Source organism: Pseudomonas brassicacearum, from assembly GCF_918698105.1.
GTDB lineage: Bacteria > Pseudomonadota > Gammaproteobacteria > Pseudomonadales > Pseudomonadaceae > Aquipseudomonas > Aquipseudomonas brassicacearum_F.
Genome location: NZ_CAKKMI010000030.1, coordinates 1 through 57,671 on the forward strand (window position 1 = coordinate 1; position 57,671 = coordinate 57,671).

General features: G+C 61.0%; 48 protein-coding genes and 1 pseudogene (1 of these 49 running past the window's edge). 30 read left to right on the top strand and 19 right to left on the bottom strand.

Annotation, left to right across the window (positions count from 1 at the left end; all coding sequences use genetic code 11):
* Positions 1–178: 178 nt before the first annotated feature.
* The 3 genes from LQ215_RS13960 to LQ215_RS13970 all read right to left on the bottom strand — a co-directional run bounded on the left by LQ215_RS13960 (position 179) and on the right by LQ215_RS13970 (position 5,092).
* Positions 179–874, bottom strand: a complete 696-nt coding sequence (locus LQ215_RS13960; RefSeq protein WP_230150582.1) for an SPOR domain-containing protein — start codon at positions 872–874, stop codon at positions 179–181.
* A gap of 1 nt (position 875) precedes the next feature.
* Positions 876–2,612 (bottom strand): arginine--tRNA ligase, encoded by a 1,737-nt coding sequence (gene argS / locus LQ215_RS13965; RefSeq protein ID WP_230150583.1) that lies wholly within the window; start codon positions 2,610–2,612, stop codon positions 876–878.
* Between the two features lie 260 nt (positions 2,613–2,872).
* A complete protein-coding gene (locus LQ215_RS13970) occupies positions 2,873–5,092 on the bottom strand; it encodes a primosomal protein N' (protein WP_230150584.1) in 2,220 nt (739 codons plus the stop codon).
* A gap of 290 nt (positions 5,093–5,382) precedes the next feature.
* Between LQ215_RS13970 and rpmE the strand changes: the two genes are divergently transcribed.
* The 3 genes from rpmE to LQ215_RS13985 all read left to right on the top strand — a co-directional run bounded on the left by rpmE (position 5,383) and on the right by LQ215_RS13985 (position 7,884).
* Positions 5,383–5,607 (top strand): 50S ribosomal protein L31, encoded by a 225-nt coding sequence (gene rpmE, locus LQ215_RS13975; protein ID WP_003196965.1) that lies wholly within the window; start codon positions 5,383–5,385, stop codon positions 5,605–5,607.
* Positions 5,608–5,648: 41 nt separating this feature from the next.
* Complete coding sequence (locus LQ215_RS13980) at positions 5,649–6,434, top strand: thermonuclease family protein (RefSeq protein ID WP_230150586.1); 786 nt, start codon at positions 5,649–5,651, stop codon at positions 6,432–6,434.
* A 181-nt stretch (positions 6,435–6,615) separates the two neighbouring features.
* Positions 6,616–7,884, top strand: coding sequence for a malic enzyme-like NAD(P)-binding protein (locus tag LQ215_RS13985; protein ID WP_230150588.1), 1,269 nt, complete (start codon positions 6,616–6,618; stop codon positions 7,882–7,884).
* Between the two features lie 380 nt (positions 7,885–8,264).
* On the opposite strand, the gene LQ215_RS13990 is transcribed toward LQ215_RS13985, so the two are convergent.
* Entirely contained in the window at positions 8,265–10,709 is a 2,445-nt protein-coding gene (locus LQ215_RS13990) for a penicillin-binding protein 1A (protein ID WP_436839575.1), read from the bottom strand.
* A gap of 206 nt (positions 10,710–10,915) precedes the next feature.
* Between LQ215_RS13990 and LQ215_RS13995 the strand changes: the two genes are divergently transcribed.
* The 23 genes from LQ215_RS13995 (at position 10,916) to gspM (ending at position 38,097) form a co-directional block, all read left to right on the top strand.
* Positions 10,916–11,980 (top strand): pilus assembly protein PilM, encoded by a 1,065-nt coding sequence (locus tag LQ215_RS13995; RefSeq protein WP_230150592.1) that lies wholly within the window; start codon positions 10,916–10,918, stop codon positions 11,978–11,980.
* Positions 11,980–12,546 carry a PilN domain-containing protein gene (locus LQ215_RS14000; protein ID WP_230150594.1) on the top strand — a complete coding sequence of 189 codons (567 nt, stop codon included), beginning with the start codon at positions 11,980–11,982 and terminating at the stop codon, positions 12,544–12,546. Before LQ215_RS13995 ends, LQ215_RS14000 begins: the two co-directional genes overlap by 1 nt.
* A complete protein-coding gene (gene pilO, locus LQ215_RS14005; RefSeq protein ID WP_230150596.1) occupies positions 12,543–13,166 on the top strand; it encodes a type 4a pilus biogenesis protein PilO in 624 nt (207 codons plus the stop codon). Before LQ215_RS14000 ends, pilO begins: the two co-directional genes overlap by 4 nt.
* Positions 13,163–13,690, top strand: a complete 528-nt coding sequence (locus LQ215_RS14010; RefSeq protein WP_230150598.1) for a pilus assembly protein PilP — start codon at positions 13,163–13,165, stop codon at positions 13,688–13,690. Before pilO ends, LQ215_RS14010 begins: the two co-directional genes overlap by 4 nt.
* A 13-nt stretch (positions 13,691–13,703) precedes the next feature.
* Positions 13,704–15,791, top strand: a complete 2,088-nt coding sequence (pilQ, locus tag LQ215_RS14015; protein WP_230150600.1) for a type IV pilus secretin PilQ — start codon at positions 13,704–13,706, stop codon at positions 15,789–15,791.
* A 4-nt stretch (positions 15,792–15,795) separates the two neighbouring features.
* Positions 15,796–16,314 carry a shikimate kinase AroK gene (gene aroK / locus LQ215_RS14020; protein WP_003196983.1) on the top strand — a complete coding sequence of 173 codons (519 nt, stop codon included), beginning with the start codon at positions 15,796–15,798 and terminating at the stop codon, positions 16,312–16,314.
* Between the two features lie 148 nt (positions 16,315–16,462).
* Entirely contained in the window at positions 16,463–17,563 is a 1,101-nt protein-coding gene (gene aroB / locus LQ215_RS14025; protein ID WP_230150602.1) for a 3-dehydroquinate synthase, read from the top strand.
* 10 nt (positions 17,564–17,573) lie between these two features.
* The gene (locus tag LQ215_RS14030; RefSeq protein ID WP_230150604.1) at positions 17,574–19,157 is read left to right on the top strand and encodes an AAA family ATPase; all 1,584 of its coding nucleotides are present in this window, start codon (positions 17,574–17,576) and stop codon (positions 19,155–19,157) included.
* A 350-nt stretch (positions 19,158–19,507) separates the two neighbouring features.
* Positions 19,508–23,956, top strand: a complete 4,449-nt coding sequence (gene gltB / locus LQ215_RS14035; RefSeq protein ID WP_230150606.1) for a glutamate synthase large subunit — start codon at positions 19,508–19,510, stop codon at positions 23,954–23,956.
* 33 nt (positions 23,957–23,989) lie between these two features.
* Positions 23,990–25,408 carry an FAD-dependent oxidoreductase gene (locus LQ215_RS14040; protein ID WP_039592434.1) on the top strand — a complete coding sequence of 473 codons (1,419 nt, stop codon included), beginning with the start codon at positions 23,990–23,992 and terminating at the stop codon, positions 25,406–25,408.
* Positions 25,409–25,661: 253 nt separating this feature from the next.
* Entirely contained in the window at positions 25,662–26,729 is a 1,068-nt protein-coding gene (gene hemE / locus LQ215_RS14045; protein ID WP_014336172.1) for a uroporphyrinogen decarboxylase, read from the top strand.
* A 347-nt stretch (positions 26,730–27,076) separates the two neighbouring features.
* Positions 27,077–28,543, top strand: a complete 1,467-nt coding sequence (gene gbpA / locus LQ215_RS14050; protein WP_230150608.1) for an N-acetylglucosamine-binding protein GbpA — start codon at positions 27,077–27,079, stop codon at positions 28,541–28,543.
* A gap of 182 nt (positions 28,544–28,725) precedes the next feature.
* The gene (locus LQ215_RS14055) at positions 28,726–29,253 is read left to right on the top strand and encodes a type II secretion system protein N (protein ID WP_230150610.1); all 528 of its coding nucleotides are present in this window, start codon (positions 28,726–28,728) and stop codon (positions 29,251–29,253) included.
* An 8-nt stretch (positions 29,254–29,261) separates the two neighbouring features.
* A complete protein-coding gene (gene gspD / locus LQ215_RS14060; protein ID WP_230150612.1) occupies positions 29,262–31,190 on the top strand; it encodes a type II secretion system secretin GspD in 1,929 nt (642 codons plus the stop codon).
* Positions 31,187–32,650 carry a type II secretion system ATPase GspE gene (gene gspE / locus LQ215_RS14065; protein WP_290369116.1) on the top strand — a complete coding sequence of 488 codons (1,464 nt, stop codon included), beginning with the start codon at positions 31,187–31,189 and terminating at the stop codon, positions 32,648–32,650. The genes gspD and gspE overlap by 4 nt, the downstream gene beginning before the upstream one ends.
* A gap of 4 nt (positions 32,651–32,654) precedes the next feature.
* Positions 32,655–33,863, top strand: coding sequence for a type II secretion system inner membrane protein GspF (gene gspF, locus LQ215_RS14070; protein WP_230150614.1), 1,209 nt, complete (start codon positions 32,655–32,657; stop codon positions 33,861–33,863).
* Positions 33,864–33,866: 3 nt separating this feature from the next.
* Positions 33,867–34,322 carry a type II secretion system major pseudopilin GspG gene (gspG, locus tag LQ215_RS14075; RefSeq protein ID WP_230150616.1) on the top strand — a complete coding sequence of 152 codons (456 nt, stop codon included), beginning with the start codon at positions 33,867–33,869 and terminating at the stop codon, positions 34,320–34,322.
* A 2-nt stretch (positions 34,323–34,324) separates the two neighbouring features.
* The gene (gspH, locus tag LQ215_RS14080) at positions 34,325–34,792 is read left to right on the top strand and encodes a type II secretion system minor pseudopilin GspH (RefSeq protein WP_230150617.1); all 468 of its coding nucleotides are present in this window, start codon (positions 34,325–34,327) and stop codon (positions 34,790–34,792) included.
* On the top strand, positions 34,785–35,171 hold the full coding sequence (gene gspI / locus LQ215_RS14085; protein WP_230150620.1) for a type II secretion system minor pseudopilin GspI: 387 nt from the start codon (positions 34,785–34,787) through the stop codon (positions 35,169–35,171). Before gspH ends, gspI begins: the two co-directional genes overlap by 8 nt.
* Positions 35,164–35,697 carry a type II secretion system protein GspJ gene (locus tag LQ215_RS14090; RefSeq protein ID WP_230150622.1) on the top strand — a complete coding sequence of 178 codons (534 nt, stop codon included), beginning with the start codon at positions 35,164–35,166 and terminating at the stop codon, positions 35,695–35,697. Before gspI ends, LQ215_RS14090 begins: the two co-directional genes overlap by 8 nt.
* The gene (locus LQ215_RS14095; RefSeq protein ID WP_230150624.1) at positions 35,694–36,539 is read left to right on the top strand and encodes a type II secretion system protein GspK; all 846 of its coding nucleotides are present in this window, start codon (positions 35,694–35,696) and stop codon (positions 36,537–36,539) included. Before LQ215_RS14090 ends, LQ215_RS14095 begins: the two co-directional genes overlap by 4 nt.
* Positions 36,539–37,642 carry a type II secretion system protein GspL gene (gene gspL, locus LQ215_RS14100; protein WP_230150626.1) on the top strand — a complete coding sequence of 368 codons (1,104 nt, stop codon included), beginning with the start codon at positions 36,539–36,541 and terminating at the stop codon, positions 37,640–37,642. The genes LQ215_RS14095 and gspL overlap by 1 nt, the downstream gene beginning before the upstream one ends.
* A complete protein-coding gene (gene gspM, locus LQ215_RS14105) occupies positions 37,642–38,097 on the top strand; it encodes a type II secretion system protein GspM (RefSeq protein ID WP_230150628.1) in 456 nt (151 codons plus the stop codon). Before gspL ends, gspM begins: the two co-directional genes overlap by 1 nt.
* Before the next feature lie 183 nt (positions 38,098–38,280).
* On the opposite strand, the gene LQ215_RS14110 is transcribed toward gspM, so the two are convergent.
* A complete protein-coding gene (locus LQ215_RS14110) occupies positions 38,281–39,537 on the bottom strand; it encodes an MFS transporter (RefSeq protein WP_436839576.1) in 1,257 nt (418 codons plus the stop codon).
* Between the two features lie 140 nt (positions 39,538–39,677).
* Here LQ215_RS14110 and LQ215_RS14115 point away from each other — a divergent pair, with 140 nt between their 5' ends.
* Positions 39,678–40,574 carry a LysR family transcriptional regulator gene (locus LQ215_RS14115; RefSeq protein ID WP_230150632.1) on the top strand — a complete coding sequence of 299 codons (897 nt, stop codon included), beginning with the start codon at positions 39,678–39,680 and terminating at the stop codon, positions 40,572–40,574.
* Between the two features lie 149 nt (positions 40,575–40,723).
* Here the strand turns inward: LQ215_RS14115 and LQ215_RS14120 are convergent, their stop codons facing one another.
* Positions 40,724–44,764 carry a dermonecrotic toxin domain-containing protein gene (locus LQ215_RS14120; protein WP_230150634.1) on the bottom strand — a complete coding sequence of 1,347 codons (4,041 nt, stop codon included), beginning with the start codon at positions 44,762–44,764 and terminating at the stop codon, positions 40,724–40,726.
* Between the two features lie 311 nt (positions 44,765–45,075).
* On the opposite strand from LQ215_RS14120, the gene LQ215_RS14125 reads away from it, so the two are divergent.
* Positions 45,076–45,609 carry a hypothetical protein gene (locus LQ215_RS14125; protein WP_230150636.1) on the top strand — a complete coding sequence of 178 codons (534 nt, stop codon included), beginning with the start codon at positions 45,076–45,078 and terminating at the stop codon, positions 45,607–45,609.
* Positions 45,610–45,735: 126 nt separating this feature from the next.
* On the opposite strand, the gene LQ215_RS14130 is transcribed toward LQ215_RS14125, so the two are convergent.
* The 3 genes and pseudogenes from LQ215_RS14130 to LQ215_RS14140 all read right to left on the bottom strand — a co-directional run.
* Positions 45,736–46,698 (bottom strand): phosphotransferase enzyme family protein, encoded by a 963-nt coding sequence (locus LQ215_RS14130; RefSeq protein ID WP_230150638.1) that lies wholly within the window; start codon positions 46,696–46,698, stop codon positions 45,736–45,738.
* Positions 46,699–46,868: 170 nt separating this feature from the next.
* A complete protein-coding gene (locus LQ215_RS14135; RefSeq protein WP_230150640.1) occupies positions 46,869–47,117 on the bottom strand; it encodes a hypothetical protein in 249 nt (82 codons plus the stop codon).
* 26 nt (positions 47,118–47,143) lie between these two features.
* Positions 47,144–47,392 (bottom strand): annotated as a pseudogene (locus LQ215_RS14140) (DUF6124 family protein); the annotation flags it as partial.
* A gap of 428 nt (positions 47,393–47,820) precedes the next feature.
* Here LQ215_RS14140 and LQ215_RS14145 point away from each other — a divergent pair.
* Both LQ215_RS14145 and LQ215_RS14150 read left to right on the top strand, forming a co-directional pair.
* On the top strand, positions 47,821–48,420 hold the full coding sequence (locus tag LQ215_RS14145; protein WP_230150651.1) for a helix-turn-helix transcriptional regulator: 600 nt from the start codon (positions 47,821–47,823) through the stop codon (positions 48,418–48,420).
* The gene (locus tag LQ215_RS14150; RefSeq protein ID WP_230150653.1) at positions 48,410–49,288 is read left to right on the top strand and encodes a queuosine precursor transporter; all 879 of its coding nucleotides are present in this window, start codon (positions 48,410–48,412) and stop codon (positions 49,286–49,288) included. Before LQ215_RS14145 ends, LQ215_RS14150 begins: the two co-directional genes overlap by 11 nt.
* Positions 49,289–49,329: 41 nt before the next feature.
* Here LQ215_RS14150 and queC read toward each other — a convergent pair whose 3' ends face one another.
* From queC to LQ215_RS14200, 10 genes are all read right to left on the bottom strand, one after another.
* On the bottom strand, positions 49,330–50,025 hold the full coding sequence (gene queC / locus LQ215_RS14155) for a 7-cyano-7-deazaguanine synthase QueC (protein WP_230150723.1): 696 nt from the start codon (positions 50,023–50,025) through the stop codon (positions 49,330–49,332).
* A gap of 580 nt (positions 50,026–50,605) precedes the next feature.
* On the bottom strand, positions 50,606–51,052 hold the full coding sequence (locus tag LQ215_RS14160; protein ID WP_134922542.1) for an excinuclease: 447 nt from the start codon (positions 51,050–51,052) through the stop codon (positions 50,606–50,608).
* Between the two features lie 42 nt (positions 51,053–51,094).
* Positions 51,095–52,321: a beta-ketoacyl-ACP synthase gene (locus tag LQ215_RS14165; RefSeq protein WP_230150655.1), complete on the bottom strand. Its 1,227-nt coding sequence runs from the start codon at positions 52,319–52,321 to the stop codon at positions 51,095–51,097.
* Positions 52,321–53,049 carry a 3-oxoacyl-ACP reductase FabG gene (fabG, locus tag LQ215_RS14170; protein WP_230150657.1) on the bottom strand — a complete coding sequence of 243 codons (729 nt, stop codon included), beginning with the start codon at positions 53,047–53,049 and terminating at the stop codon, positions 52,321–52,323. Before fabG ends, LQ215_RS14165 begins: the two co-directional genes overlap by 1 nt.
* Positions 53,046–53,513: a hotdog family protein gene (locus LQ215_RS14175; protein WP_230150659.1), complete on the bottom strand. Its 468-nt coding sequence runs from the start codon at positions 53,511–53,513 to the stop codon at positions 53,046–53,048. The genes fabG and LQ215_RS14175 overlap by 4 nt, the downstream gene beginning before the upstream one ends.
* The gene (locus tag LQ215_RS14180; RefSeq protein WP_230150661.1) at positions 53,510–54,706 is read right to left on the bottom strand and encodes a beta-ketoacyl-[acyl-carrier-protein] synthase family protein; all 1,197 of its coding nucleotides are present in this window, start codon (positions 54,704–54,706) and stop codon (positions 53,510–53,512) included. Before LQ215_RS14180 ends, LQ215_RS14175 begins: the two co-directional genes overlap by 4 nt.
* Positions 54,707–54,887: 181 nt before the next feature.
* A complete protein-coding gene (locus LQ215_RS14185; protein ID WP_230150663.1) occupies positions 54,888–55,370 on the bottom strand; it encodes a DUF3261 domain-containing protein in 483 nt (160 codons plus the stop codon).
* The gene (locus LQ215_RS14190; RefSeq protein ID WP_230150665.1) at positions 55,367–56,095 is read right to left on the bottom strand and encodes a class I SAM-dependent methyltransferase; all 729 of its coding nucleotides are present in this window, start codon (positions 56,093–56,095) and stop codon (positions 55,367–55,369) included. Before LQ215_RS14190 ends, LQ215_RS14185 begins: the two co-directional genes overlap by 4 nt.
* A 10-nt stretch (positions 56,096–56,105) precedes the next feature.
* A complete protein-coding gene (locus tag LQ215_RS14195; protein ID WP_230150667.1) occupies positions 56,106–57,353 on the bottom strand; it encodes an NAD(P)/FAD-dependent oxidoreductase in 1,248 nt (415 codons plus the stop codon).
* A protein-coding gene (locus tag LQ215_RS14200; protein WP_230150669.1) for a sodium:proton antiporter crosses the window boundary here: on the bottom strand, positions 57,340–57,671 show its final stretch. 826 nt of this gene lie beyond the right edge of the window; only the last 332 of its 1,158 coding nucleotides appear in the window; its start codon lies off the right edge, out of view — the gene reads right to left on this strand; the stop codon is at positions 57,340–57,342. Before LQ215_RS14200 ends, LQ215_RS14195 begins: the two co-directional genes overlap by 14 nt.

Genomic DNA, 57,671 nt, shown 5'->3' on the forward strand with positions numbered 1-57,671 from the left:
GTGCAGAGGGGACGAGTGGTGCCCCGCCGTTTTTGGTAAAGAACTATTTTGTGGCGAGGGGGCTTGCTCCCGCTGGACCGCGCAGCGGTCCCAAGCTTTTAGGGCTGCTACGCAGCCCAGCGGGAGCAAGCTCCCTCGCCACAAAAAGCCCCGCAGCAACGGGTGTTTTCAGCAGAAATCAGCGGCTCTGGCGTTGTTGTAACAACAAATTGCTGAACCCGCTGCCAGCCAGTTGCTTCTGGGCCTTGGTCAGTTCCTCGCGGTTGCTGAACGGCCCGACCAGCACCCGGTACCAGGTCTCGTCCTTCACGGTGCCGGACTCCACCGACACGGACTGGCCCAGCAGAATGATCTGCGCCCGGACCTTGTCGGCGTCGGTTTCCTTGCGGAACGAACCGGCCTGCAGGAAGAACTTCGTCACTGGCGCGGCTTTCTGTACCGGCGGGGCCGGTGGTGGCGTGATGCCGGCCAGGGCCGCCTGGGCGCGAGCGGTGTCGATCTTCGCCGCTTCGGCCGGGGTCACCGGCGTGGTGGGCACTTGCGGCGTCGGCAGGGTTTTCTCCGGCACGGCCTCGGGCGGCACGATGACTTCCGATTCCGGCAGCAAGGTGTAGAAGTCGTACTTCGGCTTCACCGGTTGCGTCGGGCTCGGCGGGGTCTTGTTGGCCTCGGCGATCCGCGTGGCTTTCTGCTGCTCTTGCCGCACGCGCTTGACGTCATCGCCCTGGCCCGGCTCCAGCTTCATCAGAAACACAATGAAAGCGCCGACGGTCAGGCCGATGGCCATCCACAACCAGCCCGGAATCGGTTTTTTGGCCGGAGGCTGGTAACGACTGGCGCCGCGTTTGGGTGCAGGTTTTTTCTTGGCGGCCAACTTACATGCGCTCCAGGGTTTCCAGGCCCAGCAGTTCCAGGCCTTGTTTGAGCGTACGCCCGGTCAGCGCGGCGAGGCGCAGGCGGCTCTGCATTTGCTCTGGGGTTTGCGCGTTGAGGATCGGGCAGTTCTCGTAGAAGCTGGAGAACAGGCCGGCGACATCGTACAGGTAGGCGCACAGGGTGTGCGGCGTGCCCTTGTCGGCGACGTTGTTCAACACTTCACCGAACTGCGCCAGCTTCGCCGCCAGCTCCTGTTCGTGAGGGGCCTCAAGGACAATCTGGCCGTCCACTTCATTGAAGCTTTTGCCGAGCTTGCGGAACACCCCCGCCACGCGGGTGTAGGCGTATAGCAGGTACGGCGCGGTGTTGCCTTCGAAGTTGAGCATCAGGTCGAAGTTGAAGCTGTAGTCGCTGGTGCGATGCTTGGACAGGTCGGCGTATTTCACCGCGTCGATGCCCACGACCTTGGCGATCTGGCGCAGCTCGTCTTCGGCCAGCTCGGGGTTCTTGCCCTTGACCAGGGTGTAGGCGCGGTCCTGGGCTTCGGTCAGCAGGTCGATCAGCTTCACCGTGCCGCCATCGCGGGTCTTGAACGGGCGGCCGTCGGCGCCGTTCATGGTGCCGAAGCCCATGTGCTCCATCTCCATCGGATGGGTCACGAAACCAGCCAGGCGCGCGACTTCGAACACTTGCTGGAAGTGCAGGGCCTGGCGCTGGTCGACGAAGTACAGCACCCGATCGGCCTTGAGCACGCCGTTGCGGTAGCGCACGGCCGCCAGGTCGGTGGTGGCATAGAGGTAGCCACCGTCGGCCTTGACGATGATCACCGGCAGCGGCTCGCCATCGGCGGTCTTGAACTGGTCGAGGAACACGCACTGGGCGCCGTTGCTTTCCACCAGCAGGCCCTTGGCCTTGAGGTCGTTGACCACGTTGATCAGGTCGTCGTTGTAGGCGCTTTCGCCCATCACGTCGGCCATGGTCAATTTGACGTTCAGCAGCTCGTAGATTTTCTGGCAGTGGGCCAGGGAGATGTCCTTGAACTTGCTCCACAGCGCCAGGCACTCGGCATCGCCGGCCTGCAGCTTGACCACCAGGCCACGGGCGCGGTCGGCGAACTCGGGCGACTCGTCGAAGCGTTGCTTGGCGGCGCGGTAGAAGTTCTCCAGGTCCGACAGCTCATCGCTGGTGATCGGGTTTTCCTGCAGGTAGGCCATCAGCATGCCGAACTGGGTGCCCCAGTCGCCCACGTGGTTCTGGCGGATCACGGTGTCGCCGAGAAACTCCAGGACCCGTGCCACGCCGTCGCCGATGATGGTCGAGCGCAGGTGGCCGACGTGCATTTCCTTGGCCAGGTTGGGGGCCGAAAGGTCGACCACGGTGCGCTGCAACGGGCCGGCCTTGCGCACGCCAATGCGCTCGTCAGCCAGGGCCGCGTCCAGGCGCGACGCCAGGGCCTGGGTGTTCTGGAAGAAGTTGATGAACCCGGGGCCGGCTATGTCGGCCTTGCTGACGTTCTCGTCGGCCGGCAGGGCGGCGATGATTTTCTCCGCCAGGTCCCGCGGTTTCATGCCGGCCGGCTTGGCGAGCATCATCGCGATGTTGCTGGCGAAGTCGCCGTGGGTCTTGTCGCGGGTGTTTTCGACCTGAATCGCCGGCGACAGGCCTTCTGGCAGCACACCTTCAGTGACGAGTTGGGCGATGGCTTGCTGGATGAGCTGGCGAATGGTGTCTTTCATGGTCTTCTCTTTCAACCGCAGGCGCGGCGGCGCTTCGATGCGCTGGTGGAAAAACTGGGCATTATCCGTGGCGCGGGCGAGCTTGCCAACTGTAGCGGGTCGGTTGGGGATGTGTGGTGACTATTCTCGGCAGTCTGGATGTACGCGATCCCCTGTGGGAGCGAGCTTGCTCGCGATGGCGGTGGGTCAGCTTGCATGATGTTGAATGCCAGACCGCTATCGCGAGCAAGCTCGCTCCCACAGGGAATCAGTGAGGCCCGTCAATACAAATCCACCGGATCCACATCCAGCGACCAGCGCACCGCCCGCCCGCTGGGCATCTGTTCCAGCACCAGCAGCCAGGCGCTCAACAGTCGGTGCAACGACGCCCGGGCATTGGCCTGTAATAAAAGCTGCGCGCGATAGCGCCCGGCCCGCCGTTCCATCGGCGCCGGCACCGGGCCCAAGAGTTCGATGCCGGTAAGGTTCTGCTCTGCCAGCAAGCGCTCTGCCTCGCTGCAGGCCTCATCGAGAAAGCCTTCGGCCTGCCCCGGCTTGTGGGCTTCGGCCCGCAACAGCGCCAGGTGGGCAAAAGGTGGGAGGCCGGCGCTGCGGCGTTCGCTCAAGGCCTGTTCGGCGAAGGCGAAATAACCTTGCTCGGTCAGTTGGATCAGCAATGGGTGATCGGCCAGGTGGGTCTGGATGATCACTTTGCCAGGCTCCTCGGCCCTCCCGGCCCGGCCTGCGACCTGGACGATCAACTGCGCCATGCGCTCGCTGGCGCGGAAGTCACCGGAAAACAGTCCGCCATCGGCGTCGAGGATCGACACCAGCGTGACCCGTGGGAAGTGGTGTCCCTTGGCGAGCATCTGCGTGCCCACCAGGATGCACGGCTGGCCCTTCTGGATCGTGGCGAACAACTGGTTCATCGCGTCCTTGCGCGAAGTGCTGTCGCGATCCACCCGCAGTACCGGGTAATCGGGGAACAGGATGCCCAGGCGTTCTTCGGCGCGTTCGGTGCCGGCGCCGACCGGGCGCAAGTCCACTTTGCCGCACTGTGGGCAATGCCTCGGCACGCGCTCGACGTGGCCGCAATGGTGGCAACGCAGCTCGCCATGGCGTTGATGCACGGTCATCCGCGCGTCGCAGCGCTCGCACTCGGACATCCAGCCGCAGTCGTGGCACAACAGGGTCGGGGCAAAACCGCGGCGATTGAGAAACACCAGGACCTGTTGCCCGGCAGCCAGGGTCTGGCCGATGGCTTGCTGCATCGGCCCGGAAATACCGCTGTCCAGCGGGCGACTTTTCACGTCCAGGCGCAGGAAGCGCGGTTGCTTGGCGCCGCCGGCCCGCTCGTTGAGGCGCAGCAGGCCGTAGCGGCCGGTGTAGGCGTTGTGCAGGCTTTCCAGCGATGGCGTCGCCGAGCCGAGGACGATCGGGATGTTTTCCTGGCGGGCGCGCACCAGTGCCAGGTCGCGAGCGTGGTAACGCAGGCCTTCTTGCTGTTTATAAGAGCCGTCGTGTTCTTCGTCGATGATGATCAGGCCAGGGTTCTTCATCGGTGTGAACAGGGCCGAACGGGTGCCGATGATGATATCGGCCTCGCCGTCACGGGCGGCGAGCCAGGCCTCCAGGCGCTCGCGGTCGTTGACCGCCGAGTGCACCAGGGCGATCCGGGCGTTGAAGCGCTGTTCGAAGCGCGCCAGGGTTTGCGGGCCGAGGTTGATTTCCGGAATCAGTACCAGTGCCTGCTTGCCGGCCTCCAGGGTCTGGCGGATCAGTTGCAGGTAGACCTCGGTCTTGCCGCTGCCGGTGACGCCTGCCAGCAGAAAGGCGTGATAACTGTCGAAACCTGCGCGAATCGCTTCGCAGGCGGCCCGCTGTTCGGCGTTGAGCGGCAGTTCCGGCTGGGCCAGCCAATGTTCATGGCGGGCACCGGGGGCGTGCCTGCGCACTTCCACCTGGACCAGGTCCTTGGCCAGCAACAGGTCGAGGCTGTCCTTGCTGAGCATCAGTTTGCTCAGCAATTGATGCGCCACGCCATGGGGATGTTGGGCCAGGGTCGCCAAGGCCTCGCGCTGGCGCGGGGCGCGGGCGATGCGTGGGTCGTCCAGCGAGGCGCCGGGCGCCACCGACCAGAACCGCTCCTGGCGCGCCTCGGCCGGTTCGCCCTGGCGCAGCAGCACCGGCAGCGCCCAACTCAGGGTGTCGCCGAGGCTGTGCTGGTAATACTGGGACGTCCACAGGCACAACTTGAACAGCGCGGCGGGTAGCGGTGGCGTGGCATCGAGCAGGGCCAGGGCTGGTTTGAGCTTGTCGACCGGGACCTCGCTGTGGTCGGTGACCTCCACCAGGATGCCGATCATCTCCCGCCGGCCGAACGGCACCCGCAGGCGCATGCCCGGCTGCAACTGGGCACGCAGGACCCCGGCCGGGGCGCGATAGTCGAACAGGCGGCGCAGGGGCGAAGGCAGGGCGAGGCGCAGGATGGCGTCGGGCACGCGGGAAGATCTCGATAGGCGGACAAATTCGCAAGGCTGAGCACGATTCAATGTGGGAGCGAGCTTGCTCGCGATGGCGGTGGTTCAGTGACGGTGATGTCGACTGTGCTGTCGCAATCGCGAGCAAGCTCGCTCCCACAGGGATTGTGCTTGAGGCCGGGAGCCTAGCAGACGGCTGGTACAAGTCATAGCTTGCGTGATTGATGTTGTCTGGTAGAATCCGCGGCCTAATTACGTGCGGTATTCAACAATAGTGTTGGGTGGCGGCACGCTAGCCTGAGGAAAACAGCATGAAAACCGATATCCATCCGGAATACCCAGTAATTGCCGTAACCTGCAGCTGCGGCAACAAGTTCGAAACGCGTTCGACCTACGGCAAAGCCCTGGCGATCGACGTTTGCAACGAATGCCACCCGTTCTACACCGGCAAGCAAAAGACTCTGGATACCGGCGGCCGTGTTCAGAAGTTCGCCGATCGTTTCGGTGCTTTCGGCAAAGTTACTCCAAAAGCCTGAGGCTGATCATTTTGGATGGTCGTCTCGACCGCTCCAGACTGATGAAAAAGGCGTCCCTTGCGGGCGCCTTTTTTGTGTCTGCGATTTGGCTGGCGGATGCCCAGGCCTTTTGCCCGGCGCCAGCGGGTCTTGTCCCGGTGACGGTGCAGCGGGTGGTGGATGGCGATACCCTGCGCCTGACGGATGGCCGCAGCGTGCGCATGATTGGCATCAATAGTCCTGAGCTGGGGCGGCAAGGGCGTTCCGATGAACCCTTCGCCGTTGCGGCTCGCCGCCGGCTCCAGGCGCTGGTGGCTGACAGTGAGGGGCGCGTGGGGTTGCTGCCTGGCAAGGAAGGCAAGGACCGCTACGGTCGCACCCTGGCCCATGTCTATAGCGGCCAGGGCACCAATTTCGAAGCGCAGTTGCTCGCCGAGGGTTTGGGTTTTCATGTGGCGGTGGCGCCGAATGTCGACCTGGTGGCGTGCCAAACTGCCGCCGAGCGTCAGGCGCGTGCAGCGGGACTAGGGGTGTGGAAGCGCTCGCCTGTGCTCAAAACGTGGCAAAGCAAGACGTCGGGCTTCGCCGTGCTCAGCGGGCGCGTGAGCGAAGTCAGGCGCAATCGAGGCGGTGTATGGCTCCAATTGCCAGACTCGGTTGTATTGCACGTTGCGCCCAATCTCGTGAGTCGTTTCGATGAGGCTCTGCTTGAGGGGCTTGAAGGCCGGCAGATTGAAGCCCGTGGCTGGCTGGTCGATCGTTCACGGCGTGGTGGGCTAAAAAAAGGCCAGGCGCGCTGGCTGTTGCCATTGACGGACCCGAGCATGCTGGGCGCGACGCCTGGATAGAAAATTGTAGACATTTTTCTATTGGATTGTATGCATCAAGCCCTTGTGTTCCGCGGCTCTTGGTCCAAAGTCGTAGGGCAGGGCGCTTGACAGCAGTGACTGGTCAGTCTTGTGGGGACTTTGCGAGGCGCGTATCCTCGGCGGTCCGTCTGTCCAACACAGTAAAAAGCGGAATGCCCACATGTCTGATCTGAAAACTGCCGCTCTCGAATATCACGCTAATCCTCGTCCAGGGAAGCTGAGTGTCGAGCTCACCAAGGCCACCGCTACTGCTCGCGACTTGTCGCTGGCCTACAGCCCCGGCGTAGCCGAACCAGTCCGCGAAATCGCTCGCGACCCTGAACTGGCCTACAAATACACCGGTAAAGGCAACCTGGTTGCAGTCATTTCCGATGGCACCGCGATTCTCGGCCTGGGTAACCTCGGGCCATTGGCTTCCAAGCCAGTCATGGAAGGCAAGGGCGTGCTGTTCAAGCGCTTCGCCGGTATCGACGTGTTCGACATCGAAGTCGATTCCGAGAGCCCGCAAGCCTTCATCGACACCGTCAAGCGCATCTCCATCACCTTCGGCGGCATCAACCTGGAAGACATCAAGGCACCTGAGTGCTTCGAGATCGAGCGCGCCCTGATCGAACAGTGCGACATTCCGGTATTCCACGATGACCAGCACGGCACCGCCATCGTCACCGCGGCCGGCATGATCAACGCCCTGGAAATCGCCGGCAAGACCCTGCCGGAAGCCAAGATCGTCTGCCTGGGCGCCGGTGCTGCGGCCATCTCCTGCATGAAGTTGCTGGTGAGCATGGGCGCCAATATCGAAAACATCTTCATGGTCGACCGTACCGGCGTGATCCACTCCGGCCGTGACGACCTGAACCAGTACAAGGCCGTGTTTGCCCACGCGACCGAGAAGCGCTCCCTGGCCGACGCGCTGGACGGTGCCGACGTGTTTGTCGGCCTGTCGGGTCCGAACCTGCTGAGCGCGGAAAACCTGCTGCGCATGGCACCGAACCCGATCGTGTTCGCGTGCTCGAACCCAGACCCGGAAATCGCCCCGGAACTGGCTCACGCAACTCGCAGCGACGTGATCATGGCCACCGGCCGTTCGGACTACCCGAACCAGGTCAACAACGTACTGGGCTTCCCGTTCATCTTCCGTGGTGCCCTGGACGTTCGCGCCAAGCGCATCAACGAAGAAATGAAAGTCGCGGCCGCCAACGCCCTGCGCGAACTGGCCAAGCTGCCGGTGCCTCAGGAAGTGTGCGACGCCTACGGCGGCATCAAGCTGGAATTCGGTCGTGAGTACATCATTCCGAAACCAATGGACGCCCGCCTGATCACCCTCATCTCCGACGCCGTGGCCAAGGCCGCCATCGAGACGGGCGTGGCCACCCTGCCGTATCCAAAGAACTACCCGCTCAAGAGCGTGGATGATGTGTTCAACGGCTAAACCGTTGTAGCGCTTCAACAAAAAGCCCCGGCTCCTGTGAGTCGGGGCTTTTTTGTGCGTGCCGGTTTTGTGTGGCCACCGCAAAATCCCTGTGGGAGCGAGCTTGCTCGCGATTGCAGTCTGGCATTCAACATCGATGCAAGCTGCCTGCCGCCATCGCGAGCAAGCTCGGCTCCCACATTTGATCGGTGATGGACTTTGATTGTGTGGCCACCGCAACTCCCCTGTGGGAGCGAGCTTGCTCGCGATTGCGGTCGGGCATTCAACATCGATGCAAGCTGAGCTGCCGCCATCGCGAGCAAGCTCTGCTCCCACAGGATGTTGCGGCCAAAAAAAGCCCCGCACTTCTTCCGAAGGCGGGGCTTCTGGGTTGGGGCTGGTCAGAACAGATCAATCGGCGCCGCTTCGTCCGCCGGCAGCGGGCTGCCCGGTGCGACGCCGTTGCCCAGCTCGTTGACCGACGGTGGCGTGTCTTCGCTCTTGAACAGTTCGAAATACGCCCCCGGGGTGCCCGGTGTAGCGGCGCGGCCACTGACCGGGTCGACCCGCAGGCTGAGGATGCCTTCCGGTTCCGGCTGGGTGTGAGGCGGTTTGTCCTTGAGGGCAGCGCCCATGTAGCTCATCCAGATCGGCAGCGCCACGGTGCCGCCGAACTCGCGGCGACCCAGGCTTTCGGGTTGGTCGAAACCGGTCCAGACCGTGGTCACGTAATCGGCGTTGTAGCCGGAAAACCAGGCGTCCTTGGATTCGTTGGTGGTACCGGTCTTGCCCGCCAGGTCCGTGCGACCCAGGGCCAGGGCGCGGCGGCCGGTGCCGAGCTTGATCACGTCCTGCAGCATGCTGTTGAGGATGTAGGTGGTACGGCCATCGACAATGCGTTCCGCGATGGCGGGCGCCTGGGGCAGGCCCGGGGCCGTGGTGGCTTCGCCCGGTGTCGCATTGACCGTGAACGTCTCGGTGGACGGAGCGGCGACGCCATCGCTGGCCTGCTCGCCCGTGGGCACCCGTGGCGGGTTGGCAACGAACAATGTCTCGCCGTTGCGGCTTTCGATCTTGTCGATGATGTACGGGGTGATCTTGTATCCGCCGTTGGCGAATGTACTCCAGCCGGTGGCGATTTCCATCGGCGTCAAGGTCGCGGTGCCCAGGGCCAGGGACAGGTTGCGCGGCAGGTCCTGCTTGTTGAAGCCGAACTTGCTGATGTAGTCGATTGTGCGGTCCACGCCCAATGCCTGCAGCAGGCGGATCGATACCAGGTTGCGGGATTTGTACAGCGCCTCACGCAAGCGAATCGGGCCGAGGAACGTGTTGGTGTCGTTCTTCGGTCGCCAGACCTTGTCCAGGTACTCATCGACGAACACGATCGGCGCGTCGTTGACCAGGCTGGCGGCGGTGTAGCCGTTATCCAGGGCGGCGCTGTAGACGAACGGCTTGAAGCTCGAACCCGGTTGGCGCTTGGCCTGCAACGCGCGGTTGTAGTTGCTTTGCTCGAAGGCGAAGCCGCCCACCAACGAACGGATCGCACCGTCTTGCGGGTCGAGAGACACCAGGGCGCCCTGGGCGGCCGGGATCTGGCTGAACTTGAGGCTGTTGTCCGCCTGGCGCTGGACACGGACCAGGTCGCCGACCTGGGCGACATCCGAGGGCTGTCGTGGGTTGGCGCCCATGCTGTTGGTATTGAGGAACGGACGGGCCCATTTCATGGTGTCCCAGGCCACGTGCTCCTCCTGCTCGCCGTTACGGGTCAGCACCTTGATGCCGTCCTTGTCCACCGACGTGACAATTGCCGGCTCCAGGCTGCTGATAGTGCGCTGCTTGGTCAGCTCCAGGGCCCAGGCTTCCTTGGTCTTGCCCGGCAGGCGCGATTCAGGGCCGCGATAGCCGTGGCGCTGGTCGTAGGTCATCAGGCCTTCGTGCAGCGCGGTGTTGGCCATTTCCTGCAAGTTGCTCGGCACCGTGGTGGTCACGCGGAAACCTTCGGTGTAAGCGTCGCTGCCATAGCGCCCGACCATTTCGGCCCGGGCCATCTCGGCGATATACGGGGCGTTCACTTCCGGGGTTGGTACGTGATAGCTGGCGTTCAGCGGCTCATTGATCGCGGCGGTGTAGTCGGCCTCGCTGATCTTGCCGAGCTTGTACATGCGCCCCAGGATCCAGTCGCGACGCTCCTTGCTGCGTGCCGGGTTGGCCAGCGGGTTGAAGCGCGAGGGGGCCTTGGGCAGGCCGGCAATCATCGCCATCTGCGCCAGGCTCACGTCACGGATCGACTTGCCGTAATACACCTGCGCCGCCGCCTCGATGCCGTAGGCGCGGTTGCCCAGGTAAATCTTGTTCACGTACAGCTCGAGGATTTCATCCTTGGTCAGCTGCCGCTCGATTTGCAGGGCCAGGAGGATCTCGGTGGTCTTGCGCGAAAAGCTGCGCTCGCTGGTCAGGAAGAAGTTCTTGGCCACCTGCATGGTGATGGTACTGCCGCCGGACTGGATGTGCCCGCTCTTGACCAACTGGCTGGCGGCGCGCATCAGGCTGCCCGGGTCGACGCCATAGTGGTTGGCGAAGTTATCGTCTTCAGCACTTAGTAACGCATTGATGAAATTGGGGGGAATGTCGGCGAAACGGATCGGCGTGCGGCGCATTTCGCCAAATTCGGCGATCAACTTGTTGTCGCTGCTGTACACCCGCAAAGGAATCTGCAACTGAATGCTTCTCAGCGCCTCCACGGACGGCAATCCCGGACTAAGGTAAAGAAAGGCGCCGCTCAGGCCCAAGAGCAGTCCGCAGAAAACGGCGACGATGGACCATCCGAAAAATTTCAGCAGACGAATCAAGGCTTTTGGATATCCAGGCAAAGAATGAAAAGGCGCCAGGTGCAGGGATGGACCCGTGCTTGCAACAAAGCGAAAAAAACGCTGGGCATTATAAGCATTTTTTTTCGCCGGGAATGCCATCCGGACGTCCGTCGGGCTGGAGTGATTGAACGCAATGCGTATTAGAGAGTCCGTAACTCACGGATAGTCATAGGGAATTGGTAGTGCTACGACTCTTCAATAAAAAAGCCCATGCGCTTCTGGGGATCGACATCAGTTCGACGTCGGTGAAGCTGCTGGAGTTGAGCCGCCAGGGCGATCGATACCGCGTCGAGTCCTACGCGGTCGAACCGTTGCCAGCCAACGCCGTGGTCGAGAAGAACATCGCCGAGCTCGAAGGGGTGGGCCAGGCATTGTCGCGCCTGCTGGCCAAGGCCAGGACGCCCTTGCGTAGCGTGGCGGTGGCCGTGGCGGGTTCGGCGGTGATCACCAAGACCATCGAGATGGACGCCGGCCTGTCCGACGATGACATGGAAAACCAGCTCAAGATCGAGGCCGATCAATACATCCCCTATCCGCTGGATGAGGTGGCCATCGATTTTGAAGTGGTGGGCGTTTCGCCGCGCAGCGCCGAGCGCGTCGAAGTGCTGCTGGCGGCGTGCCGCAAGGAAAACGTCGAGGTCCGCGAGGCCGCGTTGGCGCTCGCCGGGCTGACGGCCCGGGTGGTCGATGTGGAGGCTTATGCACTGGAGCGTGCCTTCGGCCTGCTCGCCACGCAACTGGCTGCCTCCCAGGAACGGCTGACTGTGGCGGTGGTCGACATCGGCGCCACCATGACCACCCTCAGCGTGCTGCACAACGGGCGCATCATCTATACCCGCGAACAATTGTTCGGCGGCCGCCAACTGACCGAGGAGATTCAGCGCCGCTATGGCCTGACACCCGAGCAGGCCGGCCAGGCAAAGAAGCAGGGTGGCCTGCCGGACGACTATCTCAGCGAGGTGCTGCAACCTTTTCGCGAGGCCCTGGTGCAGCAGGTCTCGCGGTCCCTGCAGTTCTTCTTCGCCTCGGGCCAGTACAGTGCGGTAGACCACATTCTGCTGGCCGGAGGCACGGCTTCGGTCGCCGGCCTGGATCGGTTGATCGAACAGCGCCTGGGCACGCCGACCCAGGTGGCCAACCCGTTTACCAACATGGCGCTGAGCAGCAAGGTCAATGCCGGCGCCCTGGCCGGTGACGCGCCGGCACTGATGATTGCCTGTGGGCTGGCCCTCAGGAGTTTCGACTGATGGCGCGGATCAACCTGCTTCCCTGGCGCGAAGAGCTGCGTGAAGAACGGCGTAAACGCTTTTTGCTGGCCTTGGTGGGGGCATTGATCGGTGCGGTCGGCGTGGTCCTGGTCGCGGTCCGGTACATCGACAGCGCCATCGACTGCCAGGTCGCTCGCAATAGTCATCTTTCCGAGCAGATCGCCGTGCTGGACGAGCGCATCAAGCAGATCAGCGAATTGAAGGCCCGTCGCCAGCAATTGCTGGAGCGCATGCGCATCATCCAGGACTTGCAAGGTAACCGGCCGGTCAGTGGGCGCATCTTCGATCAGTTGGTGCGGACCCTGCCGGACGGGGTGTATTTCACTGAAGTGAAGATGGAAGACCGGACGCTCTCGATCAAGGGGGCCGCGGAGTCGAACAACCGGGTCTCGGACCTGATGCGCAACCTGGACTCGTCGGACCTGTTCGACACGCCCAGCCTGACGGAGGTCAAGGCCACCACCGCTGGGCAGCTCGACCAGGCCAATGTCTTCCAGCTGACGGTTCGCCAGACCCGCCCGGCCGATGCGGAGGACGCCCAATGAAGCCAGGGGAGTGGTTCGACGCACTGCGCAAGATCGATCTCAGTGACCTGGACACCAACAACGTCGGTTCCTGGCCCGCGCCGATCAAATGGCTGGCCGTTGTCCTGCTGGTGGTCCTGGTGCTGGGGCTGGGCTATAACTTTGCCTTGAGTGACCTGGAGAACCAGTTGCAGCAGGTGCGCGAGGAAGAAAACACCCTCAAGGCGCAATTCGCGGGCAAAGCCCACATGGCCGCGAACCTGGAGCGCTACACCGAGCAGATGAAGCAGATGGAAACGTCTTTTGGTGTGCTGTTGCGGCAATTGCCCAGCGATACCGAAGTGCCGGGCCTGCTGGAGGACATTACTCGCACCGGCCTGGGCAGCGGCCTGGAGTTCGAGGAAATCAAGCTACTGCCAGAGGTCACCCAGCCGTTCTACATCGAGTTGCCGATCCAGATCACCGTGACCGGCGGCTACCACGACCTGGCGACGTTCGTCAGTGGGGTGGCGGGGCTGCCCCGGATTGTCACGCTGCACGATTTCGAGATCGCACCGATGGAGCCCGAGGCCGGCACGAAGCTGCGCATGAGCATCCAGGCCAAGACCTACCGGTACAACGAGCAGGAGGCACAACCATGAGGCCGGTGTGTCGCATCTGCCTGCTGGCAGGGCTGGTCGCGCTGGCGGGCTGCAACAACGACAACGGTTTCAGCGACCTGGACGCCTACATGAATGAAGTGCGCCTGCGACCACCCGGCAAGATCGAGCCGACGCCGACGTTCAGGCCCTACGAAACCTTTACCTACAGTGCCGCCAACCTGCGCAGCCCGTTTTCCCGGCAGGTCCGCGTTGACCAGGCCGAACGGCAGCGGGGCTCGCGCAATGTCCGGCCCGACCCGAACCGGGTCAAGCAGTACCTGGAAGGCTTCAACATCGAGCAGTTTGAAATGGTCGGTACGATCTCCAACGTCAGTGGCTCCTTCGCGCTCCTGCGGGGCGCGGGCGGGGTGCATAGGCTCAAGGTCGGTGACTATCTGGGGCGCAACGACGGGCGGATCGTCAACATCAGTGCCACTCAGGTCGATGTGGTCGAAATCGTTCCCGATGGCGAGGGTGCCTGGCTAGAGCGACCACGGACCATTCCTTTGAAAGAGCATTCATAGTGGAACTCGAACAATGAACAGGATTTTTTCAGCCCTCGGTATTTCGCTATGGATAGCGCTGTTGTCGCCGATGGTTCTCGGGGCCAGCCTGAAGACGCTGGATGTGGCGGCGTTGCCGGGGGACCGTGTCGAGTTGAAGCTCACCTTCGACGGGCCACCACCGTCACCGCGGGGCTACACCACCGAACAACCGGCGCGGATTGCTCTGGACCTGCCGGGCGTAACCAATCAACTGTCCAGCAAGCGCCGCGACCTGGGCGGGGGCAATGCACGCAGTGCCACCGTGGTCGAGGCTGGGGATCGCACCCGGTTGATCATCGGCCTTACCCAACTGGCGCCGTATGACACCCGGATCGAAGGTAACAACCTGTTCGTGGTGGTTGGCAAGGGCGCCGCCGCGAAGGGCGCTGCACCAAACAGCGCGGCCCAGGCCCCGCGCCCGGCAGTTGCCAGCGCCGCGCCTGCGAGAGCCAGTGCGCCGGTGGGCAAGGCGATCCGTGGGGTGGACTTCCAGCGCGGGACCCAGGGCGAAGGCAATGTCGTCATCGACCTGTCTGACCCGTCCATCGCCCCGGATATCCAGGAGCGCGAAGGCAAGATCATCCTCAATTTCGCCAGGACCCAGTTGCCCGAGCCGCTGCGGGTGCGCCTGGACGTCAAGGACTTCGCCACCCCGGTGCAGTTCGTCAATGCCAGCGCCGGCAGCGACCGGGCGACCATCAGTATCGAACCCAGTGGCACCTTCGACTACTCGACCTACCAGACCGACAACAAGCTCACTGTCAGCGTCCGGCCCATGACCGTCGACGACCTGCAAAAACGCAACGCCGACCGCGCGGCCTACAGTGGCGAGAAACTTTCGCTCAACTTCCAGGACATCGAGGTGCGTTCGGTCCTGCAACTGATTGCCGATTTTACCAACCTGAACCTCGTCGCCAGCGACACGGTGCAGGGTGGCATCACCCTGCGGTTGCAGAATGTGCCCTGGGACCAGGCGCTCGACCTGGTGCTCAAGACCAAGGGGTTGGACAAACGCAAGGTCGGCAACGTGCTGTTGGTGGCTCCGGCCGATGAAATTGCCGCCCGTGAGCGCCAGGAACTGGAGTCGCAGAAGCAGATTGCCGACCTGGCACCGCTGCGGCGTGAACTGTTGCAGGTCAACTATGCGAAGGCGGCCGACATCGCCAAGCTGTTCCAGTCGGTGACCAGTGCCGAGGCCAAAGCCGATGAGCGCGGCACGATCACGGTCGATGAGCGCACCAACAACATCATTGCCTACCAGACCCAGGACCGTCTCGACGAACTGCGCCGGATCGTGGCGCAACTGGATATCCCGGTGCGCCAGGTGATGATCGAGGCGCGGATTGTCGAGGCCAACGTCGACTACGACAAAAGCCTGGGCGTGCGCTGGGGCGGTTCGGTTCAAAACAAGGGCAACTGGAACTCCTCGGGGGTCACCACGGGCGATTCCACCACTATCGGCACGCCGGGCAGCACCAGCACCAACCAGCCGTTTGTCGACCTGGGCGCCTCGGGCAATACCTCGGGCATCGGCATTGCCTTTATCACCGACAACGTATTGCTGGACCTTGAGCTGACGGCTATGGAGAAAACCGGCAACGGGGAGATCGTCTCCCAGCCCAAGGTGGTGACGTCCGACAAGGAGACGGCAAAGATCCTCAAGGGCACGGAAATTCCTTATCAGGAAGCCAGCTCCAGCGGTGCTACGTCGGTGTCGTTCAAGGAGGCTTCGCTGTCGCTGGAGGTGACCCCGCAGATCACCCCGGACAACCGCATCATCATGGAGGTCAAGGTCACCAAGGATGAGCCGGACTACCTGAACAAGGTGAATGATGTGCCGCCGATCAAGAAAAACGAGGTCAATGCCAAGGTCTTGGTCAATGATGGCGAGACCATTGTGATTGGCGGGGTTTTCTCAAATACTCAGAGCAAGGTTGTAGATAAGGTGCCATTTCTTGGCGATGTGCCGTATCTTGGCCGCCTTTTCCGGCGTGATGTGGTTTCGGATAGCAAATCCGAGCTGCTGGTGTTCCTCACTCCGCGTATCATGAATAACCAGGCGATTGCTGTGAGTCGTTGATTCTGTGCGAAATTTGATTCTTGTTGGGCCGATGGGCGCTGGAAAAAGCACCATCGGCCGTTTGCTGGCCAAAGAGCTGCGCCTGCCGTTCAAAGATTCCGACAAGGAAATTGAATTGCGCACGGGCGCCAATATCCCATGGATTTTCGACAAGGAAGGCGAACCGGGCTTTCGTGACCGTGAGCAGGCGATGATCGCCGAGTTGTGCGCGTTCGATGGCGTGGTCCTTGCCACCGGTGGCGGCGCAGTGATGCGCGAAGCCAATCGTCGGGCGCTGCATGCCGGCGGACGAGTGGTCTATCTGCATGCTTCTGTCGAGCAGCAGGTCGGTCGCACCGCCCGGGATCGCAACCGGCCGCTGTTGCGCACCGCCGACCCGGCCAAGACCCTGCGGGACCTCCTGGAGCTGCGTGATCCGCTGTATCGGGAGATCGCCGACCTGGTGGTGGAAACCGACGAGCGACCGCCTCGGATGGTGGTGCTGGACATTCTCGATCGCCTTCAGCAACTGCCTCCCCGTTAATGCGCTTGGCGAAATGCGCTATCCTCGACCTCCCGTCATGGCCCGCCTGGGGCGTGGCGGATGGCCATTAACTGGCGTCAGAACAAGCACCGTGGACTTTCGTTAATTGCAGGCAGGACGCCTGATTCCATCTTCACTGTGGGGACACATGCAGACACTTAAGGTCGACCTGGGCGAGCGCAGCTACCCGATTCATATTGGCGAAGGCTTGCTGGACCAGCCCGAACTGCTGGCGCCGCATATCGCCGGGCGGCAAGTGGCGATCATTTCCAATGAAACCGTCGCGCCCCTGTATCTGGAACGTCTGACCCGCAGCCTGTCGGCCTTCTCGGTCATTTCCGTGGTATTGCCCGACGGCGAAGCCTTCAAGAACTGGGAAACCCTGCAACTTATTTTCGATGGCCTGCTGACCGCACGCCACGATCGCCGCACCACGGTGATTGCCCTGGGTGGCGGTGTGATCGGTGACATGGCCGGTTTTGCAGCCGCTTGCTATCAGCGTGGCGTCGATTTCATCCAGATCCCCACCACGCTGCTGTCGCAGGTCGACTCGTCGGTGGGCGGCAAGACAGGGATCAACCATCCGCTGGGCAAGAACATGGTCGGTGCTTTTTATCAGCCCAACGTGGTGCTGATCGACACCGCCACCCTCAATACCTTGCCGGCCCGCGAACTGTCTGCGGGGCTGGCGGAAGTCATCAAGTACGGGCTGATCTGCGACGAGCCGTTCCTGGGCTGGCTCGAAGAGAATGTCGACCGCCTGCGTGCACTGGATCAGGCAGCCCTGACCCACGCCATCGAACGCTCCTGCGCCGCCAAGGCTGCCGTGGTGGGTGCCGATGAGCGTGAGTCAGGTGTGCGCGCCACCCTCAACCTTGGTCACACCTTTGGCCATGCCATCGAAACCCACATGGGCTATGGTGTCTGGCTGCACGGTGAAGCAGTTGCGGCCGGTACGGTCATGGCCCTGGAGATGTCCGCGCGCCTGGGCTGGATCAGCGAACAGGAGCGTGATCGCGGTATTCGTCTGTTCCAGCGCGCCGGGCTGCCGGTGGTTCCGCCCGAGGAAATGAGCGAGGCGGATTTTCTTGAACACATGGCAATCGACAAAAAAGTGATCGACGGTCGTCTGCGCCTGGTGCTGCTGCGCCACATGGGCGAAGCGGTGGTGACCGACGATTATCCGAAAGAAGTTCTACAGGCCACGCTGGGAGCGGACTACCGCGCCCTGGCTCAGCTTAAAGGTTAATAAGATTCCGATGACTAGTTTGCATGCCGACGAGGCTTTCCTCGGCCATTTCCAATTGAGTCATGACCCTTTCGCACCGCGGGTCCCGGGCTTCAAGTTCTTTCCTGCCCAGCGCAAGCCGGTGCTGGGCCAATTGCATCATCTGGCGCGCTACAGCCAGTTGCTGCTGGTGGTCACCGGTCCCCAGGGCAGCGGCAAGACCTTGCTGCGCCAGGCCCTGGTGGCCAGCACCAACAAACAGTCCGTGCAAAGCGTGGTCGTCTCGGCCCGTGGCGCCGGCGATGCCGCAGGTGTATTGCGTCAGGTGGCCCAGGCGCTGAACGTCGCCCAGGCTGAGGTCGGTGCAATTCTCGATCAGATCGTGCAGCTGGCGCTGACTGGGCAGGAAGTCTATCTGCTGGTGGACGACGCCGAGCAACTCGACGAGTCGGCCCTCGAGGCACTGCTGGCCTTGGCGGCCGGTGCGCCGGAGGGTCGCCCTCATGTGTTCCTGTTTGGTGAGTCGTCGCTGATCGCTGATCTGGACCAATTGAATCTCGAGGAAGAGCGCTTCCACGTCATCGAGCTGGCGCCCTACACCGAGGAAGAAACGCGTGAATACCTGGCCCAGCGTCTTGAGGGGGCGGGCCGGGGTATCGAACTTTTCACCGCCGATCAGATCTCTGAGATTCACGAAAGCGCCGACGGTTGGCCTGGCAACATCAACCAGGTCGCCCGCGATGCTCTGATCGAAGTCATGATTGCCAGCCGCTCAGCGGTGAAGCGTCCAAGTATGGGGTTCAACATGCCGAAGAAACACGTATTGGCAATTTCCGCCGTCGTCGTGGTCGCGGTTGCCGCCGCCTGGCTGATGCCGGGTCGCACCAAGGCACCCACCACCGGTGCCCCTGCCAACGAACAGGCGCAACTGCCTCTCGGCCAAGGGACGCCGCAAGCCAACGGTGGCGCGCCAGCAGTGGAATTTGCCGGCAACACCCAGCCGATGCCGCTGCCGCTGGTCGGCCAGTCGCAGCCGGTCATGCGCGGCCCATTGGCTGAAGCGGCCGGCGGCATCACCGAAGGCGACGACGGCGCAGCGCCACCGGTCGACGACAGCAGCGACGTGCCGCCGACTGTGACCACCACCGCGCCGCCTGTGGGCGTGCCGGCCGGTCCTGCACCGACGCCAACGCCAACGCCTGCCAAGCCAACCCCGGCGCCTACCCAGGTGGCTACCGCCAAGCCTGCGCCTGCGCCCGCCACCAAACCGGCCCCAGCGCCAGCCCCAGCGGCCAAGCCTGCCGCCGCCACCCCGGCCAAGGCCGCGGGCGGTAGCTGGTACGCTGGCCAGGCGCCGGGCAACTACGTCGTGCAGATCCTCGGTACCAGTTCCGAAGCCACGGCACAGAACTTCGTCAAGGAGCAGGGCGGCGAGTACCGCTATTTCAAGAAAGTGCTCAATGGCAAGCCACTGTATGTCATCACCTACGGCAGCTTTGCCAACCGTGATGCAGCCGTTTCCGCCATCAAGGCCTTGCCAGCGAAGGTTCAGGCTGGTAAACCTTGGCCTCGCACTGTCGCCAGCGTCCAACAGGAACTGGCAGCAACTCGCTGAAGATTCGGCGGCCTTACCCAGGCCGCCTCTCCCGGCAACCTCAAAATTTCCGCAGGGGCGGGCGACCTTTATGGCCGCGCGCCTTGTGGTGTCTGCGTCACAGTAGTGTTTGAGTCGTAGCGGTCGAACCCAAAAAAGTTTTGACTAGCACAGCATATAGCTTTAAACCTTTCACAAATGCGACATGGATTTGCGACAGTTCGTCGTCAAATTTGTGAGCCTCTGTGCCGGTGTGTACAATGACCTCCCTTTTGCCCCCGCAAAGCTGGCGTACGTTCGGCGCGGCACGCAACTGGTTGAATTGAAAAGAAATTTGCCTCGATAAGGGGCAGCCTGGTGAGAAAGTGTCTATGAAAGCAGGTCTGTACCAACCAGATGAATTCAAGGATAACTGCGGTTTCGGCCTGATAGCCCATATGCAGGGCGAGCCCAGTCATACCCTTTTGCAAACGGCCATTGAGGCCCTGACCTGCATGACCCACCGCGGTGGGATCAACGCCGACGGCAAGACCGGCGACGGTTGTGGCTTGCTGATTCAAAAGCCCGACGAGTTCCTGCGTGCCGTAGCCCAGGAAACGTTCGGCGTGACCCTGCCCAAGCAATACGCCGTGGGCATGGTGTTCTTCAACCAGGACCCGGTGAAGGCTGAGGCGGCTCGCGAAAACATGAATCGCGAGATCCTGGCCGCCGGCCTGCAACTGGTGGGCTGGCGCAAAGTGCCGATCGACACCAGTGTCCTCGGCCGCCTGGCGCTCGAGCGCCTGCCGCAGATCGAACAGGTGTTCATCGCCGGCGAAGGCCTGAGCGACCAGGACATGTCGATCAAGCTGTTCAGCTCCCGTCGTCGTTCGTCCGTGGCCAATGCCGCCGATACCGATCACTACATCTGCAGCTTTTCCCACAAGACCATCATTTATAAAGGCCTGATGATGCCGGCGGACCTCACCGCCTTCTATCCAGACCTGAGCGATGAGCGCCTGAAAACCGCGATCTGCGTGTTTCACCAGCGCTTCTCCACCAACACCCTGCCGAAATGGCCGCTGGCCCAGCCATTCCGCTTCCTCGCCCACAACGGCGAGATCAACACCATCACTGGCAACCGCAACTGGGCCGTGGCCCGTCGCACCAAGTTCGCCAACGACCTGATGCCCGACCTCGAAGAACTCGGCCCGCTGGTCAATCGCGTGGGTTCGGACTCCTCGAGCATGGACAACATGCTGGAACTGATGGTGACCGGCGGCATCGACCTGTTCCGCGGCGTGCGCATGCTCGTGCCGCCGGCCTGGCAGAACGTCGAGACCATGGACCCGGACCTGCGCGCCTTCTACGAATACAACTCCATGCACATGGAACCGTGGGACGGCCCGGCCGGTATCGTCATGACCGACGGTCGCTACGCCGTGTGCCTGCTGGACCGTAACGGCCTGCGTCCGGCGCGTTGGGTCACCACCACCAATGGGTTCATCACCCTGGCCTCGGAAATCGGTGTCTGGAACTACCAGCCTGAGGACGTCATCGCCAAGGGGCGTGTGGGCCCGGGCCAGATCTTTGCCGTGGACACCGAGACCGGCCAGATCCTCGACACCGACGCCATCGACAACCGCCTCAAGTCCCGTCATCCGTACAAGCAATGGCTGCGCAAGAATGCCCTGCGCATCCAGGCGACCATGGAAGACAACGACCACGGTTCGGCGTTCTACGACGTCGACCAGCTCAAGCAGTACATGAAGATGTACCAGGTGACGTTCGAAGAGCGTGACCAGGTGCTGCGTCCGCTGGGCGAGCAGGGTTACGAAGCGGTCGGCTCCATGGGTGACGACACGCCGATGGCCGTGCTGTCGCAGCGCGTGCGCACGCCGTACGACTATTTCCGCCAGCAGTTCGCCCAGGTGACCAACCCACCGATCGACCCGCTGCGCGAAGCGATCGTGATGTCCCTGGAAATCTGCCTCGGTGCCGAGCGCAACATTTTCCAGGAGTCGCCGGAACACGCCTCGCGGGTGATCCTCAGCTCGCCGGTCATTTCCCCGGCCAAGTGGCGCTCGTTGACCAACCTCGATCGCCCGGGCTTTGCGCGCCAGGTCATCGACCTGAACTACGACGAAAGCGTCGGCCTGGAAGCGGCGATCCGCAACGTTGCCGATCAGGCTGAAGAAGCCGCGCGCGCCGGTCGTACCCAGATCGTGCTCAGCGACCGTCACATCGCGCCGGGCAAGCTGCCGATCCATGCCTCGCTGGCCACCGGCGCGGTGCACCATCGCCTGACCGAAAAAGGCCTGCGCTGCGACTCCAACATCCTGGTCGAGACCGCCACCGCCCGCGATCCGCATCACTTCGCGGTGCTGATCGGTTTCGGTGCCTCGGCGGTGTATCCGTTCCTGGCCTATGAAGTGCTGGGCGACCTGATCCGTACCGGTGAAGTGCTGGGCGACCTCTATGAGGTGTTCAAGAACTACCGCAAGGGCATCACCAAGGGCCTGCTCAAGATCCTGTCGAAGATGGGCATCTCGACCATCGCCTCGTACCGTGGCGCGCAACTGTTCGAGGCCATCGGCCTGTCGGAAGAAGTCTGCGAGCTGAGCTTCCGTGGCGTGCCGAGCCGCATCAAGGGGGCGCGTTTCGTCGACATCGAAGCCGAACAGAAAGCCCTGGCGGCCGAAGCCTGGAGCCCGCGCAAGCCGATCCAGCAAGGCGGCCTGCTGAAGTTCGTTCATGGTGGCGAGTACCACGCCTACAACCCGGACGTGGTCAGCACCTTGCAAGCCGCCGTGCAACAGGGCGACTACAGCAAGTTCAAGGAATACACCTCGCTGGTGGACAACCGTCCGGTGTCGATGATTCGCGACCTGCTCAAGGTCAAGACCCTCGACACGCCGCTGGACATCAGTGAAATAGAGCCGCTGGAATCGGTGCTCAAGCGCTTCGATTCGGCCGGTATTTCTCTGGGCGCCTTGTCCCCGGAAGCCCACGAAGCCCTGGCCGAAGCCATGAACCGCCTCGGTGCGCGTTCCAACTCCGGCGAAGGCGGCGAAGACCCGGCGCGCTACGGCACCATCAAGAGCTCGAAAATCAAGCAGGTGGCCACCGGCCGCTTCGGTGTGACGCCGGAATACCTGGTCAACGCTGAAGTGCTGCAGATCAAGGTTGCCCAGGGCGCCAAGCCCGGCGAAGGCGGCCAGTTGCCTGGCGGCAAGGTCAACGGCCTGATCGCCAAGTTGCGTTATGCGGTCCCTGGCGTGACCCTGATCTCGCCGCCGCCGCATCACGACATCTACTCGATCGAAGACTTGTCGCAACTGATCTTCGACCTCAAGCAGGTGAACCCCAAGGCGCTGGTCTCGGTGAAACTGGTGGCGGAGGCGGGCGTGGGCACCATCGCGGCCGGCGTGGCCAAGGCCTATGCCGACCTGATCACCATCTCCGGCTACGACGGCGGCACCGGCGCATCGCCGCTGACCTCGATCAAGTACGCTGGCGCGCCGTGGGAACTGGGCCTGGCTGAAACCCACCAGACCCTGCGCGGCAACGATTTGCGCGGCAAGGTCCGGGTGCAGACCGACGGTGGCCTGAAAACCGGCCTGGACGTGATCAAGGCCGCCATCCTCGGTGCCGAGAGCTTCGGCTTCGGCACCGCGCCGATGATCGCCCTGGGCTGCAAATACCTGCGCATCTGCCACCTGAACAACTGCGCCACCGGCGTGGCGACCCAGAATGACAAGCTGCGCAAGGACCACTACATCGGCACCGTCGACATGGTGGTGAACTTCTTCACCTACGTGGCCGAAGAGACCCGTGAGTGGCTGGCGAAGCTGGGCGTGCGCTCGCTCGAAGAACTGATCGGCCGTACCGATCTGCTGGAAGTGATCGAAGGCCAGACTGCCAAGCAGCAGCACCTGGACCTGACCCCGTTGTTGGGCAGCGATCTCATCCCGGCAGACAAGCCACAGTTCTGCCAGGTCGACCGCAACCCGCCGTTCGACAAGGGTGAGCTGGCCGAGAAGATGGTCGACATGGCCGCTGCGGCGATCAACGACCTGAGCGGTGCCGAGTTTAACCTGGACATCTGCAACTGCGACCGTTCCATCGGCGCACGGATCTCCGGCGAAATCGCGCGCAAGCACGGCAACCAGGGCATGGCCAAGGCGCCGGTGACCTTCCGCTTCAAGGGCACCGCGGGCCAGAGCTTCGGCGTCTGGAACGCCGGTGGCCTGAACATGTACCTGGAAGGCGATGCCAACGACTACGTGGGCAAGGGCATGACCGGCGGCAAGCTGGTCATCGTTCCGCCCAAGGGCAGCGTCTACAAGACCCAGGACAGTGCCATCATCGGCAACACCTGCCTCTACGGCGCCACGGGCGGCAAGCTGTTCGCCGCTGGCACCGCAGGCGAGCGTTTTGCCGTGCGTAACTCCGGGGCCCACACTGTGGTGGAAGGCACCGGCGATCACTGCTGCGAGTACATGACCGGTGGTTTTGTCTGCGTGCTGGGCAAGACCGGTTATAACTTCGGCTCTGGCATGACCGGCGGTTTCGCCTACGTGCTCGACCAGGACAACACCTTCGTTGACCGGGTCAACCACGAACTGGTGGAAATCCAGCGGATCAGCGGCGAGGCGATGGAAGCCTATCGCAGCCACCTGCAAAACGTGCTGAACGAGTACGTCGCGGAAACCGACAGCGAGTGGGGTCGTGAACTCGCCGAGAACCTCGATGACTACTTGCGCCGTTTCTGGCTGGTCAAGCCCAAGGCTGCCAACCTGAAATCGTTGCTTTCCAGCACTCGTGCCAACCCGCAGTGATATGCGCCTGAAGAGTTTGATGAGGTTTTAACAATGGCTGAACGTCTGAATAACGACTTCCAGTTCATCGATGTCGGGCGCAAGGATCCGAAGAAGAAACTGTTGCGTCAACGCAAGAAAGAGTTCGTGGAAATCTACGAGCCTTTCAAACCCCAGCAGTCGGCCGACCAGGCCCACCGCTGCCTGGGTTGCGGTAACCCGTATTGCGAATGGAAGTGCCCGGTGCACAACTTCATTCCCAACTGGTTGAAGCTGGTGGCCGAGGGCAACATCCTCCAGGCCGCCGAGCTGTCTCACCAGACCAACACCCTGCCGGAAGTCTGCGGCCGGGTGTGCCCGCAAGATCGCCTGTGCGAAGGTGCGTGCACCCTCAACGACGGTTTTGGCGCGGTGACCATCGGTTCGGTGGAGAAGTACATCACCGACACCGCGTTCGCCATGGGCTGGCGTCCGGACATGTCCAAGGTCAAGCCGACCGGCAAGCGCGTGGCGATCATCGGTGCCGGCCCGGCGGGCCTGGGCTGTGCCGATGTGCTGGTGCGTGGTGGCGTGACCCCGGTGGTGTTCGACAAGAACCCGGAAATCGGCGGTCTGCTGACCTTCGGCATCCCCGAGTTCAAGCTGGAAAAGACCGTGCTGAGCAATCGTCGCGAAGTCTTCACCGGCATGGGCATCGAGTTCCGCCTGAACACCGAGGTGGGCAAGGACGTGACCATGGAGCAACTGCTCGAAGAGTACGATGCGGTATTCATGGGCATGGGCACCTACACCTACATGAAGGGCGGCTTTGCCGGTGAGGATCTGCCGGGCGTCTACGACGCACTCGATTTCCTGATCGCCAACGTTAACCGCAACCTGGGCTTTGAAAAGTCGCCGGAAGATTTCGTCGACATGAAAGGCAAGAAGGTCGTGGTACTCGGCGGTGGTGACACGGCGATGGACTGCAACCGTACGTCGATTCGCCAGGGCGCCAAGTCGGTGACCTGTGCCTACCGTCGTGACGAAGCCAACATGCCCGGCTCGCGCAAAGAGGTGAAGAACGCCAAGGAAGAAGGCGTGAAGTTCCTCTACAACCGCCAGCCGATTGCCATTGTCGGTGAAGACAAGGTCGAAGGCGTGAAGGTGGTCGAGACCCGTCTCGGCGAACCGGACGCCCGTGGCCGCCGCAGCCCCGAGCCGATTCCCGGTTCCGAAGAGATCATCCCGGCCGACGCCGTGGTCATCGCCTTCGGCTTCCGCCCAAGCCCGGCGCCGTGGTTCGAGCAGTTCAGCATCCAGACCGACAGCCAGGGCCGCGTCGTGGCGCCGGAGCAGGGCCAGTACAAGCACCAGACCAGCAACCCGAAGATCTTCGCCGGTGGCGACATGGTCCGCGGTTCTGACCTGGTGGTGACGGCGATCTTCGAAGGCCGCAATGCGGCGGAAGGGATCCTGGATTACCTGGGGGTCTGATCAGTTCCTAATGCTGGAATGCGATCAAAATGTGGGAGCGAGCTTGCTCGCGATAGCGGTGGATCACTCGACGAAAATGTTGAATGTGACGCCCTCATCGCGAGCAAGCTCGCTCCCACAGTTGTTTTGTGGTGTTGCTGAACATTGTGTGGCACCGCGACAAATTGCCCCGATAGATAAAAGGCACGGCTCTTGCCGTGCCTTTTGCCTCGCGCTCTGAGAAAATGCCCGCACTTTTTTTCCGGATGCCGACATGACTGCCCTGAAGAACGACCGTTTCCTTCGCGCCCTGCTCAAGCAACCCGTAGACGTCACCCCGGTATGGATGATGCGCCAGGCGGGTCGCTACCTGCCGGAGTACCGCGCCAGCCGCGCCAAGGCCGGTGACTTCATGAGCCTGTGCATGAACCCCCAGTTCGCCTGCGAAGTGACGATGCAGCCGCTGGATCGGTATCCGCAGTTGGACGCGGCAATCCTGTTCTCCGACATCCTGACCATTCCCGATGCCATGGGCCAAGGCCTTTACTTCGAGACCGGCGAAGGCCCACGCTTCAAGAAAGTCATCAGCACCCTGGCCGACATCGAGGCCCTGCCGATTCCCGATCCACAGAAAGACCTGGGCTACGTCATGGACGCGGTCAGCACCATTCGTCGTGAACTCAACGGTCGTGTACCGCTGATCGGTTTCTCCGGCAGCCCATGGACCCTCGCCACCTACATGGTCGAAGGCGGTTCGTCGAAGGACTTCCGCAAGACCAAGGCAATGCTCTACGACAACCCGCAAGCCATGCACTTGTTGCTGGACAAGTTGGCCCAGTCGGTTACGTCGTACCTCAATGGCCAGATCCTGGCTGGTGCGCAAGCGGTGCAGATCTTCGATACCTGGGGCGGCAACCTGTCGGCGGCGGCGTACCAGGAATTCTCCCTGGCCTACATGCGCAAGATCGTCAGCGGCCTGATCCGCGAGCACGAGGGTCGCAAAGTCCCGGTGATCCTCTTCACCAAGAACGGCGGCCTGTGGCTGGAAAGCATCGCCGATGCCGGTGCCGACGCCCTGGGCCTGGATTGGACCTGCGACATTGGCAACGCTCGCGAGCGCGTCGGTCACAAGGTCGCCCTGCAAGGCAACATGGACCCGACTGTGCTCTACGCCAAGCCTGAAGCCATTCGTGCTGAAGTGGGGCGCATCCTGGCCAGCTATGGCAGCGGCAGCGGCCATGTGTTCAACCTCGGCCATGGCATTACCCCGGAAGTCGATCCCGAACACGCCGGTGCCTTCCTGCGGGCGGTGCATGAATTGTCGGCGCAATATCACGTCTGATTGCATCCTTGTCACCCAGCCTGTCCGGACCCGTGCCGGACAGGCTTTTTAATGCCTGTCTTTCTAATAGATCTTGCGTGAAATGAGTCGATTGTTTTATTTGGTGTTTCTGTGTGTTTGTTTTGTGTTTGATGGCTATTTCTATTTGTAAGAGTTTTCTCTAGTTATGTAAGAACAGAGGAATCAGAGATCCTTCCTTCTATGTTGAGAGACTTGTCCTACATAGGGGTAGTCCAACTTTCTATAAAGTTCCCAGCACTTGTAAGGCCAGGTGCTGAGCGGTCTAGTGTGCCTTTCAAGAGGGCGGTTATACGTCTTTCAATTCTGATGACTAGTCTGGAATTTATATGAAAAATAGCTATAGCAAGGGCAGTATATTGGCAGGGTGTGCGTCGTCATTAGTTCTATTGTCGACCATGGTGGCGTCCCAGGGTGCAGCTGCCCATGGTTTCGTCGAAGTGCCGCCTTCCCGTGCGTTGTTGTGTCGCCTAGGTGTCAACCAACACTGTGGCGGCGCGTCAAATGAACCACAGAGTACCGGCGAAACCCACAAGGGTTTTCCTAATGGCGTGGGCGGTGCTCCGCTGCAAGGCCCTATCGACGGCAAGATCGCCAGCGGCGACAAGTCCCTGTTTTCTGCCCTGGATGCGCAATCGGCTTCACGCTGGCACTTGACGGAAATCACGGACCGCAACATTGCCTTTCAATGGCAGTACACCGCGCCGCACCCGGCGACCAAGCACGAATACTTCATTACCCGCGACGGTTGGAACCCGAACGAAGCGCTCAAGCGTGCCTCGTTCGACAGCACGCCGTTCTGTACGGTCGATGGCGGTCATCAACTCCCGGTAAGTGGTGCCAAGCACGACTGCGTCATTCCTGACAGCAAGTCTGGGCATCACGTCATCCTGGGGGTCTGGACGGTTGGCGATACCGACAATGCGTTCTACAACCCGGTGGATGTGAACATCATCGCCGAAGCCGCGTTGCCGGGCGGCTGGTCGCCAGTGGGCCGCATCGCACCATCGACGCAACTGCTGGCAGGTGACAAGGTCAAGGCCCGGGCATTCTCCGCGACGGGTGAAAGTGCCCAATACAGCGTTGAAATCAGCGTCGACAACGCCGAGGAAGGCAAGCCTGAGAACTGGTCGTTCAAACTGGCCGAGGCCATCAACAACGCCCATACCCTGATTCGTGCAGGTGTTCGTGACGAGGAGGGCAATATCACTCCGATCAACGGCGCCAACAGCCTGTATGCCCAGGACGAAAGCGGCGTGAAGCGCTACGAAGTGCAATTGGACATGGTGGAAGACTCCGGCGCCAGTATGGAGATCTCTTCCCTGCAGCCAGAGTACGTTCTCGACAATGGTCGGGTCAGCATGGCGTTCACAGCGCAGACAAACCGCAGGATGAACCTCGAAGCCACACTGTTCGATGAGAAGAACAAACAGGTCGGTATCGTGAGCCAGACCGTCGGTGAAGGCAGCACCAACCTGACCCTGGCCGTGCGCAGCGCTCCCGGTGCCCACACCCTGACGCTGGTGGGGACCACCGAAGACGGGCGCACCACCCGCCAGGATACCCAAGCGGTCACCCTGACTGGTGAGGGCGCAGGTATCGAGTACGACTTCGTTTTCCCTGAAGGCCTCAGCGAATACACCGCCGGCACGAAAGTGCTGCAACCCAAGACTGACGAAGTCTTCGAGTGCAAGCCGTTCCCTGCGTCCGGCTACTGCAAGCAGTACAGCCCGACGGCGAACGGTTTCGAGCCGGGCGTCGGTGCCTCCTGGCAAAGCGCCTGGGACAAGCTGTAAGTCCTGACAGGCATGGCCCCAGGCGATCGGCAGGATTGCCTGGGGCCTTCAGACGAGTGCGCAGTGATGTCTATTCATTACTCCAGGCGACGGGTGCTGCTGCACTGGCTGTCGGCGGCGATTATTTTGGTGCGGCGAATGTCCTTCGCCAAGCCCGCCGGCACGATCCAGAGAGCACAACGGTGAGCCTGTTTTTTCGGGTCGGCAGCCGTCTGCCGACGCTGCTGCTGGTGCTCCTGCCGCTGCTGTATGGGATTTTCCTGGCCGGGCAAGAGTGGCGCTTTCGCCAGGCATTGGGCCGCGTTGTGCCGGTGGTGGCCGACTCGCCGGTGGCTCCTGTTCGCGACCGGCCCAACGTCCAAGCGGTAGCGACGGTGCTTGGCTTGGCGCCTGAAGGTGCCCGCGCACCGAGCGCCGAACCGATTACGTTGCAAGCCAGTTTTGTCACCGGCCAGGGCTTGTCGCGAGCATTGCTGGCAAGCGCCTCTGGCTCGCGCATCTACCAAGTCGGCGAGCGCTTGCCCGGTGGCAGTGTGCTGCGTCGGGTCGAGGCCAGCCATGTGACGTTGTGGCGCAACGGACGGGAAGAACGGGTGGCCCTGCAACCAGCGGCCAAGCCTTTGTTGCGCCGGTTGGACTTGAAAGACGGGCGCCAGGGCGCACCGCAGTCTTCGCAATACCTACGCCCGGTGACCGGGCAATCAGAGTGATCGAATTCATGAACAGCTTTATCCGGGGCCGTGTATCGCCTGTCCTGTTCGGCCTTGCCGTGTCCTGCCCGCTCATGTTCTGCGGTTCGCTGCGGGCCGAGGAGGTCCAATGGCAGCTGGCGATGAACAATGCGGAACTGCGCGACGTGGTCGAGGAATTCTCCGCGATCCTGGGCAAGACCGTGGTGCTCGATCCGCGGGTGTCGGGGCGTATTACGGTCATGTCCCGCCAGGCGCTGGACCGTGAAGGTGTGCGTCGGTTGTTCTATTCGGTACTCGATGCAAACAACTTCACTGTCATCGACGAAGGCGAGCGGATCCTGATCACGCCGGTCAGCGATGCCAAGACGCGCGCCGCAGCCACTGATGCGAAGAGCGCCACGCCGTCGCAGTTCGTCACCCGGGTCATCGACCTGCACTCGAGCATTGCCGCCGACATCGCCGGGCTGATCCGACCGTTGGTGTCCACCCATGGTTACGTCGGCCCTTCGGTATCGTCCAACGCCCTGGTGGTCACCGACACCGCCGCCAATGTCCGGCGCATCGCCGACGTGGTTCGGCAGTTGGACTCAGGGCGCAACCGCAATCATGTGGTGGTGCGGTTACGGCATGCCCAGGCCGAGGATATCGCGCCACTGATGGACGCCTCCGGCGGCAAGCGCGAGGGTGACACCGCGGGCGTGGTGATTGCCGATGCCCGCAGCAATCGCCTGGTGATCATCGGCGCACCGGCGGTGCGCCAGCGCCTGGTCGACCTGGCCCGGACCCTCGACGTCCCCGCCACCGTATCCCAGGACAACGCCCGGGTCATTCGCCTGCGCCACAGTGATGCCAAGCTATTGGCCGAGGTGCTGGAAGGCGTCGGGCAGGATAAAAAAACCGTGCCGACCCTGGCCGGCCAGCGGGACAGTGCCGCCACCCGCCCGTTCATGATCAAGGCCGATGAAAGCCAGAACGCTTTGGTGCTGATCGCCGAGCCGGCCCAGATCCGCACCATCGAAAAGATCGTGCGTGAATTGGATCAACCCCGGGCGCAGGTACTGATTCACGCGGCCATCGTGGAGATTTCCGGAGATATTTCCGAAGCGCTGGGGGTGCAATGGGGCCTCAACAGCGGCAGCACGGCGGGGTTCATCAATTTCCCCGGGACCGACATCCCGATCATCGGCGAGCTGAACTTCAATGAACTGGATAAGGCACCCGAAGGCGCGGTCTTGCGGTTGGGCGGCGATCGCTTTGGTGCGCTGGTCTCGGCGCTGGCAAGCAATATCCACAGCAACCTGCTGTCCACTCCCAGCCTGCTGACCCTGGATAACCAGGAAGCGGAAATCATCGTGGGCCAGAACGTCCCGTTCAAGACCGGTTCCTACGCCACCAACGGTAATGGCGCGGACAATCCGTTCACCACCGTGGAGCGCAAGGATGTCGGCATCAGCCTCAAGGTCAAGCCGTACATCAACGAAGGCTCGACCTTGCGTCTTGAAGTCGAGCAGGAAGTCTCGGACATCGTACCGTCGATCTCCGGTGTGGATCCCTCGGACCTGGTCACCAACAAGCGGGCCTTGAAGAGCACGATCCTGGCGGATGACGGTGAGATCATCGTGATCGGCGGCCTGATCCGCGACAGTGTCCGCACCCAGCAAAGCGGTGTGCCATTGCTGCGCAGTATCCCGTACCTGGGCGCGTTGTTTCGCTGGAACCGCGACACCCAGGTCAAAAGCAACCTGATGGTGTTCCTGCGCCCGACCATCGTGCGCAGCAACGAGGAACTTGCCCAGGTGAGCCGCCAGCGCTATGACGCGCTCCGGGACCTGAGCAAGCCGGGCTCGCGGGAAAACAACTCGCTGTTGCTCCCCCGGGACGCTCACCAATTATTCGAACCCTCCCCGCCAGTGCCGGCGGCCGACCCGCGCCCACAGCGCTCCGGTGACCTGTGAGCGAGCCGTTGCCCTTTGGTTTCGCCAGGCGCCTGGGCGTGCTGCTCGAAGGCGAGGGGCCGACCTTGAGCCTGGTCATGCGCCGCGATACACCGTTGACCGCCGTGGCCGAAGTGCAGCGCCTGTGTGGTCGGGACTTGCCTATCCAGGTGCTGGAACCGGCGCCGTTCGCCGCGCGCCTGGCCAGCGTCTATCGCCAGGGCCAGAGCGCCGCCGAACAGGTCGCCCAAGGCCTGGACGAGGAACTGGACCTGCTCAGCCTGGCCGACCAGATGCCGCAGACCACCGACCTGCTGGAGCAGCAGGGCGATGCGCCGATCATCCGGCTGATCAATGCCTTGCTCAGCGAGGCGGTCCGCGAGCACGCCTCGGACGTGCACCTGGAAACGTTCGAACAGTACCTGTCGGTGCGCATGCGCATCGACGGTCAGTTGCAGGAAATGCTGCGCCCGCGCCGGGAGTTGGCGAATCTGCTGGTGTCGCGGATCAAGGTCATGGCGCGCCTGGATATCGCTGAGAAACGCGTGCCCCAGGACGGTCGGATGGCCTTGCGCCTGGCCGGCCACGAGGTCGATGTGCGGGTCTCGACCCTGCCGTCGGCCCATGGCGAACGGGTGGTGTTGCGCCTGCTCGACAAGCAGGCCGGGCGTCTGGATTTGCAACACCTGGGCCTGCCCGACGACACCCTGGCCAGCTTGCGCCAGTTGCTCGGCAAGCCCCACGGCATCGTGTTGGTCACCGGGCCCACGGGGTCAGGGAAAACCACCAGCCTGTACGCGGCGCTGAGCAGCATCAACGACCAGAGCCGCAATATTCTCACCGTCGAAGACCCCATCGAATATCACTTGCCGGGCATCGGCCAGATGCCAGTCAACCCGAAAGTCGACATGACCTTCGCCCGCGGCTTGCGGGCCATTTTGCGCCAGGACCCGGACGTGGTGATGGTCGGCGAAATACGCGACCGCGAGACCGCCGAAATTGCCGTCCAGGCGTCGCTGACCGGGCATCTGGTGCTCTCGACCCTGCACACCAACACCGCCGTCGGTGCAGTCACGCGGCTGGTGGACATGGGCGTGGATGCCTATCTGCTGGCGTCGTCCCTGGCTGGCATTGTCGCCCAGCGCTTGTTGCGCAGCCTGTGCCCGTCCTGCAAGACGCCCTATGTGGCCGACGCCGCTACGTGTCGGCGCCTGGGGCTCGACGGCGATGCTACGCCCCGGTTGTTCAAGGCCCAGGGCTGCGAGCATTGCCAGAAAGGTTATCGCGGGCGCTTCGGTATTTATGAGCTGGTGAATGTCGGCGCCGCTGTGTCGCAACTGATTCACCAGGGCGCCACCGAGCAGGCGCTGGCCGCCGAGGCGCGCAAGACCTCCCGTAGCCTGTTTCAGGACGGCCGCCGGCGGGTGCTGGAAGGCTTGACCAGTGTCGACGAACTGCTGCGCATTACCCAGGAGGATTAGCGCCATGCCGACCTTCGACTACCGGGCCGAGAACGCCCAGGGCCGACGCTGCAAGGGCCGCTTGGAGGCCGACAGCCCGCGCCATGCTCGCCAGTTGTTGCGCGAGCGCGGCTTGTTGCCCAGCGAACTGGCTGAAACCAAGGAGCCGCGAACCTTGGGCGGGCGCCATGCCGGAGGGCGTTTGAGCTCGGCTGATCTGGCGTTGCTGACATTGCAGCTGTCCACCTTGATCCAGGCCGGCCTGCCGCTTGAAGAATCCCTGCGGGCGGTGGCGCAACAGAGCCAGAAGCGGCGCGTGGCCCACCTGCTGGCGGCAGTGCGCAGCCGGGTGATGGAAGGCCACGCGCTGGCGACGGCCCTGAGGGCCTTTCCCCAGGCATTCCCCGAGCTGTTCTGCGCCACCGTCGCGGCGGGCGAGCAATCCGGGCACCTGGGCCAGGTGTTGGAACAACTGGCGAGCTACACCCAGGCGCGCCAAGCGTCGCGCCAGCGCATTCAACTGGCATTGGTGTACCCGCTGATCCTGATGCTGGCCTGCGTCGCGATTGTTGGTTTCCTGCTGGGCTACGTGGTGCCGGACGTGGTGAAGATTTTCATCGACAGCGGCCAGCCGTTGCCCTGGCTGACCCAGGCGCTGATCGCCGTGAGCGATGGCTTGCGCCGCCATGGCCTGCTGCTGCTCGGTGCGCTGGCCGGGCTGCTCGGCCTGTGGCGTTGGAGCCTGCGCCAACAGGCGTGGCGCCTGCGCTGGCACCGTGTGTTGCTGCGGCTGCCGGTGTTGAGCGAAGTGCTGCGGGCGATGGAGGCGGCGCGATTCGCCAGCACCCTGGCGATCCTGAGCAAAAGCGCCGTGCCTTTAGTGGAGGCCTTGCACATCGCCGCGCAGGTGATCGGCAACCTGACGATCCGCGCCCGCATGGCCGACGTCGCCCGTTCGGTCCGCGAGGGCGGGACCCTGACCCGTGGCCTGGAGCTGGGCGGCGATATTCCGCCGCTGATGCTGCACATGATCGCCAGCGGCGAACGCGCCGGCGAGCTCGACAACATGCTGGCCCGGGCCGCCGAACAACAGGAGGCCAGCCTCGCGGCGCGTATCGCGCTGGTGGTGAGCCTTTTCGAACCGGCCATGTTGGTGTTGATGGGTGGCGTCGTGCTGCTGATCGTCATGGCCATTCTTCTACCGATCCTGAGCCTCAACCAATTGGTGAATTGACCGATGAAACTCCAACACAAGCGACCTGCACGCCACCAACGTGGCTTTACCCTGATCGAAATCATGGTGGTGGTGGTCATCATTGGCGTGCTGGGCGCCATCGTGGTGCCGCAGTTCATGAGCCGACCCGACCAGGCCAAGGTCACGGCCGCCCGCACCGATATCCAGGCGATCGCCACGGCCCTGGAAATGTACCGCCTCGACAACTTCCAGTACCCATCGACCCAACAAGGCCTGGAGGCGCTGAGCAAACGCCCGTCCGGCACGCCCGCCGCCAGGAACTGGAACCCCCAGGGTTACCTGAAAAGCCAGCCGGTCGACCCCTGGGGCACGCCTTACCAGTACCTCAACCCGGGGCATAAATCCCCCAATGGCGGCTATGACCTTTATTCGCTGGGCGCCGATGGCGTGTCGGGCGGCGAAGGCATGGCGGCAGACATCGGCAATTGGGCCGAGTGAGCATGGGGCGTCATTGTCGGGGCTTCACCTTGCTGGAACTGATGGTCGTCATCGTGCTGATCGGGGTCCTGGCGGGCATGGTCAGTTTCGCCACGGGGTCGAGCCCGGCACGTGAGGCCCGGCAGCAAGCCCGAGACTTCGTCCGTGTGGTCCAGCAGTTGCGCGAGCGGGCGGTACTGGATGGGCAGGAATATGGGGTGCGCGTTCAGACTCGCAGTTACCAGGCGTTGCGCCTCCAAGCCCAGGGCTGGACGGCGGCGTCGGTGCTGCACCGATTGCCTGAGGGGCTGGCGCTTGGGTTGGAGCAGGACGGTCATGTCCAGAGGCTCGATGATGTTTCAGGTCCGCCGCAGTTGCTGATGCTCAGCAGTGACGAGATCAGCCCGTTCAGGCTGCTGATCAAAGTCTCTGGGCAGACGATCACCCGGGTGTCGAGCGATGGCCTGGCGGAGCCGCTGATCGATGACTAACCCTCGCAGACAGGCCGCCAGTTGCCGGGGCTTCACGTTGTTGGAAGTCGTGATCGCCCTGGCGATTTTCGCGACGCTGGCGGCGGCCGTGCTCTCGGCCAGCCAGTTCGTGCTCAAGCAAAGCGCCGGGCTCGAGGACCGTTTGTTCGGTGCCTGGTTGGCGGACAATCAGTTGAGCGAACTGCGCCTGCAAGCCGCGTCGCCACCGGGGCAACAGCGGCTGAACCGGTATATGGGGCGCCGCGACTGGGTCTTGCAACAACGGGTCGTCCCGGCCGGTGACGCGCGCCTGCTGCAGGTCGAGATTCAGGTCAGCCGTGTCGACAGCGCGGCGGTCGTGCAGCGCACCACCGGATGGATCCACAGCAGTGATGAATAGGCAATCGGGCTTCACCTTATTGGAACTGGTCATTGCCATCGGCCTATTTGCCTTGCTCGGCTTGGCCGGTTGGCGACTGTTCGACAGCGTCGTGCGGACCCAGCAGGGGGCCGGGCAGCATGAGCGCGAGATTCGAGCTTTGCAGCGTGCCGTGGCGGTGATCGAACGGGATGTGTGGCAGGCAGTTGCCGACTCGGTCGTGCTCGCCCCGGGCCGTTTGCAATTGCAGCGCAGCCATTGGCGCAATCCGCTGGACCAGCCACGCAGTGAACGGCAAACAGTGAGTTATCGCCTTGAGGGCGCGGCATTGTGGCGTGACAGTGTCGGCGAAGGCTCGACCGTCATGCAGCAACAGAAATTGCTCGACGACGTACACGGCTTGAGTTGGCGCGTGTTCCACCGCCAACACGGCTGGCATGGTGAAACCGCAGGCGACGCCGCGCCGTTGGCGCTGGAGTTGATCGTGTCGGTGGGGCGTTTCGAACAGATCCGTCGAGTGCTGCTGTTGCCGGGGGCGTTGCCATGAGCCGACAACGCGGCGTCGCGCTGATCAGCGTGCTGCTGGTGCTGAGCTTGGCCTTGCTGCTGATCGGTGGCCTGTTGCGCAGTCATCGCCTGTTGTTGCACAGCAGCGCGCAGCAATTGCAACAGGTCCAATTGCGGCAATTGGGGGTGTCGGGTGAAGCCTGGGCGCGAGCGGTATTGCAACACAGTGGGATAACGCCGTCCGGGCCCGTTGACCTGAGCCAGGATTGGGCCCGGCTCGGGGCTGTATTGGCAATGGAAGGGGCCGAGTTGCATGTCGATATCGAGGACTTGTCCGGGCGCCTGAATCTCAACGCACTGCTGGCGCCGGGGCAGGTTGATCAGGTCACCCTTGGTCGCTGGGCCCGGTTGCTCGCCTTGCTGGATCTGCCGGCGCTGTCGTTGCCCCAGGTCGGGCCGGTGCAGGAATTGAGTCAACTGCGCCTGTTGCCGGGCATCGACGGCCAGACATTGCGGCGCCTGGAACCGTGGGTGGTGTTGCTGCCCAAAGATGCGCGGCTGAACATCAATACCGCACCGCTGCTGTTGCTGATGACCCTGGACGGCATGGAGGACGGGCCGGCCAAAGCGTTGCTCAACCAGCGGCACCACGCGCCGTACGCCAGCGTGCAGGCCTTTACCAACGACCCCTTGTTGTCCGGCTTGGGCCTGAGCAGCCATGGCCTGGGCGTGAGCAGCCGCTGGTTCCGAATCACCGTGAGCGTGACCCATGCCGGCAGCCGCTTGCGCCTGGCCTCGGATATCGAACGCGATTCCGTCAGCGGCCGCTGGACTGTCCGACAGCGCCGTTTCCTACCCTTGAGCAGCAGCGAGCGTCCCTGATGAAAACCTGGCTTTACTTGACGGCCGAAGGCCTGGGCGCGCCTTGCGCCAATTGGCCGTGCTGCGTGTGGTCGCCAACCGGCGAGCGTCGTCGCCTGCCTTTGCATGAGGCGGCCAGCGAGTTGAACGGCCGGCTCGTCGACGTACTGTTGCCGATGGAAATGTTTAGCTGGTTGCGCAGCGATCCGTGGCCCTCTCGACGCCAGCCCAAACCCCAGGCCCTGGCATTCGCCGTCGAAGAGCAACTGAGTGAAAACCTGGAGGCGCTGCACATCAGCATCGGCCCGCGCGACCGTCAGCACCGCTATCCGATGATGGTGACGCAGCGAGCCCGTTTCCAGGCGTTGCTGGCGTTACTCACCGCGCAGGATATCGATGTGCGTGCGGTGCATGTCGATGCCGACCTGTTTGCCGACGACCAGGCAATTGGCGTGCGCTGGTTTGGGCGTTGGCTGCTGGGTGCAGGGCTGTCGGTGCGGATGTCGTTGTCGGCCAGAGGCTTGGCAACCCTCAAGCCTGGCCTGCCTGAAGACATCCACTGGCTGGATGAGGAACGAGATCGCCAGGGCGTCGATGAGTGGCTGTTGCGCGCTGGCGGACACCCCATCGACCTGTTGCAGGGCGAATTCCGTCGGCGCCGCCAACCGCTGCCATGGCGTGGCGCCTCGGCGGCTGTGCTGGGCGTGTTGTTGCTCACCTGGGCCTTCAGTGAAGCCCGCATACGTTTTCTTGAAAGCGAAACCCAGCTTCTGTATGCGCAAAGCGAACAGCGATTCAGGTCGTTGTATCCCGGCCAGGAGCGGATTGTCGACCTGGCGGCGCAGTTCCAGGCATTGCAGAGCCGTCGCGGACAAAGCCAGGACACCCAGGTTGCCCGTCTGGCTCGTTTGACGGAGCAGGTCATTGGCGCCAGCAACGTCGAGGTGCAGCGCATCGATTTTCGTGAAGGCGAGGGCTGGAAGATCCAACTGACGGCGAACAGTTTCGTCGAGCTTGAACAACTGCGTGAGCGCGGACAGCAAAACGGATTGCCGGTCACCCTGGGCAGCGCCAGCAAACAGAACAACCGCGTACAAGCCGTCCTCACGTTGGAGAACAGTTGATGAACCTCAAGGGATGGCTGGCGTTGAAACAGGCCTGGCTGGGCCTGTCGCGCCGTGAGCAAGGGCTGCTGTCGGGGCTTGCCGGGATAGTGCTGGTGGCTGTGGCCTACGCCTCGATCTGGCAACCGACCCGGCAAAGGCTGGAGGTTGCCGAGCGACAGCATCGCCAACAGGCCGAACTGAGCGCGCGGATCCAGCGCGCCGAACCCACCCGGGATACAACTGCCGCCACACAACCCTTGTCTGTGCGCGTCAATGAGCGGGCGACTGCGGCGGGGTTGGAAATAGCGCAAATGGAGGTCGACGACGATTCGTTGCGGCTGGCCGTCAGTGGCGAGGCCAATTCGTTGCTGCACTGGTTGGATCAACAAGAGCGGGAGGGGGCGGTGCTGCAATCGCTGACGCTGGAAGCCGAGAATGGTTTGCTGGGCGCGCGGGTGGTCTTGCGTCAATGACTGGCCTTGGGAATGAAGGCTTTTGTGGCGAGGGAGCTTGCTCCCGCTCGGCTGCGCAGCAGACGCAAACCGGTCGGCAGGGTTTACCTGATGCACCGCGGCGTCTGGTTTTGGGGCGGCTGCGCCACCCAGCGGGAGCAAGCTCCCTCGCCACAAAGTGCCCACGCTGTCCCTGGTTTGGGTCTAAACCTGCACATTCCCCGGCAACAACGGCAATTTCGCCAGCTTCACCGCCACCCACAACGCGATCACCAGCAAGCCACCGATGAACAGGCCGACACCGTTCCACCCGCCCAGGTGCCAGGCCACGCCGCCCGCCGTACCCGCAACGCTGGAGCCGGCGTAATAGCTGAACAGATAAAGTGACGAAGCCTGGCCCTTGGCCTTGAGGGCGCGGCGGCCGATCCAACTGCTGGCGACCGAGTGGGCGCCGAAGAAGCCGAAGGTGAACACCAGCATCCCCAGCACGACCAGCCACAGCGGGGTGGCCATGGTCAGCGCGAGGCCGGCCAGCATCAGCGCGATGGTTGCCCAGAGCATTTTGCGCCGGCCGAGTTTATCCGCCAGTGCGCCGACTTTGGCCGAGCTGTAGATACCCGACAGGTACACCACCGACAGCAACCCGACAAAGGCCTGGTCCATGTGATAAGGCTCGGCCAGCAGGCGGTAACCGATGTAGTTGAACAGCGTCACGAACGCGCCCATCAACACAAAGGCTTCGAGAAACAGCAGCGGCAAGCCGGCGTCGCGAAAGTGCATGGTGAAACCATCCAGCAGGCTGCGCGGGTGCAGCGAGCGGGGACGGAAGTTGCGTGACTCGGGCAGGATTCTCCAGAACACCGCCGCTGCGATCAGCGCCAGGCCGCCAATCACCAGCATCGCGGTGTGCCAGCTGACAAAATCGATCAAGACCCCGGCGATCAGGCGTCCGCACATGCCGCCGATGGCGTTGCCGGCGATGTACAGCCCCATCGCCAGGCCGATGTGCCTGGGATGGATTTCTTCGCTCAAATACGTCATCGCGACCGCAGCCAACCCGCTCAAGGACAACCCCACCAAGGCGCGCAGCAGCAATACGCCCTGCCAGGTCGGCATCATGGCGCTGGCAATCGTACACACCGAGGCGGCGAACAGCGCCGCGACCATCACCGGCTTGCGCCCGATTCGGTCGGAAACAGGGCCGGTAATCAACAGGCCGATGGCGAGCAGGCCGGTCGCCACCGACAGGATCAGGCTGCTCTGCGCCGCGTTGATGGAAAACTCCCGGGACAACAGCGGCATCATCGGTTGCACGCAATACAGCAGGGCAAAGGTCGCAAAGCCACCACAGAACAGCGCCAGCACCGTGCGCATGAACATCGGCGTGCCTTTCTCGATGTAGATGTCCTTGAGTTCGGCGACGACGTCATCCTGCGTACGCGGTGGGATTTCATGGGCCAGTGGGGCGACAGCAGTTTTCACGGTGGACCTCGCAAGGGCACGATCAGGCAGGCAATGAAAAAAGCATATAGCCGGCTAATGATTCTATCCAATATATTGTTCGACCTGTTTAAGACGTTTTACGACCTATTGGATGGCCCATGGAATTGCGTCACCTGCGTTACTTCATCGCCGTTGCCGAAGAACTGCATTTCGGCCGTGCCGCGCTGGCCCTGGGCATCTCCCAGCCGCCCTTGAGCCAGCAGATCCAGGCGCTGGAGCAGGAGATTGGCGCGCGGCTGTTCGAGCGTACCAATCGTCGGGTCGAATTGAGCGAGGCCGGGCGGTTGTTCCTTGAAGAAGCGCGACGGGTATTGGTCCAGGTCGACAAAGCCGCCGACGTTGCCCGCCGCGCCCAACTGGGGGAATTGGGCGAGCTGAAAATCGGCTTCACCTCCTCGGCACCGTTCAATTCCACCATCCCCCAGGCGATTTTTTCATTCCGACAACGCTTCCCGGCGGTGCACCTGAACCTGCGGGAAATGAGCAGTACCCAAGTGGCCGACGCACTGCTGGACGAAGTGATCGAGGTGGGCATCATGCGACCATTGCCGCTGGCCGATACCCTGACGGAAATCGAACTCAGCCGTGAACCGCTGGTAGCCGTGCTCAGCGCCAAGCATCCCTTGGCCCAGGGCCATGAAGACGGCCTGTACCTCTCGGCCTTGGCCCAGGAGCCGTTCGTGTTTTTCCCCCGCAGCTACGGCAGCGGCCTGTACGCCCAACTCCTCAACTTGGCCCGCGATGCCGGCTTCAGCCCGCACTTCGCTCAGGAAGCCGGCGAAGCCATGACCATCATCGGCCTGGTCGCGGCAGGGCTGGGTGTCTCGGTATTGCCGGCGTCTTACCAGCGCATGCGTATCGATGGCGTGGTCTATCGACCGTTGCTCGATCCGGCCGCGGTGTCGGCGGTGTGGCTGGTTCAGCGCAAGGACCAGCGTTCGCCGATGGCGAGGGCGTTTGTGGCGTTGTTGACCGATGGGGGGGCAGTTGTCTAGTCATTGCAATGCGCTGGGGCTGAAGCTTCATGCCAGCACTTGAGGAGCCGATCGGCAAATGCAAGCCGCCCTCGGCTCCCGAGGGCTGGCCTGATTAGAAAAAAGGCTTGCCCGTGAATGACTCACGGGCAAGCATCCGGATTTTTTGCTCATTCCCCCCAAACGGTCGCAGCTCTGTTGGTGTGGTAATCAAAGAATCCCTCGAGTGTCCAGGTATCACCCTGGCGTTTGAACGCGGCGCGCCACGCGCCCCTGCCACCTCCTGGTGCCAGGCTGGCCATGTCATACCAGGAATAACCGTGGAATCTCTTGTCGGTCACCCTGCCAGCACGAATGTCATCCATGATTTCAAGCACTTTCGTTCTGGCGGCTTCGGGAAAGTTGTCATAAGACATTTGTGACTCAGCCAGTGGGCTCGTATCGACCCTGTACTTGTCCGGCGCTGGCAAGGGAGCCGTTGGAACTGGGGGCTCAGCTGGAGGTTGTGCTCCTGTCACTTTATTTTTGCGGGCATCGGTCTGCATCTGGACATCGAACCCGTCGTATCGTGATAGTGATTGTTTGAATCTCGTCATGTCTTCCTCGGTAACAAGCACCATCTTCTGCTGTGTTTTACCTCGGTTGACAATGACGTGGGGAAGTTTGCGATTTCGGATCTCGGTCAGGAGTCCCGGCATGTTTCTGCGCTGCATTTCCGTGCGGAACATACTGGAGAATTTCGTCTTGTACTCTTCGCGATGTTCGCGAGAGGCCATATATTTCTTCTTGGCAGTCTCTACATCACGTCCATCTCCCGGGAATTGCGGTTCTAGCTCGTCCAGAAGTTGCTTTCTTACCGTTTTCAATACGGCCTCGTGGGCATCACCGATTTTAATCGCGGCCTCTCTCAGGTGTCCTTCATCAGGGGTGATTATCAGGAAGGTTGCGCCTGTCACGCTGTCCACAATCGAGGTGACCATCGTCTTGAGATCACCTTGGCGATTAATCAGTCTGCCTCCCTGTTGTTCTATTTTGTTGTAGATAAGTATTTTTTGGGCGCTAGTCAGGGAAAGGCCTTCGACCGTTTTGATGCTGTTGGCTGCTATGTCGACGTGCATCCACATATTGAGTTTCTGCATGAGCTTCTTATACGCAGGTATGTGTCTTAGATAGACCTGTAGTTGTGAGCGATAAGTATCCATGTCTCGAATGCCCACCTCGTTCATGCTTTCCTGGAGTATTCGTACAACCAGCTCTTCAGGCATGGAATTAACGACACGCCTTACCTTTTTGTCCATTCCTTGAATGGGTGCGGTGATAACTACCAGAGCGGCTTCCACCAATATGTTGTACTTCTTCTGTTCGGGGGTTTCCCGGTAGCGACCGAGCAGACTCTGTACAGGACCGCCTCCAAGTAGCCGTCGGGGCGCCTGAATCTGCCATCGGCCGTTTTCCCAGGTGACCTGGCGCTGGTTCGTACGGTTGTTGGGGGCATAGATGATCCGCTCGCCTTCCTGCATGGCTGACTTGAAGTACTTGCTACCTATTTTCAGATAACCCTGCCCGTTCGTGTCCCGGTAGCGATTACGGCCCTCTGCCACCAACCCTTTGCCGTCAAACCCCCTGAGATAAAAGGGCTCCAGCTCTGGATCCGGCATTCTGGGCAGAGAGGAGAGCATCGGGCGGGCCTTGCGTCGGATACGGCTTGCGCGAGCCATGATCACGTCCTGTCCGGCTTCGACCAAGACCTCACCCATCCCACTGATGAAATCACTTGTCCACTGGCTGAAACTGCCGCCCTCGCTGTCTATCGCCGACACTGCGGCGCCCCCGGCCATGGTCGGCAGAGTCGCCAGCCCGAATAGGCGGCCCAGCCGACCGCCAGCCACCATCGACATTGCGCCTGTCAACAACACGACACCGTTGCGGCGTCCTTCCCGCGCCGCCGTGCTGTCACGCTGCGCGTTGCTCACTGTCAGCGTTTGCGCAGTTTTGATTGCATGGGTTATTTGCGTCTCATGCAGTGCTTCGAACAGGTTTCCTCCTACGATGGGCGAAGAAATTTTCGCCGTAAAATCCGCTTGAGCCCTGGCCCTCGCCCAGGTGAAAGTGGATTGCGTGACCTTCTTGATCTTTTCATCTAGGGTCAGGTCTTCCGGGGTCGGCACCATGCTGGCGAGTTGCGCGGTCTGCTCCAGCAGCGGCAGTTGCGCGATGAGCCAGCGGGTCATCTGCGGCGTAGCGGTGAGTGCCTGCGCCAGGGCAGCTTCCAATGTCCGGCCGCTGGCAGCGTCCACGTCCCTGAACGCTTTGCCATCCGGCGCGTCCGGCGTATACAACGTCAGCGACGGACGGCTCGCCACGCTCCTGACTCCAAAGGCCACTATCGACTTCAACACGCTGTCGCCCCATTGCAACTGGCGGACCACCACTTCGTGCCCGTTGACCTTGGCGCGCCGATCCGGCGTGGGACTGTCCAGCGCTGCCAGCACCAGGTTCAGTCCGGTATTGTCCTTGTCGTGCCTCAAGTCCCCCGAGATGTGAGCCGCCCAGACCTGTGCCCGCATCTGCTTCGCTTTCAGGGCCAGCCATCGCGATTTCCGCTCCCGGGCAGCGAATTGCAGTTCGGCCGGAAGCCGGCGACCGAGGTCTGCCCGTTCAATGACCTCGACAATCTGCGCAAAACTCAGTGGCCCTGCGACGATCGGATGGGCAGCGTTACGTTCGTCGTGGGTCAGGTTGGACATGGCCCATTGCGTCATGGAGCGATGGTCATCAACGATCCCTATCACACTGCCTTGCGAGAGCCCGGACCCAAACGGCGATGTACCCGTCGGTGCATGCGGGTCGTTAAGTTCTCTCCTGAAAGTCAACGAGACGCTGTCAGGGTCGACCGGCGGGTATTTTTCTGCGATAGAGCGGGCAAGCAGCGTGCGGCTTCGTTCTTCGAGAGCCTCTGGGGTGGCCAACATCACCGGGTCCGGAGGAGGCGGCGAGTCCACCATGCTCTGGTGCAGCGACTGGGTCGCCTTCCACCAGGCGAGGCGGTCAGCCCCGGTGATGTGTGGCGAATCGTGAAGCCATTCGTCCACTTTGTTCAGGTTCACTCGCAGCTCGCGCTCGTCCATGACGCCCGCCAGGTCCAGCTTGTCGCCGATGTCCGCCGCGGCGTCCATTCGTCTTACCCAGGCCGCGCTGCCCTCTTCTTCGAAGGGGCCATTCAAAAACGCATCGCTGATGGCTGTTTTTTGCGTCGTGCGCAAATCGTCGACCAGATGAACAAGAAAGTTCTTGGCCAGTGGTACGGTGTCCAGCTCACCCCGAGTCTCATCGTCGTTCCCTAAGCTGGACGTCAGTTGCGCCTGACTGGCGAACACTTCCAACGGATAACCCGGACGGTACAAGACGAATCCTGTCGATTGACTGGCATTGTCGGGCCCTGTCAGCACGACGGCGCCCGGCACCGGCAGGCTGAACTCCCAATGTTGAGGGCTCAGGCTCAAGCTGAAGACGCCGGATGTTGCGCGAGCGTCCCCAAGGGCCGAGGCTGCCGCTACATGGCGCGTCACCGCGCTGTGGGTGGCCCGGTCCAACGTCGTATCCCGAAGATGAAGATTTGCTTGCGCCTTAAGTTGCGTACCGAGTTCTTCGGCCAACCAGTCAGCGACACTTCGGCCCGGGATGAAGTCGGCCGGTATTGTCCAGAACTCGTCCAGTTTCTGTGTCAGCAGCTGTTCATAGGATGCTTGCGTGGTGTTCAGCAACTGCTTGATTTGCTGCTTCGCTTCACGGCTGTTCAGTGCGGCGGGCGTTTGTGTGGAGGAGCCGTTATTGACGACAACTTCGAGATCGTCCATCTCGGAGAAAAACGCCTGAGTGTCCATCTGGCCGGCGACGGCACGCCAGAACAGCGTCTCGAGGGACGACATGGCCGTCACTGTCCGCCTGGACGTCGGCCCATCGGGCACGCGTTCCGAGAGCGGGATCGGCTCCTCTTGCAGCGTGCGTACAGATAAATCTACGACCATCAGGTCGTCTGCCGATGCCGGGAAATTGTCGTTGAACCACTGCTTCAGATGCTGCCTCGTGATCTCTAAAGGCCTTGGAACGGCGCTATTCAAGCGGAGCATGTGCTGCTGCGAAGTCATCAGCAGACTGATGTCGGCCTCTGGCGAGTCGAGAGGCGGTGTGGGGGAGGTGTCTTCCTGCATGTTCTCATCCTGAGAGTTTTCGGAAGAGCAACTTATCGGGGGCAGGCGACGATAGGGTGGTAGATGGATACCGCACATAAGCAAGGGAAGCGGTGTACGACATGGTGTTGACCCATAGTCAGGGACCTTTGATTGTAGGAAAACGCGCATTTCGAGTTGCGACACTTCCTATTCGTACCAGATACCCCACCGCTGGGATTGCGACTCGCCTGCGCTGCAACGTCTTATTCATCATTCCGAATCGTCCGGCTCAGTGCTCCTTCCCAGCGCAAGGGGACGCAGTCTGAAGCCCATGAATAAGGCCCCTGGAAATGCACTCATCTGTGGATGCCCGCTACACCAACGAAATTTCCCGTGAAGCTCTCCGTCATTTGGATGACTTGTACCTGGAGCAACGCCAACTGGAGGGTTACGGCGAAGAAGTCGCGGCATTCGTTAATCGACAAAAAGCATTCGTCGAAGCTCATCCGCCCATCGCTATCTATCGAGTCGCCACCGAAGGCAGCCAGACGCGTAACGGCGGAACGATCCAGCAGGTGTCATCTTCGTTGACGTTCACCTTGGACAATGGCTGGAAAGTACGCGCCGCGCAGAAAGGCGACGAGGTGGTATACGCCGATGGCAGCACGGCACGGATCATCACCGGCGCCGGGGAAAACAATAGCAACATCGCACTGGTCGGCAGTCGCTTGAGCAATGGCGACGAAATCATCAATACGCTTCAGAAACGTTTCTTGATCATCGTGCGGGAGGGGGTGCCGATGGCGGAGGATTTCTTGCCTGCGCTTAGGTTGGCGGAGGTTCATTTCCTCCATTCGAAGAGAGGTGTTAGGTGTGATTTATAATAAAAAAACACTTCCGCTCTATGCGACCACTTTCATATCTAAAAAAATAGATCGGCGGAGGCTATGAGTTAAGATCGAAGCTTTTTAAAACGGGGGCGACCTGTTGAGTGCACCGGATAGCGAGTTTCAACGAAGGCATAGTAACGCCAATAGCTCGCAACCCGTTGGGGAGCACGACAGTTTGTTCAGAAGCCACCGTGTCTGCTGGTTGATATGCTCGAAGATTTCTTCATTGATGTGCACGTGATTGTAGAGGAACACTAAACTACGTAATTCATTTATCTTTATATATGTGGCGGTATTTTTATCTAGCCGTATCGCCAAGGTGTCCCCGTAACCTTCTTGGAACCTGTCCCAAGCGGTAGCGCGGGACTTGTCGTCATGTTGGCCCAGCATCCACCACAGGAATGTTGATATATCAAAGGCAGGCTGGCAGATTCTGGAATGCTCAAAGTCCAAAAGAACGCATGAGTTTTTGCTGTAGAGAGCATTTCCGGGCCACGCGTCACCATGGCATATACAGGAAGCGTTATTAGGATCGAGCGCGATAGGATGTGATTGGACGTCGTCGAAGAGTTTTTTTATTATTTTTCGAAGCCTGCTCATGTGGACGGAATCAATAGGGTTGCTTAATTTTTCTACTATCTGAGATGCATTTATTAAGCTTGGTGGTGGTGTTGCAAAGTGTGGTTGTACGCACTCATGTAGTTTGGATAGAGATAGGCCGAACGCAGATAATTGTGAATGGCTCATTTCTGGTATGAATGGGGTTCCTCTGATTTTACGAGTAAGGATTCCGTAATATTGTTGGCCTGAATAGATGTAAATTTTTTCTTCCTCGCCATTGTTGGGGCACAATGGCTTGGCACATTCTATTCCGTTGGCATGTACATGTTTTATCAGTCGACGCTCGTATGCAATTTGACGGGGGTTGCGAATATTTGTAGGGGATAGTTTTAATATGATTTCTGTTTCGTTGGCATTGCACGCAAAAATTTTGTTGATGCCATCATATAGCAGTTCTAGGTTTGTTACATTTAGAGCATAAGCCTGAGATAAGACGAGAAGTATTCTAGAATCAGGCGTCATAGATAGGTCTCCAGAAATAGTTTCGCAGCAACACATTCAGTAATGCTCAGTGGTATATGACTTCGTTTCATATTTGAGAACGTAGCGGACGCATCCTTCATGCATTTAGAAAATCAGGGAGTTACTCTGGTTTTTTCCTTTAAATAGCTGCGCCCTTCGCGTTTTTGGGTTCAAGCTTGCATCTGCAAGCGACGACCGACAACATCCAGCAAATCGCAGCCCTCACGCAAAGAGATCACCAACACGCGAGCCAATTCACTGTAGGCACCCTCTTCGAACGCCAGGTTTTCGAGGAGTTGAGTGGCGGCGCGTATGCGATCAGTCGCGGTTTCATGCAGGACATCCAGGGGCGCTTCAGTGTCGATCAGTAACGAGGCAACGGTGCAGTCGATGCCGGTGACAGGCCTGTATCTTTCCATGGCAAAAACCTCCGTGGGTTCGAATGTTAGCGTTTATTGTTTAACGAAGCGTCCGGCAAGCCTACGGGCGGCTCCAGGTTTTCCAATGCACGGTTGACCAGCAACTCGCCTAGTTCTGTCAGCTGTTGAAGGGCCATTGCCATGCTGCGTTGTGCGCCTTGCAGTTCGCCGGCGAGGTCGGTGGACATGACGTTCAGCGAGGCGAGGGTTTCGCTGGCGTGGCAGAGCAGGGATTGGGTGTCGACGTTGGGGAGGATGGTGAAGACGTGATCAATGGTTAGGCGCTGGGATGAGTATGAGGTTACCTTCTTCATGATTAACTCCTTGTAAATCAAAGGTCTCAGGTCCGAGTGGATTAATAACGTAGGCATTACTGTACGTGTGTTGGCGAAAAGGAAAAGTGCTCAGTGAAAATTATTTATATGTTAATCAAAGAAATGAACATTTGTATCGTGAAATGATTATAGTTGGTCAATTATTGTTCTCCTAAAATCGAGGGCAAATGCCTATGGCTAATGCCTCTAGAGTTGTTTTTGTCGCCAGATCTGAAAGAGGTATCCTACAGTCAGGGTGTATTACCTGTTGCGGAAATATTAGTTAACGTTTCTCAGGCTTATGGCTGTGATTTTGTCACTTCAATACGGGGGTTGTCGTCTAAGCTGCTTTGGAAGTTCTGTCGGCTCGTATGGATATTGGTAGGCTTATGCATAAAAAAGAGAAAGCGCAGACATTAAAAAATAACGTTAAGTATTTAATAAAAAGCCGTGGTGAGACACAGTTGTCTTTAAGTAATGCTAGCGGTTTGACGCGAACCACTATCTATAACATTTTGGAAGGGAGGGTGACGAACGTTCAGCGAACTACAATCCGAAAGATTTCGGATTTTTTTGGAGTATCCTATAGGGAGATAGAGTCGGTTGATTTGGAAGAGCGTGAAATAATAGAGAGTAGCGCGTCACTGCATGGGAATATGAATCCAGCAGCGGTGCCAATAATAAAGGAAAGTGAGCTTATTCAAAGCTTGAAGAAAAAAATTGGTGAGCTGGTGGTAGAACATCCATTGACGTATTACTTTGGTGTGGGCAGTAATTTGATCGGTGTGCTTCTGGAAAATGACATTGAAGATATGTATGAGGCGGGTGCTTTGCTGGTGGTAAAAAAAGGGACGTTAAATAGTGAGGGGGAGAGGTTAATCTACAAGCAGTCGACGAAAGAGCTGCTAATTGTCATTGGTGGTTACTCTTGTTCTGATGTCGTCCTGGTGATTGGTGATGTGGTAGAGGAACGGTTTAATGGACGGTAATGGAGGCTCTCAAAATATCAAATACAAACTGCTGGGTTTTGAGAAAAGTAAAAGCCTAGCTATCATAATGGTGATCTCTACCGGTAGAGTGGTAAAGATAAAGTTAAATGAACTGTTGAAAAGCGAAATCATAGACGATCTGGCTAAGGTAGAGCTAAGAGAAATTTACAAAAAATTCTATTCCGGTGGGGCTGCGGTGACCGCTTATGAGATGAGCGATCGCCATGAACGGTCCTGGATGGTCTATGTGGTGCTGAGTTTTATATTGTTTGTGTTGTATATGCTTGCCAATATTTCCGCAGCAAAGCTTGTATATATTGAACAATTTGATGTGGTGGTGACCCCCGGTGTGTTTCTCTATCCCCTAACGTTCCTTGCGGTAGACATACTGAACGAGTCATATGGGCTCAGGCTTGCTAGGAAAGCAATATTATTTGTTTGCGCGAGCAACGCATTTGTTTTGATGGTGTTAAGTTTTACTAGTTGGCTCCCGGGTTCGCCAGGTTGGCAGCTGGATGAGCACTTTGGCGAAGTGATAAATCATATGCTATCTGTTCTGGTCGCCTCTTCTGCTTCATTCTTGTTGTCGGAATATGTGAATTCGTATTTGTTGTCCAGAATCAAAGAGCTTACGAATTCCAGATTTTTGTTTTTGCGGGTGTTTCTCAGTACTTTTATTGCTGTGATAGTGGACAGTTTTCTCTTCTGCTATATTGCATTTCATGGCTCTTTGCAAAATCAGGAAATACTACAGATTGTTTATGTGCAGATTGTAATAAAAATGTTTTTTTCCATTTTTAATGTTTTTCCCGCTTATGCAGCAAGGTCGCTATTCAAGAAATACGTTGTCGGCGCTCAACCTGCCTGAGCAGGACGGCTATCGATAGATGGCCGCGGGCTCTTGTAAACTTACAATCCTAGTTTGTTTTTAAGTGTGTCTGCGGTTTTTTCGCGATTTTCCAAAAAATCATTCAGCCCTTTTGCGCGAAGACTGCATGCATCACAATCTCCACACCCATTCCCCACTATTCCGTTATAACAAGTCAGGGTGCAGTTCATGATCAATTCCAGTTGATTGTAGTAATCCGCCAGTGCCCACGTCTCGGCTTTATTCAGCCACATCAGCGGCGTTTCAATGCGCAGTGGGTAATCCATGCCGGACTCAATAGCGACATTCATGGCTTTGACGAAACTGTCCCGACAATCCGGATAACCTGAGAAATCCGTTTCGCACACGCCAGTGATCACCGCTTCAGCCCCCACCTGATAAGCGTAAATAGACGCCAACGTCAAAAACAGGATATTGCGCCCCGGCACAAACGTGTTCGGTGGGCCATTTTTTGCACAGTTCGCCGACGGGACGGGAATGTTATCGCGGGTCAAGCTGCTGACGGCGAGCTCGTTCAATAGCGTGGTGTCCAGCACCTTATGGGCCGTCACGCCAAAGTGCCGGGCGAGGTCTTTCGCCACTTCGATTTCTGCTCGATGACGTTGCCCATAATCGAAGGTGATGCAGTGGATTTCGTCGTACTTTGGTAATGCGTGGATCAGGCAGGTGGTGGAGTCCTGGCCGCCGCTGAAAACGATCACGGCTTTCTTGGTCACTTCATTCATCCTTGGAATTCCCGGCTTTTGGTTGGGATGTGACCGTAGCGCGAAGTTCAAGGGTTTTGGTGTGGGAAGTTTCGGAAATTGGGTGCTCCATTTTCCGAGTTTGGCTTTTCGCCGTCCCGGCAGGCGCTTGCGGTATTTGATTTCTTGCGGTTGTTTGGGGCTGCTGTGCAGCCCAGCGGGAGCAAGCTCCCTCGCCACAAGGGCGGCGTCAGGGCCGGATTCTGTGGGAGCGGGCTTGCTCGCGATGGTGGCAGTACAGCCAGCATCACCGGTATTGAGCTACCGCTTTCGCGAGCAGGCTCGCTCCCACAGTGGATTCAAGGTGTTCGCAATATCCGGGTGCGCCATCAAGCCCTGTGGGAGCTGAGCTTGCTCACGATAACGGCAGTACAGCCGGCATCACCGGCACTGACTCACCGCAATCTAACCCTGTAGGAGCTGCCGAAGGCTGCGATCTTTTGATCTTTTGATCTTTCGCTTGAGACTCAAGTGTCTGGGGGAAGATCGCAGCCTCGTTTCACTCGACAGCTCCTACACAGCTCCTACATTCCGGCATGGGCTTCAAAAGGTGTTATTGCACCTTCGCCAAGTCCCCTTTCAACGCAACACCCGCCATGATCGCGCCGGCGTGGCATTCGTAGGTTGTCGGGTCTTTGCGTTCGTTGCTCTTGTAGAAGCTGACGATGTTGGTGACGGCATTGGCGCCGGCGTTCTTGGCGGCTTGGTGCAGGCTGATCAGGGCCGATTGCAGGACCCATTCGCAGGCTACTTCATCGGATTTGTTGAAGGCGTTGGTTTTCTTGTTGGTCACCGCCCCTGGGCTGATCACGGTGACGTTGCCGGCCGGTTTGTTGCCGGCCAGGTAGAACTTCACGCTGCCGTCGATCTTGCCGGTGCGGATGGCTTCGGCGACGACTTTGTCGAACGGCAGGAACAGCGCGGTATCACGGGCCTGGCTGAGGCTTGGCAGGGTGCTGAGCAACAGGGCGGCGGTTACGGCGATTTTCTTCAACGACATCATGGTCTCCTTGACGAGGGGTAACAGGGTTTTGAATCCGATTCAGTGCCAGCGGCGGAAAATCAGCGAGGTGTTGACCCCACCAAAGGCGAAGTTGTTGTTCATCACGTATTCGTGGCTCATCGACCTGAACTCGTTGCGCAGGTAATCGAGCTTGCCGCATTGGGGATCAACCTCGTCGAGGTTGAAGGTGTGCACGTAGAGGTCGCGGTTCATCATTTCGATGCTGAACCAGGACTCCAGCGCGCCGCAGGCACCCAGGGTGTGGCCGAGGAAGCTTTTCTGCGAGCTGATGGGCATGTGTTCGCCAAACAGGCTGCTGGTGGCCAGGGTTTCGGCGATGTCACCTTGTTCGGTGGCGGTGCCGTGGCCGTTGACGTAGCCGATGGCCGAAGGTTCGAGGCCGGCATCTTCCAGGGCCAGTTCCATGGCCCGGCGCATGGTGAGCAGTTCTGGGCGGGTGGCGTGCTGGCCGTCGGCGTTGCTGCCAAAGCCGACGATCTCGGCGTGGATCCGCGCGCCGCGCGCCAACGCATGTTCCAATTCTTCGAGTACCAACATGCCGGCGCCTTCACCGATCACCAGGCCGTCGCGGTCCTTGTCGTAGGGGCGCGGGCTGGTTTGCGGTGCTTCGTTTTTCAGGCTGGTGGCGTAGAGCGCATCGAAGACCATCGCTTCGGTCGGGCACAGTTCTTCGGCGCCACCGGCGAGCATCAACGGCAGGCGTCCGAACTTGATGGCCTCGTAGGCATAGCCGATGCCATGGCTGCCGCTGGTGCAGGCGCTGGAGGTGGGGATCAGGCGCCCGGTCAGGCCGAAGAAGATGCTGATGTTGGCCGCCGTGGTGTGGGGCATCATCCGCACGTAGGAGTTGGCGTTCAGCCCTTCGGCCACGCTGTTGAGCAGCATGTTGCCAAAGGCCTTGATCTCGTCGGTGCTGCCGGTGGACGAACCGCAGGACACGCCCATGCGCCCGTCCTTGATCGACTCATCGCCCAGCAGGCCGGCGTCGGCCAGGGCCTGTTCCGCCGACGCGACCGCCAGGCGCGAAACCCGGCCCATGCTGCGCAGTTGCTTGCGGGTCCAGTGGGCCGGGACCTGGAAGTTGTCGATGGGGCCGGCCAGTCGGGTGTTCAGTTCGGTGAAACGGTCCCACTCATCCATGCGCCGGATGCCGCTGCGGTTGGCGGCGAAGTTGGCGGCGATGGTCTCCCAGTCGCTGCCTATGGAGGTGATGCCGGCCATGCCGGTGACGACGACGCGCTTCATCAGCACAAGCCTCCGTTGACGGCCAGGACCTGGCGGGTAATGTAGCCGGCTTCGGCGGACATGAGGAAATTCACCGCACCCGCCACTTCTTCCGGGGTGCCCATGCGCTGGGCGGGGATCATTTTCATCAGCTCTTCCACGGGGACGTTTTCATCGAGCATGGCGGTGTCGATCAGGCCTGGCGCGACGCAGTTGACGGTGATCTTGCGCTTGCCCAGCTCGATTGCCAACGCCTTGGCCGCGCCGATCAAACCAGCCTTCGAGGCGCTGTAGTTGACCTGGCCGCGATTGCCGATCAGCCCGGAAACCGAAGTGATGCAGACGATCCGCCCGGCGGCGCGACGACGGATCATCGGCATCATCACCGGATGCAGCACGTTATAGAAACCGTCGAGGTTGGTACGCATCACCACATCCCAATCGTCTTCGCTCAGGGCCGGGAAGGCACCATCGCGGGTCAGGCCGGCGTTGAGCACCACGCCGTAATAGGCGCCGTGGGTTTCGACATCGGCTTCGAGAATGGCCTTGCACGCGGCCCGGTCGGCCACGTCGAATTGCAGCACCCGGGCGTTGCGGCCCAGGGCCTGGATTTGCGCCTGGACCGCCTCGGCCTCGGCGCGGCCGCTGCGGCAGTGCAGCACGATGTCGTGCCCGGCCTGGGCCAGGCGCAGGGCGATGGCGCGGCCGATGCCACGGCTGGAGCCGGTGACCAGTACGGATTCAGTCATGACGGGTTTCCTGTTGCGGACGGTTCATGAAGGTAATGGGCGGCCTGGGGCGGACGGAATACGTTGAGCCGGGCCGTGGCATGGATGCCGGGGGCGTGGATGTGGCATTCGAACACACCCATGCCGTTGTCGTCTTCCAGGGAGCGCACGCCGTGGATGGTCAGCTCGGCGCCGGCGGGAAAACACTCGACGTTGCATTCGAACTTGCGGGTGCCGAGCAAAAAGCCCAGCGCCACGGCATCACCCCGTTGGCGGGCATGGCAACCGGCAAACGCCGCGACGCTCTGGGCCATCAGCTCGATGCCGACCCAGGCCGGCAGTGCACCGTCGTCGCGGTTGAACAAACCGCCGGGCTTGACGGTGGCGTGGGTATGGATCTGTTCGTCATCGAACGACAGGATCCGGTCGATGAGGATCATGTCGCCGGCATGGGGCAGCAGTTCGGCGAGCGGCCAGTCAATCATGGGGCGTCTCCGATAATCAGGCTGACGTTGTTGCCGCCGAAGGCAAATGAATTGCTCATCAGGCGGCGCGGGGTGGTCGGGTTCAGGCGGGTGTCGGCGGTGACCCAGTCTAGCGCCGGCAGGGCCGGATCGGCCTGGCCGTCCCAGACATGCGGCGGCAGGGCCAGGGTGGTGTTTTCCGTGCTCAGGGCCAACCAGCAGAATGCCGCTTCCAGCGCCCCGGCCGCGCCGAGGGTATGGCCGGTCATGGGCTTAGTGGACGAGCAGGGCACGCCCGCCGGAAACAGCCCGGCCACCGCCTGGCTTTCCATGGCGTCATTGTGTTGCGTGGCGGTGCCGTGCAGGTTCAGGTAGTCGATCTGGCTGGCCTCGAGGCCGGCGCAACGCAGGGCTTTTTCCATGGCTTGGCGGGCGCCGCGACCGCTGGGTTCAGGTGCGGAAATATGGTGGGCATCGGAACTGGCGCCGTCGCCGAGCAAGGCAATCGGTGTGCCTTCGCCTGGCGTCTTGCTCATGAGAAACAGCACGGCTGCTTCGCCAATGTTGATGCCGCTGCGGTTCACCGAAAACGGATTGCAACGTTCGTTCGACACCGCTTCCAACGCGGAAAAACCGTTGAGGGTCAGTTTGCACAGGCTGTCCACGCCACCGCACAGCACGGCATCGCACAGGCCCAGGTCCAGCAGGCGCCGGGCGCTCATCAAGGCGCGGGCGCTGGAGGTGCAGGCCGTGGAAATCACATACGACGGGCCGCTCAGGCCGAGCCAGTCGGACAGAAAGTTGGCCGGCGCGCTGAGTTCCTGTTGCTGGTAGTCGTAGCCGTCGGGAAAGTGCTGCTCGCGCAGGTAATGGGCAATGCCCTGGCTGGCCTCATCGATCCCCGAAGTGCTGGTGCCCAACACGATGCCAATGCGGGCGCGGCCGTAGGCCTCGATAGCCTGGTCGATTTCGGCGCGAATCTGCAGCCCGGCTTCCAGCAGCAGTTGATTGTTGCGGCTGCGGTGCGCCAACAGGGTTGGAGGAATGGGGGCGAGTTCACCCGGCACCGCGGCAACCGGCAACGCACGTTCGGCGACCCAGCCGTCCTTGATACGCACGCCCGAGCAGTCGCCGGCAAACAGGTTGCGCGCGACGCTGTGCTTGTCGCGGCCCAGGGCACAGATCACCCCGAGGGCATTCAAATAGGCGGTCATGGGCTAATGCCAGTCAGTAAGAGAAATAAAGCCGAGCAGTCATCCTGTGGCGAGGGAGCTTGCTCCCGCTGGGTCGCGAAGCGGGCCTGTTTTGGGGCTGCTGCGCAGCCCAGCGGGAGCAAGCTCCCTCGCCACGGTTTATGTGTTTCCCCATGGTATCCACTTGGCCGATCGGTATGAGTCATGGGGCGTTCTCGGTCAACGGTGTGATGCGGTAGCGGGGGCCTTGGGGCAGGCTCATTTCAAAATCCAGCGGCTGCGTGTAGCGCACCTGCCATCGACTATCGAGGGTCCGTTGCGACGCCTGTTGCCGGGCGGCCGGGTAGTTGCCCGGCAGTTCGGCTTCGGGGGTCAGGGCGAACAACAACGCGGCGAACAACTCCCGGGCTTCGGCATTGGGCGGCAGCAGGCCGTCGGCCTGCCATTGGCCAGCGACCAGGCGCTGGCGGGCCACGGGGATGCCCAGCGGGTCCATCATCGACCAACGGATGCCGGCGTCTTCGCGCTGGATCACCAGCAGCCAGTCCTGGCGTTGGCCGGCCAATGTCCGCTCGATGTGCAGTTGCATCGGCAAGGCCAGGGTTGGCGTGCGCTCGGGCAGCGGCGCATGGCTGGCGCAGGCACTGAGCAGCAACAGGCAACCGACAAGCAAAGCACGAATCATCCGATGGCCCCTTCGACAGGCTTGCGCGCCACCACATTGACCAGGGTTTCCTCGCGCTCGCCGAACGGTTTGGCGCGGCGCAGGCCAAAACGCTCGAGTAAGCCGAAGTCCTTGGCGCGGCTCCACCACAGGTACGGATAGGACACGTTGCGGGCCTCGAATTGGAAGCCTTGCCCGCGGATCATCTCCAGGTACTGGGCGGCACTTTTCTGCACGTGCATGGGGTGGCGGAACAGCCAGCGGATCACCCAGGTGTCAATGTAGGCCTCGGTGGATTCGGCGAACATCAGGTAACCACCGGGCTTGAGTACGCGATAGAACTCGGCAAGGGCTTTTTCCTGCTCCACCAGGTGATGGAAGGTCTGGTGGCAGAACAACAGGTCGACGCTGGCATCCGGCACCGCCAACGTCGCGCAGTCGCTGCCGATCAGTTCCACGGCCATGTCCTGGCGTGCGGCTTCCTCTCGGCTCAGGTCCAGGCTATGGGGGTCGGCATCCACGCCGATCAGGTGTTGCGGCGCGAACACCTGGCGCAGGTACTGGAACGATTTGCCCTGGCCGCAGCCGGCGTCCAGCAACACCGGGTTGCTCGGCAGCGGGATGCTGAACAGGCTGCGCAGGTCGTTGATCGCCACGCGCAGCACATGGTGCTGCCAAGTGTGGCTGCGCAGGAACCAGAAACCGAAGCGGGTTTCTTCGACGTAGTTGTCGCTCAGGTAGCTCATGGTTGCTGACTCATGGCGCCGGGCTCGCACAGATTTCCGAAAGCATGCGCAGGCGGCGCTTGGGTTCGCTGACAAACGGGTTGCGCTGATCCCAGGCGTAGCCGGCCAGGATCGAGCTGATCATGCGGCGGATGTCGTCCGAGCCTTCGGTGTAGAAAATCACGTCCTGGAAGGTGCCGGCGTACCAGCCCTCGACGTAGCAGCGGAAGGTGTCGACGCCGCGCTTGAGCGGCTCGGCAAACTCGCTTTGCCAATCCACGCTTTCACCTTGCAACTGACGGTGCAGCACGCCGGCGGCCATGCTCGCCGAACGCATGGCAATGGTCACGCCGGAGGAGAACACCGGGTCGAGGAATTCCGCGGCGTTGCCCAGCAGGGCGAAGCCGGGACCGTGCAGGGTCTTGACGTTGGCCGAGTAGCCGCCGATGGTCCGCGCCGGGGTGTCCCACACGGCGTTTTGCAGCACGCCGGCCAGGCTTGGGGTTTCATCGATGAAACCGCGCAGGCAGGCATCGAGGTCGGTGGTGCGGCCGGCGAAATGTTCCGCCGCCGCGACCACGCCCACCGAGCAGCGTCCGCCGCTGAACGGAATGGTCCAGAACCACACGTCGCGTTTGCTCGGGTGAGTGGTGATCAGAATTTTTTCCCGATCGAACGCCGGGGCGTCGATGCGATCCTCGATGTGCGTGAACACGGCCTGGCGCACCGGGAAATTCGACGGGGCCTCAAGGTCCAGCAGGCGCGGCAGGACTCGGCCATAGCCGCTGGCGTCAAGCACGAAATCGGCCTCGACCCGGTACTCGCTACCATCTTCGCGCTGCACGCCCAGTTGTGGCTTGGCGAGGCTGAAGTCGACGCTGGTGATCGCTTGGCCGTAGCGGATCTCCACGCCTTGCAGGGCGGCCTGGTCGGCCAGCAACTTGTCGAAGTCGGCGCGCTGCACCTGGAAGGTCGTGGGCTTGCCGTTGCTGAAGGTGTCGCCGAAATCGAAGGCGCTGTAGCGCTCGCCCCAGGCAAACGCGGCGCCGTTCTTGCGCTGGAACCCGGCGGCATTCACCGCGTCGAGCATGCCGGCTTCTTCGACGAAATCCAGGCAATGGGACAACAGGCTCTCACCGATGGAGAACCGGGGGAAATGCTGGCGCTCGATGACCAGCACATCATGGCCCTTGCGCTTGAGCAGCGCGGCGGCGATGGCACCGGAAGGGCCTGCGCCGATGATGACGACCTGTCGACGTTCCATTTCAACTGTTGGCACTGGAGCTCCTGGCCGGGACGGCAATCGAGGAAATACGGTGGAAACCGGCTACGGCCGGCAGCAATGTGGCGATCAGCCCCATCAGCATCAGCGTGAAGTACAACGCCGGGCTGATGAGCTGTTGTTGCAAGAGCAGATTGAGGAAGACGATTTCACTCAAGCCGCGAATGTTCAGCAGGACACTTTCGCGCCAGCGACTGGCGCCGGCGAATGACCCGGCGGCCCAACCCAGGCCCAGCCAGTTGCCCAGCAGTTTGCTGGCAATGGGCAACAGCAGCAACGCCGTCAATTGCACCCAGTCGAGGCTGCTCATGGCGC

Bases quoted from the DNA above. Each gene is read 5' to 3' on its own strand.
- argS (WP_230150583.1), bottom strand. From the start codon at position 2,612: ATGAAAGACACCATTCGCCAGCTCATCCAGCAAGCCATCGCCCAACTC.
- rpmE (WP_003196965.1), top strand. From the start codon at position 5,383: ATGAAAACCGATATCCATCCGGAATACCCAGTAATTGCCGTAACCTGC.
- LQ215_RS13980 (WP_230150586.1), top strand. From the start codon at position 5,649: ATGAAAAAGGCGTCCCTTGCGGGCGCCTTTTTTGTGTCTGCGATTTGG.
- LQ215_RS13985 (WP_230150588.1), top strand. From the start codon at position 6,616: ATGTCTGATCTGAAAACTGCCGCTCTCGAATATCACGCTAATCCTCGT.
- LQ215_RS14000 (WP_230150594.1), top strand. From the start codon at position 11,980: ATGGCGCGGATCAACCTGCTTCCCTGGCGCGAAGAGCTGCGTGAAGAA.
- pilO (WP_230150596.1), top strand. From the start codon at position 12,543: ATGAAGCCAGGGGAGTGGTTCGACGCACTGCGCAAGATCGATCTCAGT.
- LQ215_RS14010 (WP_230150598.1), top strand. From the start codon at position 13,163: ATGAGGCCGGTGTGTCGCATCTGCCTGCTGGCAGGGCTGGTCGCGCTG.
- pilQ (WP_230150600.1), top strand. From the start codon at position 13,704: ATGAACAGGATTTTTTCAGCCCTCGGTATTTCGCTATGGATAGCGCTG.
- aroB (WP_230150602.1), top strand. From the start codon at position 16,463: ATGCAGACACTTAAGGTCGACCTGGGCGAGCGCAGCTACCCGATTCAT.
- LQ215_RS14030 (WP_230150604.1), top strand. From the start codon at position 17,574: ATGACTAGTTTGCATGCCGACGAGGCTTTCCTCGGCCATTTCCAATTG.
- gltB (WP_230150606.1), top strand. From the start codon at position 19,508: ATGAAAGCAGGTCTGTACCAACCAGATGAATTCAAGGATAACTGCGGT.
- LQ215_RS14040 (WP_039592434.1), top strand. From the start codon at position 23,990: ATGGCTGAACGTCTGAATAACGACTTCCAGTTCATCGATGTCGGGCGC.
- hemE (WP_014336172.1), top strand. From the start codon at position 25,662: ATGACTGCCCTGAAGAACGACCGTTTCCTTCGCGCCCTGCTCAAGCAA.
- gbpA (WP_230150608.1), top strand. From the start codon at position 27,077: ATGAAAAATAGCTATAGCAAGGGCAGTATATTGGCAGGGTGTGCGTCG.
- gspD (WP_230150612.1), top strand. From the start codon at position 29,262: ATGAACAGCTTTATCCGGGGCCGTGTATCGCCTGTCCTGTTCGGCCTT.
- gspF (WP_230150614.1), top strand. From the start codon at position 32,655: ATGCCGACCTTCGACTACCGGGCCGAGAACGCCCAGGGCCGACGCTGC.
- gspG (WP_230150616.1), top strand. From the start codon at position 33,867: ATGAAACTCCAACACAAGCGACCTGCACGCCACCAACGTGGCTTTACC.
- gspH (WP_230150617.1), top strand. From the start codon at position 34,325: ATGGGGCGTCATTGTCGGGGCTTCACCTTGCTGGAACTGATGGTCGTC.
- gspI (WP_230150620.1), top strand. From the start codon at position 34,785: ATGACTAACCCTCGCAGACAGGCCGCCAGTTGCCGGGGCTTCACGTTG.
- LQ215_RS14090 (WP_230150622.1), top strand. From the start codon at position 35,164: ATGAATAGGCAATCGGGCTTCACCTTATTGGAACTGGTCATTGCCATC.
- LQ215_RS14095 (WP_230150624.1), top strand. From the start codon at position 35,694: ATGAGCCGACAACGCGGCGTCGCGCTGATCAGCGTGCTGCTGGTGCTG.
- gspL (WP_230150626.1), top strand. From the start codon at position 36,539: ATGAAAACCTGGCTTTACTTGACGGCCGAAGGCCTGGGCGCGCCTTGC.
- gspM (WP_230150628.1), top strand. From the start codon at position 37,642: ATGAACCTCAAGGGATGGCTGGCGTTGAAACAGGCCTGGCTGGGCCTG.
- LQ215_RS14115 (WP_230150632.1), top strand. From the start codon at position 39,678: ATGGAATTGCGTCACCTGCGTTACTTCATCGCCGTTGCCGAAGAACTG.
- LQ215_RS14120 (WP_230150634.1), bottom strand. From the start codon at position 44,764: ATGCAGGAAGACACCTCCCCCACACCGCCTCTCGACTCGCCAGAGGCC.
- LQ215_RS14125 (WP_230150636.1), top strand. From the start codon at position 45,076: ATGCACTCATCTGTGGATGCCCGCTACACCAACGAAATTTCCCGTGAA.
- LQ215_RS14130 (WP_230150638.1), bottom strand. From the start codon at position 46,698: ATGACGCCTGATTCTAGAATACTTCTCGTCTTATCTCAGGCTTATGCT.
- LQ215_RS14135 (WP_230150640.1), bottom strand. From the start codon at position 47,117: ATGGAAAGATACAGGCCTGTCACCGGCATCGACTGCACCGTTGCCTCG.
- LQ215_RS14145 (WP_230150651.1), top strand. From the start codon at position 47,821: ATGCATAAAAAAGAGAAAGCGCAGACATTAAAAAATAACGTTAAGTAT.
- LQ215_RS14150 (WP_230150653.1), top strand. From the start codon at position 48,410: ATGGACGGTAATGGAGGCTCTCAAAATATCAAATACAAACTGCTGGGT.
- LQ215_RS14160 (WP_134922542.1), bottom strand. From the start codon at position 51,052: ATGTCGTTGAAGAAAATCGCCGTAACCGCCGCCCTGTTGCTCAGCACC.
- LQ215_RS14165 (WP_230150655.1), bottom strand. From the start codon at position 52,321: ATGAAGCGCGTCGTCGTCACCGGCATGGCCGGCATCACCTCCATAGGC.
- fabG (WP_230150657.1), bottom strand. From the start codon at position 53,049: ATGACTGAATCCGTACTGGTCACCGGCTCCAGCCGTGGCATCGGCCGC.
- LQ215_RS14175 (WP_230150659.1), bottom strand. From the start codon at position 53,513: ATGATTGACTGGCCGCTCGCCGAACTGCTGCCCCATGCCGGCGACATG.
- LQ215_RS14180 (WP_230150661.1), bottom strand. From the start codon at position 54,706: ATGACCGCCTATTTGAATGCCCTCGGGGTGATCTGTGCCCTGGGCCGC.
- LQ215_RS14185 (WP_230150663.1), bottom strand. From the start codon at position 55,370: ATGATTCGTGCTTTGCTTGTCGGTTGCCTGTTGCTGCTCAGTGCCTGC.
- LQ215_RS14190 (WP_230150665.1), bottom strand. From the start codon at position 56,095: ATGAGCTACCTGAGCGACAACTACGTCGAAGAAACCCGCTTCGGTTTC.